Origin of the sequence: Serratia sp. 22278, assembly GCF_052045405.1 — a bacterium.
Taxonomy (GTDB): domain Bacteria; phylum Pseudomonadota; class Gammaproteobacteria; order Enterobacterales; family Enterobacteriaceae; genus Serratia; species Serratia marcescens.
In genome coordinates, this window is sequence record NZ_JBQEOW010000001.1 from 450,926 (window position 1) to 506,080 (window position 55,155).

Genomic DNA, 55,155 nt, shown 5'->3' on the forward strand with positions numbered 1-55,155 from the left:
AAATAGCGTAAAATCGTGGTTTGACCAGCCGGGATTTAGTTGCATCTTTTTCAGCATTTTATACACTACGAAAACCATCGCGAAAGCGAGTTTTGATAGGAAATTTAAGAGTATGAGCACTATCGAAGAACGCGTTAAGAAAATCATTGTTGAGCAACTGGGTGTTAAACAGGAAGAAGTTTTGAACAACGCTTCTTTCGTTGAAGATCTGGGCGCTGATTCTCTTGACACCGTTGAGCTGGTAATGGCACTGGAAGAAGAATTCGACACCGAGATTCCAGACGAAGAAGCTGAGAAGATCACTACTGTTCAGGCAGCTATTGATTTCATCAACGCTAGCCAGCAGTAAGAGAACATATCTAGGCGGTCGTTCGACCGCCTAAGTTTTTTCTATCCCTAGTGTCATATTTTTCCCTCCCTGGAGGACAAACGTGTCTAAGCGTCGAGTAGTTGTGACCGGACTGGGCATGTTGTCTCCTGTCGGCAATACGGTAGAGTCCACGTGGAACGCTCTTCTTGCCGGTCAGAGTGGCATCAGCCTGATCGACCATTTCGATACCACTGCCTATGCGACCAAGTTTGCTGGCCTGGTAAAGAATTTTAATTCTGAGGATTTCATCTCTCGCAAAGATGCGCGCAAGATGGACGCCTTTATCCAGTACGGTATCGCTGCCGGCATGCAAGCCATGCAGGATGCTGGCCTGGACATCACCGAGGCTAACGCCACCCGCATTGGAGCCGCGATCGGTTCCGGCATCGGCGGCCTGGGTTTGATCGAAGAAAACCACAGTTCACTGGTTAACGGTGGCCCACGGAAAATCAGTCCGTTCTTCGTGCCATCCACCATCGTGAATATGATTGCAGGCCACCTGACAATCATGTACGGCATGCGTGGCCCAAGCATTTCCATCGCCACCGCCTGTACTTCAGGTGTGCACAACATCGGCCATGCGGCGCGTATCATTGCCTACAATGATGCGGACGTGATGCTGGCCGGTGGGGCAGAGAAAGCCAGCACCCCATTGGGCGTCGGCGGCTTTGGCGCAGCGCGCGCCCTGTCCACCCGTAATGACAACCCGCAGGCGGCGAGCCGTCCGTGGGATAAAGACCGCGACGGCTTCGTGCTGGGCGACGGCGCCGGCATGATGGTGCTCGAAGAGTACGAACATGCGAAAAAACGCGGCGCGAAAATCTACGCCGAAGTGGTTGGCTTTGGGATGAGCAGCGACGCTTATCACATGACGTCACCACCAGAAAACGGCGCTGGCGCTGCGTTGGCGATGGAAAATGCCCTGCTTGACGCCGGTGTGACCCCGTCACAAATCGGTTACATCAACGCACACGGTACCTCTACGCCGGCGGGCGACCAGGCGGAAGCGCAGGCGGTGAAATCCGTGTTCGGCGCCGATGCAGAGCGCGTGCTGGTGAGCTCGACCAAATCGATGACCGGCCACCTGTTGGGCGCGGCGGGCGCGATCGAGTCTATCTTCACCGTGCTGGCGCTGCGCGATCAGGCGGTACCGCCAACCATCAACCTGGATAACCCGGATGAAGGTTGCGATCTGGACTTCGTGCCCCACGAAGCGCGCCAGGTCAGCGATATGGAGTACACCCTGTGTAACTCCTTCGGCTTCGGCGGCACCAACGGCTCGCTGATCTTCCGCCGAGTGTAACTTGCGCTGTTGAACGCTGATGAAAAGCCCGGTTTTTTAACCGGGCTTTTTTACGCCTGGCGTCCGGCCGTCAGCAGGGCTGCGTATTGCCTCGCCGCCTGCTATTCTGCGAGCGTAATGATATCACCCGGCAACAGGAGGAAGCATGTACTGGATTAACGGACAACGCCACGATGCGCTGGCGCCGAGCGATCGCGGCCTGCAGTTCGGCGATGGCTGTTTTACGACTGCCCGGGTTATCGACGGTAAAATCGAGCTGCTGCCCTGGCATCTGGAGCGGCTGCAGCAAGCGGCGCAGCGGCTGATGCTGCCCTCCACCGATTGGCCGGCTTTCGAGCGCGAGATGGCGCAGGCGGCCGAATCAATTCCGCTCGGCGTGGTCAAAGCGATACTGACGCGCGGCAGCGGCGGGCGGGGTTACAGCCCGACCGGGTGCGAAAACCCGACGCGCATCGTGGCCCGCAGCAGCTACCCTGCGCACTATTTGCAGTGGCGCGAGCAGGGCATTACGCTTGCGCTCAGCCCGGTGGCGCTGGCGCGCAATCCGCTGCTGGCGGGGTTGAAGCATTTGAACCGCCTGGAGCAGGTGCTGATCCGCGCGCATCTTGACCAGACGGCCGCCGACGAGGCGCTGGTGCTTGACACTGCCGGTATGCTGGTGGAATGCTGTGCGGCTAATTTGTTCTGGCGTAAGGGAAAAGCGGTATTTACCCCGGATCTGAGCCAGGCGGGCGTCGCGGGCCTGATGCGGCGGCGAGTGATCGCGCTGCTGGCGGGCTCGGAATACCGTCTGCACTGCGTCAGTGAACCGCTGGATACGCTGGCCGATGCCGACGAAGTCCTGGTGAGCAATGCGCTAATGCCGTTGCTGCCGGTAAACGCTGCGCAATCATGGCGTTATGCTTCACGTCAGCTGTATGATTTTTTGCGTCCACACTGTTAACCATGGCTAATTGATGAAGAAAAGAAAGCTGAAGGTCCTGTCTGTTATTGTTGTTCTGGTATTGGCGCTGTTGTTTTGGGGCTACCAGAAGATCGAACGCTTTGCCGATACGCCACTGGCTATCCAACAAGAAACCATCTTCAAACTGCCGGCCGGCACTGGCCGGGTAGCGCTCGAAGGGTTACTGGTGCGCGATAAATTGGTGCACAATGGCCGCTGGTTCCAGTGGCTGCTGAAGCTGGAGCCGGAGCTGGCGGAATTTAAAGCCGGTACCTACCGGTTCACGCCGGGCATGACGGTGCGCCAGATGCTGAAACTGTTGGCCAGCGGCAAAGAGGCGCAGTTCACCGCACGCTTTATCGAAGGCTCACGCCTGCGTGACTGGCAGCAGGTGTTGCAGCAGTCCAAATACCTGAAACACACCCTGGCGGGCAAGAGCGAAGCGGAGATCGCCGCTGCGCTCGGCATTCCTGCGGGAGAAATCCCGGAAGGACATTTGTACCCGGATACCTATCAGTATACCGCCGGCATGAGCGACATCGCGCTGCTCAAACGCGCGCATGTGCGCATGAACAAAGCGCTGCAGGCCGCTTGGGCCGGCCGCGACACCAGCCTGCCGTACAAAAAGCCGGAAGAGCTGCTGACCATGGCTTCGATCGTCGAGAAAGAGACCGCCGTGCCGGAAGAGCGCAGCAAGGTGGCGTCGGTGTTCGTCAACCGCTTGCGCATCGGCATGCGTCTGCAGACCGATCCGACGGTGATCTACGGCATGGGCGAAAGCTATAATGGCAACATCACGCGCAAGGATCTGGAGACGCCGACGCCTTACAACACCTATGTGATCGCCGGCCTGCCGCCAACGCCGATCGCCATGCCGGGTGAGGCCTCGTTGCAGGCGGCCGCCAATCCGGCCAAAACGCCATATCTCTATTTTGTCGCCGACGGCAAGGGTGGGCATACCTTCACCACCAATCTGGCGAGCCATAACCAGGCGGTGCGCGTGTACCGTCAGGCGTTAAAGGAAAAGAATGAAAAGTAAATTCGTTGTAATTGAAGGGCTGGAAGGCGCGGGCAAAACCACCGCGCGCGATACGGTGGTCAATGTGCTGCGTGAACATGGCATCAACGATATCGTCTTCACCCGTGAACCCGGCGGCACGCCGCTGGCGGAGAAGCTGCGCGATCTGTTCAAGCGCGGCATCGACGGCGAATTGCCGACCATCAAGGCCGAAGTCTTGATGCTGTACGCTGCGCGCGTGCAGTTGGTGGAAACCGTGATCAAACCCGCCCTGGCGCGCGGCGCCTGGGTGGTGGGCGATCGCCACGATCTCTCTTCACAGGCTTACCAGGGCGGCGGCCGCGGTGTGGATCCGCAGTTGATGACCTCGCTGCGCGACACCGTGCTGGGGGATTTCCGCCCGGATTTGACGGTCTATCTCGATCTGCCGCCGCTGGTCGGCCTGCAACGCGCGCAGGCGCGCGGCCAGTTGGATCGCATCGAACAGGAGGCGCTGCCGTTCTTCGAACGCACCCGCGCTCGCTATCTCGAGCTGGCGGCGCAGGATGAAACCATCGTCACCGTCGACGCCGCCCAGCCGCTGGAGCAGGTGACCGCGGCGATCCGCGACTGCGTCGGCCACTGGCTGCGGCAGCAGGAAGGCGCATAATGAACTGGTACCCGTGGCTGAACGGCCCTTATCGCCAGCTGATTGGGCAGTACGCTGAGGGCCGTGGCCATCATGCGCTGCTGCTGCACGCGGCGGCGGGCAATGGTGACGATGCGCTGGCCTACGGCTTGAGCCGCTGGTTGATCTGCCAACAGAGCAACGGCGAAAAAAGCTGTGGCGAGTGTCACAGCTGCCGGCTGATGCTGGCGGGCAACCACCCGGATTATCATGTGCTGGCGCCGGAAAAGGGCAAGAGCAGCCTGGGTATCGAACCGATTCGCCAGGTGATTGAAACGCTGTACGCTCACGCTCAACAGGGCGGCGCCAAGGTGATTTGGCTGCCGCAGGCGGAACAGCTGACCGAGGCGGCGGCCAACGCGCTGTTGAAAACGCTGGAAGAGCCGCCGGAGAAAACCTATTTTCTGCTGGGTTGCCGTGAGCCGTCGCGGCTGATGGCGACGTTGCGCAGCCGCTGCCTGTACTGGCATTTGGCCAGCCCGGATGAACAACTCAGCCTGCAGTGGCTGAGCCGGCAGGCGGCCGGCTCTCAGACGGACCGCCTCACGGCGCTGCGCCTGCACGACGGCGCGCCGCTGGCCGCCGAACAGCTGTTGCAGCCGCAGCAGTGGCAGCAGCGCAGCGCGCTGTGCGCCGCCTTGAGTGCCGCGCTGCCGCAGCGCGATATGCTGTCGCTGCTGCCGGCGCTGAACCATGAAGACGTCGCCGAGCGCCTGCACTGGCTGTGCGCGCTGCTGGTGGACGCCATGAAGTGGCAGCAGGGCGCGCATCACTATGTATTGAATCAGGATCAGCAGCCGCTGGTGCATCAGTTGGCCAGCCTGCTGAGCAGCGCCTCGCTGCAACAGATCGTGCAGCAGTGGTTGAACTGCCGCCATCAGCTGCTCAGCGTGGTGGGCGTCAACCGCGAGCTGCTGCTGACCGAACAGTTACTTCGCTGGGAACAGATGCTTGGCGCCGCCGGCTATTCCCACCCTCACTCGTTGTAAAGTTAAAGAGTTAAACATTATGTTGTTAGTCGATTCTCATTGCCACCTTGACAGTCTGGATTATCAGACGCTGCACCAGAATGTGGACGACGCGCTGGCCAAGGCCAAAGCGCGCGACGTCGGCTATGTGCTGGCGGTCGCCACCACGTTGCCGGGTTACCGTTCCATGACCGAACTGATCGGCGAGCGCAACGACGTGGCCTTCTCGTGCGGGGTGCATCCGCTCAATCTGGAAGAGGGTTATGATTACGCCGAACTGCGTCGCCTGGCGGCGGCGGAGCAGGTGGTGGCGCTGGGAGAGACCGGGCTCGATTACTTCTACCAGAAAGACAACCTTGAGCTGCAGCAGGACTCTTTCCGCGAACATATCCGCATTGGCCGGGATCTGAACAAGCCGGTGATCGTCCACACCCGCGATGCGCGCGCGGACACGCTGGCGATCCTGCGTGAAGAGAATGCACAGGACTGCGGCGGCGTGCTGCACTGCTTCACCGAAGATCTGGCCACGGCAGAAGCCCTGTTGGATCTGGGCTTCTACATCTCTTTCTCCGGTATCGTCACCTTCCGCAATGCCGAACAGCTGCGCGAAGTGGCGCGTTATGTGCCGCTGGATCGCATTTTGGTGGAAACCGACTCGCCGTACCTGGCGCCGGTGCCGCATCGCGGCAAAGAAAACCAACCCGCCTATGTGCGTGATGTGGCTGAATACATGGCGGTATTGAAGGGCGTTAGCCTGGAACAACTGGCCGAAGCCACCACCGCCAACTTTTCACGCTTATTTCACCTCGAACTGTGATCTTTGACCTAGGCTATAGCTGTAGGTCATTGTCTGCGTAATTTTTTTTAAGCTCGTAATTAATCACTGAAACGGGTAAGGTTCCCTCCCGTTTCAAGGTGGTTGGCGCGCGTTTTTTGCTCTGTTTTGCCAAAAAAACGCCGATTTTTGCAAAGTTGCGCGGCTCGATCATCGAAACGTGATTGTCATCAAACATTGCGCAGGCTATTTATTTTACTCTGCGTAATAAATTCAAGGGGTGCTCAGACACCCTGAATTGCAGGGGTTTTTCTCCCCCCCTTGCAGCGCGAATCATCGCGACAAGAAGTAGCAAAGCATTATTACTCAGGAGCACACTCAACTATGTTCAAGAACGCATTTGCAAACCTGCAAAAAGTAGGTAAATCGCTCATGCTGCCGGTGTCCGTGTTGCCTATCGCAGGTATCCTGCTGGGCGTCGGCTCCGCCAACTTTAGCTGGCTACCTGCGGTAGTCTCCCACGTGATGGCGGAAGCGGGCGGTTCGGTCTTCGCCAATATGCCGCTGATTTTCGCCATCGGCGTCGCCTTGGGCTTCACCAACAACGACGGCGTTTCCGCGCTGGCGGCGGTGGTGGCCTACGGCATCATGGTGAAAACCATGGCGGTGGTTGCGCCGCTGGTGCTGCACCTGCCGGCTGAAGAGATTGCGGCCAAACACCTGGCGGATACCGGCGTGCTCGGGGGGATTATCTCCGGCGCCATCGCGGCCTATATGTTCAACCGCTTCTTCCGCATTCAACTGCCGGAATACCTGGGCTTCTTTGCTGGTAAGCGTTTCGTGCCGATCATTTCCGGTCTGGCGGCGATCGTTCTGGGCGTAGTGCTGTCCTTCATCTGGCCGCCGATCGGTACAGCTATCCAGACCTTCTCGCAGTGGGCGGCTTATCAGAACCCGGTCGTGGCCTTCGGCATTTACGGCGTGGTTGAGCGTGCTCTGGTGCCGTTCGGTCTGCACCACATCTGGAACGTGCCGTTCCAAATGCAAATCGGTGAATTCACCAACGCGGCGGGCCAGGTGTTCCACGGCGACATCCCTCGCTACATGGCGGGTGACCCAACCGCGGGCAAACTGTCCGGCGGCTTCCTGTTCAAAATGTATGGTCTGCCTGCTGCGGCCATCGCCATCTGGCACTCGGCCAAGCCGGAAAACCGCGCGAAAGTCGGCGGTATCATGATCTCCGCCGCGCTGACCTCGTTCCTGACCGGTATCACCGAGCCGATCGAGTTCTCCTTCATGTTCGTCGCGCCGATCCTGTACGTGATCCACGCTATCCTGGCCGGTCTGGCGTTCCCAATCTGCATCCTGTTGGGCATGCGTGACGGCACCAGCTTCTCGCACGGCCTGATCGACTTTATCGTACTGAGCGGCAACAGCAGCAAAATCTGGCTGTTCCCAATCGTCGGCATCGTCTACGGTCTGGTGTACTACACCATCTTCCGCGTGCTGATCGCCAAGCTGGATCTGAAAACCCCTGGCCGTGAAGACACCGCTGCCGAGCAGACTGCGCAGGGCGGTTCCGAAATGTCCGCGGCGCTGGTTCAGGCCTTCGGCGGTAAAGAAAACATCACTAACCTGGATGCTTGCATCACCCGTCTGCGCGTCAGCGTGGCCGACGTGTCCAAAGTCGACCAGGCGGGCCTGAAGAAACTGGGCGCAGCCGGCGTAGTCGTCGCTGGCTCCGGCGTGCAGGCCATCTTCGGCACCAAGTCCGACAACCTGAAAACCGATATGGACGAATACATCCGTAATCATTGATTCAGGCAGGGGAGTTATCAAGGGAGGCGCAAGCCTCCCTTTTTTATTGCCTGTCGTCAGGCGCCAAGGCGCTGTTCGAGTTCGGCGAGAGAAGGAAGGAACCAGACCTGTTCGCCGCGATTGGCTTCGCGAACGAAATCTTGCAGCGCGTTGCTTTGCGCTAACCAAGGGGTGATATCGCCCAGCAGCGTCACGCGCAGGTGGTAGTTGATGAATTTCTGCAATACGGCGCCGGCAATGCCGCTTTTGAGCTGGAAAAAGGTGGCGTCGAGGCGGTTGATGGGGAGGGCAATCATCCCGGCCTCGTGTTCAAAGGCGGGCGCGATAAACAAGCTGACGTCGTTTTCGTCTTTCAACATCGGCCCGGCTTCGGCGAAAACCACCAGGCACAGATCGTAGACTTGCTGCACGGCGTAGCTCATCGGCGCTCCGGGAGTCAGGGTTTGGCATGTTTTTGCAGGTAATGCTCGAACACCGCCAGCGTTTCGTCCGAGATATGGTGTTCAATCCCTTCGCTGTCCAGCTCGGCGGTTTCGCTCGGCACCCCGAGGCACATCAGCAGATCGACCACGATGCGGTGACGGCGGCGCACCTTCTGCGCCAGCTGCTCGCCTTCCTCGGTTAAAAACACCCCGCGATAAGGGCGCGACTCCACCAGCCCGGCGCTTTTGAGCCGCGCGATATTTTTGATCGCCGTCGGGTGAGAGACGCCGAAGCGGCGCGCGATATCGGTGGTTCTGGCTTCGCGGGTGCTTTGCAGCAAATCGGCGATCAGCTCAACGTAATCTTCGATCAGCGCATTGGACTGCGCTTCGCGGGCGCGGCTAAAACGCAGGGCGTGCTCGGCCTCGTCCGGCATGTCGGTCTGGGCGTGGCGGTCGGCGTTATCTGGCGCGCGGGTAACCATAGCGTAGGGCGTCCTGTAAGCATAAAAATGGCGTCTCCCGGCAATGCGGGGAGGGTTGCCCTAAGTTAGTCCAAATAGCACACATTATCAATTCGATGCCACGCATTGTGGTAGTTAGAAATATCTCTACACAAAGCCCATTAATTTCGCCTGTTGCATAAAGTGTAGCCGATGCTACATTGTCAGCATGATCGGTGGAAAAATAACCAGCAAAAGATTAAGGGTACTTCATGCGAGACGCGGCTACTCCCTCATCGTTAACCGAACGGACCAACATCGCGATTGGCGCCGCCCTTGCCGGACGCAAGCGCGGCGCATTTACGCCGTTGCTGTTCGCCGGCCCGGCGGTGATTGCCTCGATCGCCTATATGGACCCCGGTAATTTCGCCACCAACATTCAGGCCGGGGCGAAATACGGCTACAGCCTGCTGTGGGTGGTGGTGATGGCCAACCTGATCGCCATGCTGTTTCAGGCGCTGTCGGCCAAACTGGGCATCGTCACCAACCGCAATCTGGCGGAAATGTGCCGCGACCAGTTTTCACGGCCGGTGGTGATCGGCATGTGGCTGCTCAGCGAAGTGGCGGCGATGGCCACCGATTTGGCGGAGTTTCTCGGTGGGGCGATTGCGCTGGCGCTGCTGTTCCATATGCCGCTACTGGCGGGGATGGGGGTGACGGCGGTGATCACCTATGCGCTGTTGATGGTGGAAAAGAAAGGTTTCCGCCCGGTCGAGCTGATGATCGGCGGCCTGGTGGGCATCATCGCGCTGTGTTATCTGGTGGAGATGTTCATCGTGCCGGTGAACTGGCAGTCGGCCGGCATCGGCATGGTGACGCCGCAGTTGCCGGATGCCCAGGCGCTGACCATCGCCGTCGGCATTATCGGCGCCACCGTGATGCCGCACGCCATTTTCCTGCACTCGGGATTGACCCAGCACCGCAGCCCGGCCAGCGATAACGGCGAGCGGCGCAAGCTGCTGCGTTTTTCCAATATTGAAGTGGTGATCGCGCTGGCGCTGGCCGGGCTGGTGAATATTGCGATGGTGATCATGGCCTCGAGCGCCTTCCACGCCGGTAACAGCGACGTGGCCGAAATTGGCACCGCCTACCATACGCTGACGCCGCTGTTCGGCGCGGCGGCGGCCGGCATCTTCCTTGCGTCGCTGATCGCCTCCGGCATTTCCAGCTCGGTGGTGGGCACCATGGCCGGGCAAATGATCATGCAGGGCTTCGTCGGTTTCCGTATCCCGGTGTGGGTGCGCCGTCTGGTCACCATGGTGCCGGCGTTCATCGTGGTGGCGATGGGCGTCAACGCCACCGACGCGCTGGTCTACAGCCAGGTGGTGCTGAGCCTGGCGCTGCCGGCGCCGATGATCGCGCTGGTAATGTTCACCCGTCGCCGCGACATCATGGGCGAGTTCGCCAACGGTCGCTGGACCAGTCTGGCGGCGGTGGTCGGCACGGTGGTGATCGTGCTGCTCAACGGGGTGTTGCTGCTGCAGACTTTCGGCGTCGATATCCCTGGACTGGGGTGAGGTAAGTCAATCTGGGGACTTGATGTTGGAATAATGGCTAAACGCCATACCTTTTATTACCGCCGGAAGTGATACAGTATCTGCCGCCTCTGGGACCAATACAAATGTTCCCAGAAGAGCAGGGGCAAGAGCCAATGGATGAATTTTGAGGCGCTTTTCTTACTGGGGGAGTCGGTTTGGTTGGTGCCTTAACCGAATTTTTTATTGTAGGTTTTATATAACACTCTGCATAATCGCAAAGGGATTTTGCTGATACCCACCGTGGTTTTTCTTTTTTCTGCGATATCCTGATCCAATTAGCCTTTTCCTGATAGACGGTTATTCGTTCGCCGCGGTTGACTGAACCTATGACTTTTCCATTGGGCGATGCGCGTACGTTAAGTTTATCGGTGTTGACAAATTTCTTGACGGATGAGTCTTCGTTAACCTGTGCCGGATAAACAGCGGCTACCGACTGCGTTTGGCGACTTGTATCAGAAGTGGCGGTTGAATAGGGGGCTGTTACGGCAGATTGTTTTCTTTCCGATGAGTGAAACAGGAAGCCTATTATTGCTAATAAAATAATTACGCCCCCAATGGCCGTATCCTTTCGTTTATTTCCCATAAAAATATCTTCGTATTCGAAATAATTATATCCAAGGGTAGTGTGAGCTCAATGTTTTTGCAATTGAGGAATCAATCAGTCTGTTTATGGAAGTGAGGTTGATTTAAAAGGGGCATAAAGCCCCTTGAATGCAGAATTAGACGCTAAATATTCCCCACGCCGCCGTCCATTTGCAGCTCCGCGCCGACCATAAATGCCGACTCGTCCGCAGCCAGAAACACCGCCGCTTTGGCCAGTTCCAGCGCGCTGCCCATGCGGCCGATCGGCACCAGCGCGCGGATATCGTCGCGCAATGCCTGCTCATCCGCTTCCGCCAGCCCCAGCTTACCCAGCGCCGGGGTTTCGGTCGGGCCGGGGCTGAGGCCGTTGACGCGAATGCCGCGCGCGTGCAGCTCGCCGGAGAGCGTTCTGGCCAAAGATAACAAACCGGCTTTGCTGGCGGCGTAGGCGCTGCTCTGCGGCAGGCCGATATGGGCGCTGACCGAACCGCACAGGATCACCGAAGAAGGGTTGGCCAGCAGCGGCAGCAGCGCCTGGATCAGAAAGAACGGTCCCTTGAGGTTGATGTCCATCAGCCGCTGGTAGCTCTGTTCATCCCATTCCTGCAGCGGGCGGTGCGTGACATCGCCGGCGTTAACGTACAGCACGTCCAGCCGCGGCCACCGTTGCTCCAACTGCTGCGCCAGCGCGCGCTGTTGTGGGAGGTCGCCGGCGTCGCTCAGCAGCAGCAGCGCGTTGCCCGCCAATGCCTGGCCCGCCGCGTCCAGGGCGCGTTGGCTGCGGCCGGTGATCGCAACCAAAGCGCCCTCGGCGATGAACTGGCGGGCGGTTTCCAACCCGATGCCGCTGGTGCCGCCGGTGATCAATGCGTATTTGCCTTGCAGTCGTGACATAACCGATTCCTCTTTAGCGTCAGTTTCGGCATTATTTGCGCTATAGTTACTTTTGCATAGTAGGCACCTTTTGGATACTAATGGACGAGGTGGGATGAAATGACGACGCAAGCGCCCTTAGCGGCGGAAAATAATTTGGCGGCGTTGCCGACGGCGGGTGAACCTTGCCCGATGGTGGACTTCGTCAATCTGGTGTCGGGCAAATGGGCGATACCGATCTTGTACCGGCTGATCATAATCGATGGCCCGGTACGATTCAGCGAGCTGCAGCGGGCGGTGGCGCCCATTGCGCAAAAAGAGCTGACGCGCCAGCTGCGGCTGTTCGAACAGCGCGGTCTGGTGACGCGACAGGTGTTTCCCGAAGTGCCGCCGCGAGTGGAGTATCAGGTCACCGCGCTGGGCAAATCGCTGCGGCCAACGTTGGACTCGCTGGCCGAGTGGATGCGCCGACATGCGCCGCAGCTGATCGGCGGCTAGTCGCCGATGCCCGGCGGATTGATGGCGGAGCGCTCGACCTTTTCGTCGCCTTCGCCCCAGCGTTCCAGCACCTGCGCGTATTCACCGCTGACGATGACGCCGTTGATGGCGGCGTTGACGGCGTTCACCAACCCGTTGCCTTTTTTGGTGGTGACCGCGACATAGGCCACGTTGGGGCCGATGCCGACCATTTTGGTTTTGCCGGTCAGCGCCGCCTTGTAGGCGCCGGTAGAGTGGGGGCCGAAGAACGCATCGGCGCGCCCGGACTGAATGCTGAGGTTGGTGGCGGCGTCGTCGGTCACGTAGATCGGCTGCACCGGCGGCAGCCCGGCGGCGCGATTCTGCTTATCCCATCCCAGCAGAATGTTTTCCTGATTGGTGCCGGATCCGACGATGATCCGCAGACCGGCGACGTCCTGCGGCCGGTTGATCGCGGTGATGTTGCTGGTGGATTTGACGTAAAAGCCCAGCGTGTCCACTCGGTAAGTGGCGAAGTCGAATTTGGTTTTACGCTGTTTGGTGACGGCGATGTTGAAGATCGCCGCATCGTATTTGCCCGCGCTGATGCCAAGCGGCCAATCTTCCCAGGAGGTGGGCACCAGATTCAGCTCCAGCCCGAGGCTGTCGGCCACCAGGCGGGCGATGTCCGGATCGCTGCCGATCAGCGTTTTATTGTCTTCGGCGAACAGCGCCAGCGGCGGGGAGTTCTCGAATGCCACCGCCACCGTCAGCTTGCCGGGCACCGCGAAGTGAAAGTTCGCCGGAATCAGCGCGATAGCGGCGGGGTTCTTCTCTGCGCGTATCGGCTGTCGATTAGCCTGCAGATCGATACCGCCCGACGGGGCCGCCTGCACGGCGGCGCTCAGCAACAGCGCGCACAGCGCCGGAATCCTCGGTAACATAACGCCCTCTATCCTTTGTTAATCATGGGGTTACTATTGGCGGCGGTGCGGGGCAAGTAAAGCAACAATAGTGAATAACCAAAGTGAAAAGATGCACAAGCGGGGGGCCGGGCTGCGCGAATCTGCAGCACTCGACGTGGAAAGTGCGCAATCAGGTTGAAAGCAGTAGAATTTGTCACTCATACTGCGTACAGCTAATTGTGTAAAACAAGGAACGCCAGATGGCCGAAGAAACGATTTTCAGTAAAATTATCCGCCGCGAAATCCCTGCTGATGTGGTTTACCAGGATGAACTGGTGACCGCTTTCCGTGACATCTCCCCCCAGGCGCCCACCCATGTGCTGATCGTTCCCAACGTGCTGATCCCAACCGTCAACGACGTGACCGTGGAGCACGAAGCCGCGCTGGGCCGCATGATCACCGCCGCGGCGAAAATCGCCGAACAGGAAGGCATCGCCGAGGACGGCTACCGCCTGATCGTCAACTGCAATCGCCACGCCGGTCAGGAGGTCTATCATATTCATATGCACCTGGTCGGTGGCCGCTCGCTGGGGCCGCTGTTGTCACGTTAAGCGAGGAAATCATGCGCGGTAAAAAAACTCTGCGTGGTCTGATGGCGTTGGCGCTGCCCGCCGCGTTGTTGATGGGATGCAGCTCACCGCCCGGCATCGCGGTCAACCAAGGGCAGACGGTGGTGATGGATCCTTCGGTGCTGACCGCCGGCATTCTGGCCGATACGCCCTCGATTTCGAACGCTTCCGGGCGGGTGATGGCAACCTCGGTGCTCAATAACAGTCAGCCGACGCCGGTCACCGTACATTACCGTTTCTATTGGTACGACGCGCAGGGACTGGATATTCGCCCCTTCGAGAAACCGCGCGAGATCGTGGTGGCGCCCAACTCGGACGCCAAAATCTACTCGATTAACGGCAATCTGGACGCTAAAAGCGCGCGTCTGTATCTGTACCTGTAAGCGCTTGCCAGGTTTGGAGAAAAAGCATGAAAAAGTACGTCTTAGTGGCGCTGGCCGCATTCACCCTGAGCGGCTGTCTGTCGCGCCCGCCTGAGCCGGAACAACCGCTGCCGCCGGTCACCGTCGAGCCGGATCAGCCGACGCCGCCGGTCGAGCAGCCGCAGCCGCCAACTACCGAGCCGGTGCCGCAGCCGCCGAAAATCCAGCAGCTCGACTGGCTGGGCAGCGTTCAGCCGCTGGTGGGGCAGATGTTGAAGGCCGATGGCGTCACGGCCGGCAGCGTGCTGCTGCTGGACAGCGTCAAGAACAACACCAACGGTTCGCTGCAGATGGGCAAAGCCACCGCGGCGCTGTATAAGGCGCTGGCGTCGAACTCCACCTTCAGCGTGGTGCCGGAAGCGAAGCTGACCAGCGCCAGACAAACGCTGGGCCTGTCGGCGGATGACAGCTTCGGCTCGCGCAGCAAGGCGATTGGCCTGGCGCGCATCGTCGGCGCGCAGTACGTGCTGTACAGCGATGTCAGCGGCGACGTGAAGTCGCCGGCGCTGGATATGCAGCTGATGCTGGTGCAAACCGGCGAGATCGTCTGGTCGGGCAATGGCGCAGTTAAACGCTGAGGCCGCGCTGCGACGATTGATGGAAACCAGACTGCCGGCGGTGAATACCGCCGGTTGTCATTTCAGCCCGGTGCAGGGGCTGACCGGCGAGAGCTGGCGTATCGACGGCGCGGGCATTACGCTGCTGGCGCGGCAACACAGCGCGGAGAAACGCGCGCTGGGCGTGAGCAGGCGGCGGGAAGCGCAGGTCTTGCGTCGCTGCGCGCCGGGGCTGGGGCCACGGGTTTTCGCGCAGAATAATCAGTGGCTTATCCTCGAATGGCTTGAAGGTGACGTCGTCACAATTGCCGAGTTTGACGCGCTGAATCAGCGCGGCGAGCTGGCGGCGATGGTGGCGACGCTGCATCGGCGGCCGCTCAGCGGTTACCGGCTGGATCTGCGGCGGCAGTTCCTCCGCTACTGGCAGCAGCTGGATACGCGGCGTTTAACCCCCGCCTGGCTGCGCCTGCAGCGTCATTTTTTACGCAGCGCCTTGCCACGGCCGCTGCGTCTGGCGCCGCTGCACATGGATATCCATCCGGGCAATCTGCTCGCCACCGGCGAAGGGCTGCGGCTGATCGACTGGGAGTATGCCGCCGACGGTGATGTGGCGCTGGATATCGCCGCGCTGTTTCGCAGCAACGGCTGGTCGGCCGAACAGCAGCAGCGCTTTTTGCAGCACTACGCGCGTCAGGATTATCACGACATCGCCCGGCTGCAGGCACAGGTGCGCCGTTGGCTGCCGTGGGTGGATTATCTGATGCTGCTGTGGTTTGAAGTGCGCTGGCAGCAGAGCGGCGACGTTGAATTTTTGCGCTGGGGCGCTGCGCTGCGCCGGCGATTCTGTTTATCACCATCCGAATTCTGAACGAACACAATGAAGTGAGGTGCCCGTGGGCCCAGTAATGCTAGATGTCGCCGGCTACGAGCTGGATGCAGAAGAACGCGAAATATTGAAACACCCGCTGGTTGGCGGATTGATCTTGTTTACCCGCAACTTCCACGATGCGGAGCAGCTGCGTGAGCTGGTGCGCCAGATCCGCGCCGAATCGCACGATCGGCTGGTGGTGGCGGTAGATCAGGAAGGCGGGCGCGTGCAGCGCTTCCGCGAGGGCTTCACCCGTCTGCCTGCGGCGCAGTCGTTTGCCGCGTTGCACGATGCGCAGGAAGGCGGCCGTCTGGCGCAGGAGGCAGGCTGGCTGATGGCGGCGGAAATGATCGCGCAGGATATCGACATCAGCTTTGCGCCGGTGCTGGACATCGGCCACGGCAGCGCGGCGATCGGCGAGCGTTCGTTCCACAGCGATCCGCCGCAGGCGTTGGCGATGGCGGAACGCTTCATCCTCGGCATGCACAGCGCCGGCATGAAAACCACCGGCAAACACTTCCCGGGGCACGGCGCCGTCAGCGCCGATTCGCACAAGGAAACCCCGCGCGATCCGCGGCCGCTGGCGCAGATCCGCGAGCACGACATGGCGATCTTCCGCGAGCTGATCAACCGCCAGCTGTTGGACGCCGTCATGCCGGCCCACGTCATCTATACTGAAGCGGACCCGCGTCCGGCCAGTGGCTCGCCGTACTGGCTGCAGCAGATCCTGCGTCAGGAGCTGGGCTTCGACGGCGTGATTTTCTCCGACGATCTGTCGATGGAAGGCGCCGCCATCATGGGCAGCTATGCCGAACGCGGCCAGGCGGCGCTGGATGCCGGTTGCGACATGATCCTGGTGTGCAACCACCGCGAAGGCGCGGTCAGCGTGTTGGATAACCTGTCCCCGGTCAAAGCAGAGAAGGTGAAGCGGTTATATCATCGCGGTCAGTTCACCCGTCAGGAACTGCGCGACTCCGAGCGCTGGCAGCAGGCGCACAAGGCGCTCAGCGCGCTGAGCGAGCGCTGGGAGGAGCACAAGCAGCGTTCGCAAGGGTGAATCCAGGCGCCGCACCGCGGCGCAGAGCGGAAATGATGAGGGCCGCGCCCGCGGCCCTTGGCTTGTTGCGAGGATCCACATGATTATCTATTTGCACGGCTTCGATTCCACCAGTCCCGGCAATCATGAAAAGGTGTTACAGCTGCAGTTTATCGATCCGGACGTGCGCTTTATCAGCTACAGCACGCAGCATCCGCGTCACGACATGCAGCATCTGTTGAAAGAGGTGGACAAGGCGGTGCAGCAGGGCGGCGACGCGCACCCGTTGATCTGCGGGGTCGGCCTCGGCGGCTTCTGGGCGGAGCGCATCGGTTTCCTGTGCGGCATTCGCCAGGCGATGTTCAATCCCAACCTGTACCCGGAAGAGCACATGCACGGCAAGATAGACCGGCCGGAAGAGTATCGCGATATCGCCACCAAGTGCGTGGAGGATTTCCGCGAGAAAAACCGCGATCGCTGTCTGGTGGTGCTGTCGCGCCACGACGAGGTGCTGGATAACCGGCGCAGCGCCGAATTGCTGCATCACTACTACGAAATCGTCTGGGATGAACAGCAGACGCACAAGTTCAAAAACATCTCGCCGCATCTGCAGCGGCTCAAGGCGTTCAAGGCGCTGGGTTAACAGTTTCATAACGCTGCCGCGAGCCGCGCGCCCCGTTTTTCACCGGCGGAAAGTGCGGCTTTTTTGTGCGTCAAAGCAAGATTCTCTGTGGCAATCGGCAAAATTTAAAACTGTGACTCAGCGCTAACTATTTGAATCACAATCCCCAAAAAATCCCCGCGTCCAGCCTTTAACCAAAAAAATTTGATGTACGTCAATTTTGGTATGACCAAATAACCTCACATGCTATTCTGGCTGCAGAGAGCCGATTTATTTTACGCGAACCCTATGTATTCTAAGGATATTATTTATTCACCCTGGGATAACAAATGGTTCACATTTAGGGGGTTATTTTGACAACGCCAAAGAAGAAAATCGTTATTGTTGGCGGCGGCGCCGGTGGTCTGGAGCTGGCGACCAGCCTGGGCCATAAACTTGGCCGCAAGAACAAAGCCGAGATCACGCTGGTGGATCGCAACCACAGCCATTTGTGGAAACCGCTGTTGCACGAAGTGGCGACCGGTTCCCTCGATGACGGCGTGGATGCGCTCAGCTACCTGGCGCACGCGCGCAATCACCATTTCAGCTTCCAACTGGGGTCGTTGACCAACATCAACCGCGAGACGCAAACGCTGCAGCTGGCGCAGATCTGCGACGAGCAGGGCGGCGAGCTGGTGCCGGCGCGCGAATTGCCGTACGACATCCTGGTGATGGCGCTGGGCAGCACCTCGAACGATTTCGGTACGCCGGGCGTGAAAGAGCACTGCATCTTCCTGGATAACCCCCATCAGGCGCGTCGTTTCCACAACGAAATGCTCAACCTGTTCCTGAAGTTCTCGGCGCAGCCGGGGCAAAAAGAGCGGGTCAACATCGCTATCGTCGGCGGCGGCGCCACCGGCGTTGAACTGTCCGCCGAACTGCACAACGCGGTGAAGCAGTTGCACAGCTACGGTTTCGAAGGCCTGGACAACAGCGCGCTCAACGTGACGCTGGTGGAAGCCGGCGAGCGCATCCTGCCGGCGCTGCCGCCGCGCATTTCCGCCGCCGCGCACCAGGAGCTGATCAAACTGGGCGTGCGCGTGCTGACCAACACCATGGTGACCAGCGCGGACGCCAAGGGGCTGAACACCAAGGGCGGCGAATTTATCGACGCCGATCTGATGGTGTGGGCGGCCGGCATCAAGGCGCCGGACTTTATGAAGGACATCGGCGGCCTGGAAACCAACCGCATCAACCAGCTGGTGGTAGAGCCGACGCTGCAGACCACGCGCGATCCGAACATCTTCGCCATCGGCGACTGCGCCTCTTGCCCGAAAGAGGGCGGCGGTTTCGTGCCGCCGCGCGCGCAGTCGGCGCACCAGATGGCCTCACGCTGCGCCACCAATATTCTGGCGCTGATGAACGGCCAGACGCTGAAGCCATACGTGTATAAAGACCATGGCTCGCTGGTGTCGCTGTCGCGCTTCAGCACCGTCGGCAGCCTGATGGGGAACCTGATGCGCGGCTCGATGATGGTGGAAGGGCGCATCGCGCGCTTCGTTTACATCTCGCTGTACCGCATGCACCAGGTGGCGCTGCATGGCTACATCAAAACCGGCCTGATGATGCTGGTGGGCGGCATCAACCGGGTGATCCGTCCGCGTCTGAAGATGCACTGATCTCGCCTTTGTCGACCAACCCGCGCCGGTTCGCCCGCGCGGGTTTTTTTATGGCGGCGCGAGGCGATCGGCGGCGGTTGTTTGATTCTTCTGCACAAGCCGTCGTTGGCATGGGTAAAATTCTTAAGATTCCTCCTAAACAACGGGAAAACGGCCGTTTTCCCGCATTTTTGGTCCCCTTGTCTTATTGCGGGCCTCCAGATCATTGTGCAGACTTTACCTCGTTTACAGACGGCGCGTCGCGCACGCCGTAAACCGGGATACCGCAAGCCGCCCATGCGCAAAATAATAAGCGCGGTGCAGCCGGTAACAGACCCCGGAAAAAATGCGTGGTAACACTTTCAGGAGGTTTCCTGTGAACAAGTCAATGTTAGCCGGTGTTGGAATTGGTGTCGCTGCCGCTCTGGGGATTGCCGCGGTAGCCAGTCTGGACGTCTTTTCTGCCGGTCCGCAATATGCGCAGGTGCTCGCCGCAACGCCGATTAAAGAAACCATCAAAACGCCGCGTCAGGAATGCCGCAACGTCACCGTGACGCACCGCGCACCGGTGCAGGATGAAAACCGCATCGCCGGTTCTGTGCTGGGCGCAGTGGCGGGCGGCGTGATCGGCCACCAGTTCGGCGGCGGTCGCGGGCGCGACGTGGCGACGGTGGTAGGTGCACTGGGCGGCGGCTACGCCGGCAACCAGGTGCAAGGGGCGATGCAGAACAACGACGTCACCACCAGCGTTCAGCAGCGTTGCAAAACGGTCTACGACAAGTCTCAGAAAATGCTGGGCTATGACGTGACCTACAAGATCGGCAATCAGCAGGGCAAGATCCGCATGGATCACGATCCGGGCACGCAAATCCCGTTGGATAAAAACGGCCAGCTGGTGTTGAACAGAGCCTGATCGCCACATTCGAATTAAACCCGCGGGCAGTGTTAGTTCTGATCGTTTAACCCGGTTAAGCGAGCGGCGTTAACATTGACGCGGGTTTCTGTTTTCTGCCTGCCCAAAAGTTTGCGATCGTTCTAATGTCTGCGTGCGATATCGCTGGGCGAAACTTCAAAAAAGCCCCTGCGTTTGTTATATTATTGTGCAATTAAGCGGTGTGTTCGGCGCCAATCGCCACACCGGCCAAACCCGAGTATTTCGTCTCGCAGAGATAACGACATGTTAGATTTTCGCTTTCCGACAGCGTTGCAAATGGTCCTTAGCGTCGCCGTAGCTGAGAAGCAGGGCATGCGTTCGACGAGCGCCACCCTCGCCGCCGCTCTGGAAGCCAACCCCAGCTTTATCCGCAAACTGATGGTGCCGCTGACCAAAGACGGCATCATCGTTTCCACCCTGGGCCGAAACGGCTCTATCCACCTCGGCCGCCCGGCGGAAGAGATCACCCTGCGGGACATCTATCTGGCGGTGATCGACGACAAGCGCATCTGGGCTTCCCGCCCTGAAGTGCCGGCCCGCTGCCTGGTGAGCGCCAACGCCTGCTGGTATTTCAAATCGGTGGTGAACGAGGCCGAGCAGGCTTCGCTCGCGGTGCTGGCGCGCCACACCGTGGCCGACTCGTTGGCCGAGCTGGAGCGGGGCGACAAACGCGCCTGCGCGGAGTACGCCGCCGAGCAAGAGGCTGAAACCGCCGATAAATAATCGCGGTTCGCATGCATAAAAAAAGGTCGGGCAATGCCCGACCTTTTTGCATGTTAAGACGATGATTACGCCATCTGCGGCTGCGCTTTGCGCGCCACCAGGCGCCGCAGGGTGACGTAGAACACCGGCGTCAGGAACAGCCCGAACAGGGTGACCCCCAGCATGCCGGAGAACACCGTGATGCCGGTGACGCCACGCACCTCGGCGCCGGCGCCGTGGCCGAGGATCAGCGGGATGGTGCCGGCGATGAAGGCGATGGAGGTCATCACGATCGGCCGCAACCGCAGGCGACAGGCCTCGAGCGCCGCCTCGACGATGCCTTTGCCCTGCATTTCCAGCTCGCGGGCGAACTCGACGATCAGAATGGCGTTCTTGCAGGCCAGCCCCATCAGAACGACCAGCCCGACCTGCACGAACACGTTGTTGTCGCCGCCGGTCAGCCACACGCCGAACAGCGCCGACAGCATGGTCATCGGCACGATCAGGATCACCGCCAGCGGCAGCGTCCAGCTTTCATACAGCGCCGCCAGCGCGAGGAACGCCAGCAGCACTGCCACCGGGAAGACCACCAGCGCGGCGTTGCCCTGGGTCGATTGCTGATAGCTCAGATCGGTCCACTGGATGTTCATGCCGTTCGGCAACAGCTTATCGGCCATCTGCGTCAGCGCACCCATCGCCTGGGTAGAGGAGAGCACGCGCGGATCGGCGTCGCCGATCAGATCCGCCGCCGGGAAGCCGTTATAACGGATCACCGGATCCGGGCCGTAAGTGGTGCCGATGCTGACCATGCTGCCGATCGGCACCATTTCGCCCTTGTCGTTGCGGGTACGCAGGTTGGCGATGTCTTCCACGCTGTCGCGGAACTGGCCGTCGGCCTGCGCCATCACCTTCCAGGTGCGGCCATAGCGGTTGAAGTCGTTGATGTAAGACGAACCGAGGTAGGTCTGCAGCGTGCTGAACAGCGCATTGAGCGGCACCCCCTGCGCCTTGGCCTTGTCGCGATCGATTTTGGCGTCCAGCTGCGGCACGTTGGCCTGATAGGAGGAGATCGGGAACCCCATGCCCGGTGTTTGCATAATGGCGCCGGACATCGTGTTGATCGCGGTCTGCAGCGCGCCGTAACCCAGCCCGCCGCGATCCTGCACGTACAGCGAATAGCCGGAACCCTGGCCGATGCCGAGGATCGGCGGCGGCATGATGGAGAAGGCGAAACCTTCCTGGATCTGCGAAATGCGCGCGTTAATCTCGGCGTTGATCTGCGCCGCGGTGCGGGTACGGGTGCTCAGCGACTCCAGTGCGAAGAACACCGTGCCGGTATTCGGCGTATTGGTGAACTGCAGCGCGTTCAGGCCGGGGAAGGCTACCGCATCGGTGACGCCGTCCACGCTCAGGCCGATGGCGCTCATCTTGCGGATCACCGCATCGGTGCGTTCCAGCGAGGCGCCTTCCGGCATTTTCACGCCGCCGATCAGGTACAGCTTGTCCTGCGTCGGGATAAAGCCGCCGGGCACGGTCTTGAACATCACCCCGGCGGCGGCCAGCAGCAGCAGATAGACGACGAACACCGCGCCGCGCCGGCTCAGCACGCGGGAGACGCCGCGCTGGTAGCGTTGCGAACCGCTGGCGAAGAAGCGGTTGAACGGCCGGAACAGCCAACCGAACAGCCTGTCGATCAGGCGCGACGGCAGATCTTTCGGCGCGCCGTGCGGTTTGAGCAAGCGCGCCGCCAGCGCCGGCGACAAGGTCAGCGAGTTGATGGCGGAGATCACCGTCGAGATGGCGATGGTGACGGCGAATTGCTTGTAGAACTGGCCGGTGACGCCGGAGAGGAACGCCATCGGCACGAACACCGCGCACAGCACCACGGCGATGGCGATGATCGGGCCGGAGACCTCGCGCATCGCCTGGTGCGCCGCCGCCAGCGGCGACAGCCCCTCTTCGATGTTGCGCTCAACGTTCTCCACCACCACGATGGCGTCATCCACCACGATGCCGATCGCCAGCACCAGCCCGAACAGGCTGAGGGTGTTGAGCGAGAAGCCCAGCAGATACAGCGCGGCGAAGGTGCCGACCACGGAGATCGGCACCGCCAACAGCGGAATGATCGAGGCGCGCCAGGTCTGCAGGAACAGAATGACCACCAGCACCACCAGGATCACCGCTTCCAGCAGGGTATCCACCACCGCGCGGATCGAATCGCGCACGAAAACCGTCGGATCGTACGGAGATTTCCAGCTCATGCCATCCGGGAAGCGGGTCGCCAGCTCGGCCATCTTGCCGCGCACCGCGTCCGACAGCTCGATGGCGTTGGCGCCCGGCGACTGGAAGATGCCGATGCCGACCGCATCCTTGTTATTGAGCTGGGCGCGCAGCGCGTAGCTGCCGGAACCCATCTCGATGCGCGCCACGTCGCGCAGCCGCACGATCTCGCCGTTATCGCCGCTCTTGAGGATGATATTGCCGAACTCTTCTTCAGTTTGCAGGCGGCCCTGGGCGTTGATCGACAGCAGATAGTCGCTGCGCGTCGGCATCGGCTCCGCGCCGAGCTGGCCGGCGGAGACCTGCACGTTTTGCTCTTGCATGGCGCTCACCACGTCGGAGGCGGTCAGCCCGCGCGCGGCGACCTTGTTCGGATCGAGCCAGATGCGCATCGCGTATTCACCGGCGCCGAAGATCTGCACCTGGCCGACGCCCGGCAGGCGAGCCAGTTCATCCTTGACCTTCAGGGTGGCGTAGTTGCGCAGGTACAGCGAGTCGTACTTGCCGGAAGGCGACACCAGATGCACCACCAGCGTCAGCGCCGGAGACTGTTTCTGGGTAGTGATGCCCTGGCGGCGCACGTCTTCCGGCAGGCGCGCTTCGGCCTGTGCCACGCGGTTTTGCACCTGCACCTGCGCCTGATCGGGATCGGTGCCGGGGCGGAAGGTGACGGTGGTCACCAGCACGCCGTCGGAACCGGCAACCGATTTCATGTACATCATGTTTTCGACGCCGTTGATCGCTTCTTCCAGCGGCGTGGCCACCGTTTCAGCGATCTCTTTCGGGTTGGCACCCGGGTATTCTGCGCGCACCTGCACGCTGGGCGGCACCACGTCCGGGTACTCGCTGATCGGCAGCAGCGGAATGGCGATCGCCCCGGCGACAAAAATCAGTATCGACAGCACCGCGGCGAAGATCGGCCGGTCGATGAAAAAACGGGAAAAGTCCATGGGTCAGAGTTCTCTGCTGGGAGCTTAGTTAAGTGCGGAGGCGGTGGTGGTCATGGCGACGCTTTTCGCGTCGACCGGCATGCCCGGCATAAACACTTTCTGCATGCCGTCGACGATCACCCGATCGCCGTTCACCAGGCCTTTTTGCACAATGCGCAATCCTTCGGCCATCCGGCCCACGTCGATGTCGCGGCGCTGCGCCTTGCCGTCTTTATCGACGATGTAAACGAACTTGCGGTTCTGATCGGTCATCACCGCTTTGTCGTCGATCAGCATGGCGTTGAACTCGGCGCTGCCGGGCATCTGTACCCGTGCGAACAGCCCCGGCGTGAAGCGGCGATCGCGGTTGTCGAGCAGGGCGCGCATGCGGATGGTGCCGGTCCCGGCGTTCAGTTGGTTATCAGTGAAGTCCACCAGCCCTTGATGCGGAGTGCCGTCTTCGCCCACCAGGCCGACTTTCACCGGCAGGCGGGCATCGTGCCGGCCTTGCTGCTGATAACGCAGGAAGGTGGCTTCATCCACGTCGAAATAGACGTAGACCTTGTCGAGCGACACCAGCGTCGTCAGCACGCTGGCGCTGTCGCCGGCGGTGACCAGGTTGCCGGCGGTGATCATCGCGCGGCTGGCGCGCCCGTCGATCGGGGCGGTGACGCGGGTAAAGTCGAGATTAAGCTGCGCCATATCGAGCTGGGCCTGCGCCGCCAGCACGTTGCTTTGCGCCTGCGCGGCGGACGAACGGCGCTGTTCCCACACTTCTTGCGAGATGGCCTGAGTGCCGATCAGCTTCTCGGTGCGCGAGGATTCGCTGCGCGCCAGAGCGGCCTGGTTGCGCGCCCGCACCAGCTCTGCCTGCGCCTGTTCACGCGCGGCGCGGTAGGTGCGATCGTCAATGGTGAACAGCACCTGGCCTTTTTTCACCTCGTCGCCTTCGGTGTAGTTGACCCGCTCGATGTAACCAGAGACCCGTGGGCGCAGTTGCACGCTCTGCACCGCCTCGACCCGGCCATTGAACGCATCCCACTGGCTGATCGGCTTGACCACCACGCTGGCGGCGCTGACCACCGGCGGTGGCGGCGGGGCATTGTGCGCGACGCTGTTGTCGCATCCGGCGAGCAGGGCGGCCAACAGCGCCACCCCGGAGAGCCGCTGGCCCAGAGCGACGGCGCGCGTGCGGCCGCCGGCGTTGAACGATGAGTTTGGTTGATTTGGCATTATTTTTATTCCGATAAGTAAGCGCTGTCTGGCCCCATACCCAACCCTGTTTCTCGGGCTTTTCCCTTCATGCCGGCGTTCGGCGGAAGGGGCGCCGCGCTTTGTCATGGCGCAACGTTAGGTTTTGAAACATATTGGTGTCACATTAATGTATCAATATCGGTTACATTAATTGGGTGGAGTATAGTGGCGGCTTTCCGATAAATGCAATAATAAAAATTGCATTTAAAGCGAAACTGTTGCAACGTATGTGCATCGGGCAGAGGGTGACCCTGCCGAATGATGGGAGCATCTGCATGAACACTACGGGCTTTATTACCGATTTGAAGGCGTGGATCGACAACAATCTGGAAGAAAAACTGGATATCAACACCGTGGCGGACCGCGCGGGCTATTCCAAATGGCATCTGCAGCGCATGTTCAAACGCCAGACCGGCTACGCGCTGGGGGAGTATATCCGCATGCAAAAACTGAAAGTGTCGGCGGAGCGCCTGGCCAACAGCGGCGAGCCTATCGTCAGCGTGGCGATCTCGCTCGGCTTCGACTCACAGCAGTCGTTCAACCGCAGCTTCAAACGCCAGTTCGGCCAAACGCCGGGCGACTGGCGCCGCGCGCTGGCGCAGCCAACGTCGGTGAGATGCACGCACCACTGAACGGTTGGGCCGTGGGGATAAAAAAGCCTGAATTTGCGTTCGGGCTTTTTTGTATGGCGGTGAGGGAGGGATAGATTCGCTGCGCTCACCCTGCGGGCCGCCGTTGGCGGTCCAAAACGCAAGCGTTTTGTCGAACCCTGTCGAGGGTTCTCACCCTCCCGGTCGGTGCGCGATGCATACAAAAAAGCCTGAACTTACGCTCAGGCTTTCTCGTTAGAATATGGCGGTGAGGGAGGGATTCGAACCCTCGATACACTTTCGCGTATACACACTTTCCAGGCGTGCTCCTTCAGCCACTCGGACACCTCACCATATTTTTTTGTTGCGAAATCATCGCTGCAACGGGGCGCTACTATAGGGAGTGGGGCCGATCCGGTCAAGAATAATTTCTGTGTTTTTGTTCGTCCGCTCAAGCCGTGTTCACTTTGCTGAAAACTGCGGCGAACGGCAGGGCAGAAGTCATGAAAAGGTGGGAAAATCAGAAGTAAGGTTCGCGGATAACCGGTGGAAATGGGAATTACCGGCGCGGGCTGTGGAGAGAGATTCGCTGCGCTCACCCTACGGGCCGCCGTTGGCGGTCCAAAACGCAGGCGTTTTGTCGAACCCTGTCGAGGCTTCTCACCCCTCTCGGCGGTGCGCCATGCAAAAAAAAAAGCCTGGACGCGAATCCAGGCTTTCTCTTTGAATTTGGCGGTGAGAGAGGGCTTGATTCGCTGCGCTCACCCTGCGGGCCGCCGTTGGCGGTCCAAAACGCAGGCGTTTTGTCGAACCCTGTCGAGGCTTCTCGCCCCTCTCGGCGGTGCGCCATGCAAAAAAAAAGCCTGGACGCGAATCCAGGCTTTCTCTTCGAATTTGGCGGTGAGAGAGGGGTTCGAACCCTCGATACACTTTCGCGTATACACACTTTCCAGGCGTGCTCCTTCAGCCACTCAGACACCTCACCGTTTTGTCATCGATAACGCCTTGCGCTGTCGACGGGCGCTAATGTAGGAGAATCTGATCTCAGCGTCAACCCTCTTATTTCATTCTCATGACCGTTTAGCCAAACTTGCAGCAATTTGCTGATTTACCGAACGATATTCCCACTCGCGGTCGCCAGCGGGCAGGGTAGGCTGCGGCCAGAATTCATGACAGACGATTGTTTGATCTTTTTCTGTTCAAGTGGCTCAATATATCGCCAATGAGATCGGTCTATTTGCTGTTATATGCATTAATACTGGATTATTAGTCAAATGTGTCGCTAAATGGAATTGTGTCGGCGCGGCGTTTTTGGCAAGGAACATCACGACGCCGCGCAGATTGCCGGGAGACAGGCCGGCGATACCGCAGACAGGGACAGACTCATTACATAATAATGCAGTAGAGGTTGGTTTTGACTCCTTCAGATGCCATGCCGGCGCCGCAAGCGCGCCATGCCATTCCCCCCGGTGCGGGGGCGCTGTTCTTCATCCAGATCTTCGCCACGCTGGGCTTCGCCGTGCTTTACTCCACGCTGGTGCTGTACGCCACCAAGCGATTGGGCTTCAACGAAAGCAGCGCCAACGCCATGATGGGCGTGTTCGGCGCCTTCAACTATGGTCTGCACATGTTCGGCGGCTACCTCGGCGGCCGTTTCCTCAGCAACCGCAACCTGTTCGTGCTGGGCATGGTGCTGCAGGTGATCGGCTGCGCGCTGATTGCCGTCGCGGGCGTGTGGGGGCTGTACTGGGGGCTGGCGATGTTCCTGACCGGCAGCGGCCTTAACGTCACCTGCATTAACATGATGCTGACCCAGCGTTTCAAACCGGACGATGACCGGCGCGAATCGGCATTCCTGTGGAACTACGCCGGCATGAACCTTGGGTTCTTCGTTGGCTTTACCGTCGCCGGGTATTTCCAACTGACGGAAAACTATCGCGCGCTGTTCCTGTTCGCCACGCTGGGCAATGCGGCGGCGATCATCGTCGCTGTCTGCCGCTGGCGGATTCTGGCGGATCTCAATACGCCGCTGCACGATGCCAGCCGCAGCCAATACCGTTGGCGCATGCTGGTCGGGCTGGCGGTGCTGGTGGCGCTGGTGCCGATTATCCGCGTGATGCTGACCCACGCCGAGTTCAGCGGCCATTTCGTGATCGTGCTCGGCGCGCTGATCTTCCTGATGCTGTGCGTGGTGACGCTGCGCCACCATCCGCGCGATGAGCGCCGCAGAATGGCGGCCTATCTGATCCTGGCGCTGGGGTCGCTGGTGTTCTGGGCGCTGTATCAGCTGGCGCCGATGGGGCTGATGCTGTTCTCCGAGCACAACATCAACCTGAACGTTTACGGCATTCAGGTGGCGCCGCAGTGGATCCAGAATATCAACACGCTGGTGATCGTGGTGGGCGGCCCGCTGCTGGCCTGGTGGTTCAATCGCCTGCGCGCCCGCGGTTGCAACATCGACATTCCGCTGCAGTTCTCCGGATCGCTGTTCTGCATCGGGCTCGGCATGCTGGTGCTGCCGCTGGGCATCAGCATGGCCGGCGGCGACGGGCTGGTGGCGTTTAAATGGATCGTCATCAGCTATGTGCTGCAAAGCGTCGGTGAATTGATGATCTCGCCGATCGGTTACGCGATGATCGGCAAGCTGGCGCCGCCGCGCTATCAGGGCGTGATGATGGGCTGCTGGATGATGGTGACCGGCGTCGCCTCGGTGCTGGCGGGCTACGTCTCCGGACTGATGCCGGAAAACAGCGGCAGCACGCCGCTGCAAACCAATCCCGGCTACAGCGAAATCTTCAGCGCGCTGGGCTGGGGGGCGACGGGCGTCGGCGTGGCGATGCTGATTTTAATTCCGCTGTTGCGGCGTCTTATCCGGCGCGACGGCGCGTCTGCCGCCTGATTTTGCGAACATGCACAACAGCCCCACTGGTCGGGGCTGTTTTTATTTTGGGCTTTAACGCTTGCATCCGGCGATGAATCGCGGAAGGCTGAAGGAAAACCAATAAAAACAAACCGGAGCCCGCAGTATGAACATCATCTATTACCATCCCTTATTTAACGCCCAGGAATGGCTGACCGGCATCAAGCAACGCCTGCCGCAGGCCGAGATCCGCGAATGGCAGCGCGGCGACGAGCGGCCGGCGGATTACGCGCTGGTATGGCGCCCGCCGCACGAGATGTTAGCCAACCGCCGCGATCTGAAAGCGGTGTTCGCCCTCGGCGCCGGCGTCGACGCCATTCTCGATCAGGAGCGCAAACACCCCGGCACACTGCCCGCCGGCGTGCCGCTGCTGCGGCTGGAGGATACCGGCATGGCGCAGCAGATGCAGGAATATGCGCTGAGCTATGTGCTGCGCTATTTCCGCCGTTTCGACGAGTATCAGGCGTTGCAGCAGCGGCAGGAATGGCAACCGCTCGATCCCCACTCGCTGGATGATTTCACTATCGGCATCCTCGGCGCCGGCGTGCTGGGGCAGAGCGTGGCGCGCAAGCTGACCGAGTTTGGCTTCAGCGTACGCTGCTGGAGCCGCAGCGCCAAACAGATCGACGGCGTGCAAAGCTTCGCCGGAGAGGCGCAGCGCGGCGCCTTTCTCGACGGCGTCAAACTGCTGATCAACCTGCTGCCCAATACGCCGGAGACCGTCGGCATTCTCAACCGCGAGCTGTTCGCGCAACTGCGGCCGGGCGCTTACCTCATCAACATCGCGCGTGGCGCGCATCTGGTGGAGGCCGATCTGCTGGCGGCGCTGGAGCAGGGGCAGCTGGCCGCCGCCACGCTGGACGTGTTCGCCCGCGAGCCGCTGCCGCAGGATCATCCGTTCTGGCGTCATCCGCGTGTCACCATTACTCCGCATATTGCTGCCATCACGTTGCCGCAGCAGGCGATGGATCAGATCGCCGCCAACATTCGCGCGCTGGAGGCGGGGCATGCCCCGGCCGGCGTGGTCGACAGGCAACGGGGATACTGATCCTTCAGCCGCCGTTCGGTAACTGATAAGCTGTTATCGTCATCGCGCCTGCCCGTACCTTTGCGGGCGGGCCCTCTGGAAGGAGAAACAATGTACCCCGTTGATTTACACATGCACACCGTCGCCAGCACCCACGCTTACAGCACGCTGCACGATTACATCGCCGAAGCCCAACAGAAGGGCATCAAGCTGTTCGCCATCACCGATCATGGCCCGGACATGGCCGATGCGCCGCACTACTGGCACTTTATGAACATGCACGTGTGGCCGCGCCGGGTGAACGGCGTGGGCATCTTGCGCGGCATCGAAGCCAACATCAAAAACCTGCAGGGCGACATCGACTGCACCGGCCCGATGTTGACCGCTACCGACGTGATCATCGCCGGTTTCCACGAGCCGGTGTTTGCGCCGCAGGATAAAGCGTCCAATACTGAAGCGATGATCGCCGCGATGGCGCAGGGGGACGTGCATATCATCAGCCACCCCGGCAACCCGCGTTATCCGATCGACATTCCCGCCGTCGCGGCGGCGGCGGCCAAATACGAGGTGGCGCTGGAGCTGAATAACTCGTCGTTCACCCACTCCCGCAAGGGCAGCGAGGCCAACTGCCGGGCGATTGCCGCCGCCGTGCGCGATGCCGGCGGCTGGCTGGCGCTGGGTTCGGATTCGCACGTCGCTTTTTCACTGGGTAATTTCGAGCACTGCGAGCGCATCATCGAAGAGGTGGGCTTCCCACAAGAGCGCATTCTTAACGTCAGCCCGCGCCGGTTGCTGGATTTTCTCGAGCGGCGCGGCAAGCCGGCGATTGCGGAATTGGCCGATTTGTGACATCGTCCCGGCAAAATTTTCCGTATTGTATAAGGCCTTATCATGAATGAGTTTTCGATTGTCTGCCGCGTGCTGGGTACGCTGTTCTACCGCCAGCCGCAGGATCCGCTGTTGGTGCCGTTGTTCGCGCTGATCAAAGAGGGCAAGCTGCAGCAGCACTGGCCGCTGGAGCAGGATGAGCTGCTGAAGCGCCTGCAACAGGGCTGTGACGTCAACCAGCTGGCGACCGACTTCAACGCGATGTTCGTCGGCAGCGAGTGCAGCGTGTCACCGTTCCGCTCCGACTACGTCGAAGGCGCCAGCGAAGCGGAAGTGCGCGCCTTCCTGCAGCAGCGCGGCATGCCGCTGGCGGAGGCGCCGGCCGACCATTTCGGCCAACTGCTGCTGGCGGCCTCCTGGCTGGAAGATCAGTCGCAGGAAGATGAAGCGCAGGCGCAGATCGCGCTGTTCGACGAGTTTCTGCTGCCGTGGTGCGGCCGCTTCCTCGGTAAAGTGGAAGCGCACGCCACCACCGGTTTCTACCGCACGCTGGCGCTGATGACCCGCGACGCCATCCAGGCGATGCGCGACGAGCTTGCGGAGTACGAGCAGGACGACGAAGCGGGCGACGAAGACGCGTAACGCCGCAGGCATCCAGGCGGGCCGCCCGGCCCGCTAAACACAGGTTTGCATCCCCCAGACGTAAATTGACAAAAGATCCCCTAATCTGGCGGTTTACCGTCGGTTCGGCCGCGCCTGCGCGCCGCGTTTTCTCACGCAAGGGGTAGATGATGAAAAGTAACTGGATGCAGCAGATTCAAACGTTGATCGGGCAGAAGGCCGGTGCGATGGGCGGGGCGGAAGGCATCGGCAAACTGCTGGCGCCCACGGCGCTGGGCGGTTTGGTCGGCGTGCTGTTGGCCAACAAATCCTCGCGCAAGCTGGTGGGTAAGTTCGGCAAGAATGCGCTGATTATCGGCGGCAGCGCGGCGGTGGGCGCGGTGCTGTGGAACAAGTATAAGCAGCGGGTGAAAGAGAGCCATCAGGACGAACCGCAGTTCGGTTTGCAAACCACGCCGGTAGATCTGCGCGCCAAGCGTTTGGTGCAGGCGTTGGTGTTCGCCGCCAAGAGCGACGGCCATATCGATGCCGACGAGCAGCGCGCCATCGATCACAGCCTGTCGCAGCTGCAGGTGGGGGAAGAGGCGCAGGCCTGGGTGCAGGAAGCGCTCGATCAGCCGCTCAACCCGGAATTGATCGCCCGCAGCGTGCAAAATGAAGACGAGGCGCTGGAGGTTTACTACCTGAGCTGTCTGGTGATCGACGTCGATCACTTTATGGAGCGCGGCTACCTCGATGCGCTGGCGCAGGCGCTGAAGATCCCGGCGGACGTCAAGCAGGGCATCGAGAGCGACGTCAACGAGAAAAAGCGCGAGCTGGCGTAGCGCCGCTTGGCAAGCCGGGGGGAATCGTGTCACTCTTGCCGCAATCTATGTAAGCGGATGATTTAGCAATGATGACCCCACCGAAAGCGGAAAAACGTCCTTATCCCATCACCATCCACGGCGACACGCGCGTGGATGACTACTACTGGCTGCGCGACGACGAGCGCGCAGACCGCCAGGTGCTGGACTACCTGCAGGCGGAGAACGCCTACACCGATGCGATGCTGAAACCGCAGCAGGCGCTGCGCGAAACCCTGTACGAAGAGATGGTGGCGCGCATTCCGCAGCAGGAACATTCGGTGCCTTACGTGCGCCACGGCTATCGCTATCAGACGCGCTACGAGCCGGGCAACGAATACGCGATTTATGTGCGCCAGCCGCAGGCCGAGAGCGAGCACTGGGAAGTGCTTATCGACGGCAACCAGCGCGCCGAGAACCACGAGTTTTACACCCAGGGCGGGCTGGACGTCAGCCCAGACAATCAGCGGCTGGGGGTGGCGGAGGATTTCCTGTCGCGCCGTCAGTATGACATTCGCTTCAAGAACCTGGCCGACGGCAGTTGGGCGGAGGAAGTGTTGGAAAACACCTCCGGCAGCTTCGAGTGGGCCAACGACTCCTCGACGGTGTACTACGTGCGCAAGCACGCCAAGACGCTGTTGCCGTATCAGGTCTATCGCCACGTGGTGGGCAGCGATCCGCAGCAGGATGAGCTGATTTACGAAGAGCTGGACGATACCTTTTACGTCGGGCTGGAGAAGACCACCTCCGAGCGTTTTATCCTGATCCACCTGAGCAGCACCACCACCTCGGAGATCCTGCTGCTGGACGCCGATCGTGCGGACGCCAAGCCGCAGCTGTTCGTGCCGCGCCGCAAGGATCACGAGTACGCCATCGATCACTATCACCAGCATTTCTACATCCGCTCCAACAAGGACGGCAAGAACTTCGGCCTGTACCAAAGCGAGCAGGCGGACGAAGCGCGGTGGCAGACGCTGATCGCCCCGCGTGCCGACGTGATGCTGGAGGGCTTCAGCCTGTTCCGCGATTGGTTGGTGGTGGAAGAGCGCAATGCCGGCCTGACGCTGCTGCGCCAGATCCACTGGCAGACGGGCGAAGAGAAGCGCATCGCCTTCGACGATCCGACCTACACCACCTGGCTGGCGTATAACCCGGATCCGGAAACCGCGCTGCTGCGCTACGGCTATTCGTCGATGACCACCCCGACCACGCTGTACGAGCTGAACATGGACAGCGGTGAGCGGACGATGCTCAAACAGCAGGAAGTGAAGAACTTCACGCCGGAAAACTACCGCAGCGAGCGGGTGTGGGTGAAGGCGCGCGACGGCGTCGAGGTGCCGGTCTCGCTGGTGTATCGCCAGGACAGCTTCCAGCGCGGCGCCAACCCGCTGATGGTGTACGGCTACGGCTCTTACGGCAGCAGCATGGATCCGGCGTTCAGCGCCAGCCGCCTGAGCCTGCTGGATCGCGGTGTCGTGTTCGCGCTGGCGCACATTCGCGGCGGCGGTGAGCTGGGGCAGCTGTGGTATGAAGACGGCAAACTGTTCAACAAGCAGAACACCTTCAACGATTTTATCGACGTGACCGAAACGCTGATCGCCCAGGGGTACGGCGACGGCAAGCGGGTGTTCGCCATGGGCGGCAGCGCCGGCGGCCTGCTGATGGGCGCGGTGATCAACCAGGCGCCGCAGCTGTTCCACGGCGTGGTGGCGCAGGTGCCGTTCGTCGACGTGGTGACCACCATGCTGGACGAGTCGATCCCGCTGACCACCGGCGAATACGACGAGTGGGGCAACCCGAACGAGCAGGCCTATTACGACTACATCAAGCAGTACAGCCCGTACGATCAGGTGAAGGCGCAGGCATACCCGCATCTGCTGGTGACCACCGGCCTGCACGATTCGCAGGTGCAGTATTGGGAGCCGGCCAAATGGGTGGCCAAGCTGCGCGAGCTGAAAACCGACGATCGGCAGCTGCTGCTGTATACCGACATGGATGCCGGCCACGGCGGCAAATCCGGCCGTTTCAAGGCCTATGAGGATATTGCGCTGGAGTACGCCTTCATTCTGGCGCTGGCGGAGTAACGGCGAACAGTGGGCGGCCTGCGCCGCCCGCTGTGCTAGCCAATCAGATAGTATTTCAGCGTGTGTTTCATGTCCGGGCTCAGATCGTCGATGGATTTCAGCATCCAGCGCAGATAGCCTGGATCTTCCTGGGCGATGCGATCGATTTCCTGCCCGCGATACTTGCCGAATTTGAACTTCTTCAGCAGCACCGGCTGTTCGGTGATCTGCACCATTTGCTCCGGCGTCCAGCCCGAATCCTTGATGATGCGTTGCAGCAGCGCGGCGGTGACGTAGCAGTCGTACAGCGCGCGGTGCGGGTACAGCGTGGCGTCTGCCGGCAGCTGCACGTCCAGGTTCAGCGCGTAGCGCAGATACTGGTTGCCGTACTTGATGTCCGGATACAGCGTGCGCGCCAGCTTGAGGGTGCAGATCCAGGCGCCGTTCATCTCCGGCAACACCCCGCGATCAAAGGCGGCGTTGTGCGCCACATAGTAGGGGCTGCCCTGATAGCGGCCGATCGCCACCGCAATGCGCGGTTTGCCTTCCACCATCTGTTCGGTGATGTGATGAATCGCCATCGCGTCGAGGCTGATGGGGCGGTCCGGGCTGATCAGATCGCTCATCGGATTGGTTAACTGGCCGTCGAGCAGATCGAGGGAGGCCACTTCCACCACGCCGCCGTCCAGCCCGCAGGTTTCGGTATCTATTACGCGTAACGTCATGCTTTCCTCCGCGTTGCCGTCAGGCTTCAGCTTAACCGGCACAGGCGGCCGTGCCAACCGTCGGAAGTCTTGCCGGCGATGATCAGCCCAGGAGCGTCATCCGGCGCGGCAACCAAAAGCGCTCCCGTTTCATCCCAGATGGCGCTGCGGCCCGCCGGGATCCAGCCGCCGGTCGGCGCCGCATGGTTGGCCATCAGCGTGACCATGCCATAACGCCGGGCGTAGTCTGCCAGCGCGGCGCTGTCTTTCGCGTAACCGGCTTCAGATACCAGCACGCCGGCGGCATAAATCTGCGCGCCCGCCCGTGCGGCGGCGCTCGCGTGGCCGGGCTCCGAAGTATCGGCGCAGATGGCCAGCGCGATGCGTTGCTGCTGTATTTCCAGCAGCGTGCCGCCCTCACCGGGCGAGAAGAATTGCTGTTCCGCGCCGTGCAGATGCTGTTTGGTATAGACGGCCACCGTGCCGTTGGGGTGAAAGATCAAGGCGGCGATATGCAGCGCCTGGCCACTGTGTAAAGGCGCGCCGACGATGATCGTCATCTGCCGCGATTGCGCCGCTGCACTGAGCGGTTGCAGGCGGGGATCGCCCAGCGTCAGCGCCAGTTCGGCAGCATTGGCCAACTCATAGCCGCTTAGCGACAGTTCGGGAAACACCAGCAGTTGCGCCTGCTGTTCGGCTGCCTGCGCGATAAATTCCAGGTGACGTTCAAGGTTGCTGGCGATATCGGCCGCAGCGGCGGGGTATTGGGCGGCGGCGAGGGTAAAGCAGGGCATTGGCCATCTCTCCTGTGAGGCAATAAAAAACCCGCCTTGGCGGGTTTAATGACGGATGGAAGGACGCTTACTCACCAGACGGATGCGCTTTTTTGGCGCGTTTCTCCGCACGTTTCTCAGCTGGGGTTTTCAACGGCTTCTTCTTCGCATTTTTTTTGCTATCCATTCCCTTACTCATGATGGCCTCTCGTTACCTATGATTGGGTGGCTTGCTCAGCCATTAACCGCCTAAAGCCGGCAGGATGCAAGCGACAAAGTGCGAATTGCATTTAACCGGCTGTTTACACATGAGATTTTGTTTTAGGATGACCGGGTGATAAAAATAATTATTATGTTATAATATTACACTTTCAATGTTCGGAGAACGCAATGACTGTGATGGCATTACCGGATGCGCAGCAACTGCTGGCCATGCCGGATTCTGATTATATGAACTCGGTTCAACGGGCGTTTTTCCGTCAGTTGCTGCAGGATGAGCGGCAAAAGCTGCTGCTGCACATCGATGAGCTGAAAAAAGAGATCGACGGCGGCGAAGCGACGGGCGATGAGGCCGACAAGGCGGCGCGCGAAGAGGATTTGCGCTTGCTGTTCCGCCAGCTGGATCGCGAAAGCCGCCTGTTGCCGAAAATCGATGCGGCGCTGGCGCGCTTGCAGAACGGCGAATACGGCTACTGCCGGGAAACCGGCGAACCCATCGGGCTGGCGCGCCTGCTGCTGCGCCCGACGGCGGAACTGAGCATCGAGGCGAAAACCGCACAGGAGATGCGCGAGCCGCATATGCGTAAAGGCGGGTAAGGTCTCAGCCGCCGAGCGTATCCACCAACAGATCGAGAAAGCGCCTGACGCGGGGTTCCAGCAGGCGCTTATTCGGATAGAGCGCCACAATCCTGACTTCTTCACCCGCCACGGCGCGCAACACCTGCCGCAGACGGCCGGCGGCCAAATCTTCCGCAATCATAAACTCCGGCAGATACGCGATGCCCAACCCGGATAGAGCGGCGTCGCGTAACGCTTCCCCACTGTCCAGCCGCAGGCGGCCGCGAACCGGGGCCTTGACCCATTCGCCGCGCTCGTCGCGCAGCCGCCAGGGCTGTTTTTGGTTGCGGCTGCTGAACAGCAGAGCCTCGTGCCCGGCGAGCGACTCGACGGTTTGCGGTTCGCCACGGGCGGCGAGGTAGGCGGGGGAGGCGCACAGCAGGGCGCGATACCTGGCGAGGGTTCTGGACACCAGCCGGGTATCCGGCGCCGTGACGCCAATCCGCACCGCCAAATCAAATCCTTCTTCCACGATATCCGCCAGGCGATCGGAAAAACTGATCTCCACCTGCACCTCAGGCCAGGCGACGAGAAATTTCGGCACCAGCGGCAACAGGATCCGTCTGCCGAAGGCGGCGGGAGCGGTCAACCGCAGCACCCCGCGCGCGGTGCCTTTGTCGCCGGCCACGCTGGCCTCGGCGTCGTCGACCGAAGCGAGGATCTGCAGACCGCGCCGATAAAACTCTCGCCCCTCGTCGGTCAGGCCAAGCGAACGCGTGGTGCGATGCAACAGCCGCACGCTCAGCCGCTGCTCCAGACGCGCGATGGCCTTGCCCGCCGCCGAGCGCGATAGCCCCATCGTCTGTCCGCCGGCGACAAAACTGCCGGCGTCGACGACGGCCATGAAAACCTGAATGTCATTGAGATTCGCCCGCAGCATGCCGCCCCCCGAGAGCCGGTGATAAGATAATTAATTTAACATATTCAATGGATTAAATGCATAGTCAATGTCGTTTCAGTGACGACATTCATTCGCCAATCAAACGATTATAGTCGTCATGGAAACGATAAACGGTTGGAGAAGCAGCATGAGAAACGGCATCACGCACTACCATCACGGGGTCATTTGGGAAGAGGAGAATGGCGTGTCCCAAGGCGTTCGCGTCAAAGACACCCTCTACATTTCGGGGCAGTTTTCCCATGATATGCAGGGTGAGTTTATCGGCGCGGGCGATATTGAACGGCAAACCCAACAGACGTTGGACAACCTGGATCGGGTATTGGCGGGATTCGGCGCCGAACGTTCGAACCTGGCGTATGTGGAGATCTACCTGACCGACGTACAGGCGCACGTTGAACCGTGCATTGCGTTGTTCAAGCGCTATGTCGGCGATCACCGACCCGCCGGTTCGCTGATCGGCGTCACCGGGCTGGCTTCGCCCGAGCAGTTGGTGGAGATCAGCGCGATCGCGCACCTTAACTGATCGGGCCTGTGGGCATTTTACAGGCAGGTCGTTGTGATTTTGAGCAAACGCGCGCCGAGTTCTCGGCGCGCGTTCGAGTTTTCGGGTTTTACCGTTGACCTGCCGGGCGGCTTCCGCTTTGATGAAAGCATGACTCACAGAGAGACGGAAAGCGCCATGGAACAATTACGAGGTTTGTACCCGCCGTTAGCGGCATACGACAGCGGTTGGCTGGATACTGGGGATGGCCACCGGATCTACTGGGAGCTGAGCGGTAACCCGAACGGTAAACCGGCGGTATTCATTCACGGCGGGCCGGGCGGCGGCATCTCCCCGCATCATCGTCAGCTGTTCGATCCCGAACGCTACAAGGTGCTGCTGTTCGATCAGCGCGGTTGCGGCCGCTCCCGTCCGCATGCCAGCCTGGACAACAACACCACCTGGCATTTGGTGGCCGATATCGAGCGGCTGCGCGAAATGGCCGGCGTCGAGCAGTGGCTGGTGTTCGGCGGTTCCTGGGGATCGACGCTGGCGCTCGCCTATGCGCAGACCCACCCGGAGCGCGTCAGTGAAATGGTGCTGCGCGGCATCTTCACCCTGCGCAAGCAGGAGCTGCATTGGTATTACCAGGACGGCGCTTCGCGCTTCTTCCCGGAAAAATGGGAGCGCGTGCTGTCCATCCTCTCGGATGACGAGCGTAAAGACGTGATCGCCGCCTACCGGCAGCGGCTGACCTCGGCCGATCCGCAGGTGCAGCTTGAAGCGGCCAAGCTGTGGAGCGTGTGGGAAGGGGAGACGGTCACGCTGCTGCCGAGCCGCGAATCCGCTTCGTTCGGCGAGGATGATTTCGCGCTGGCGTTCGCCCGTATTGAAAACCACTACTTCACCCATCTGGGCTTCCTGGAAAGCGACGACCAACTGCTGCGCAACGTGCCGCTGATCCGCCATATTCCGGCGGTGATCGTCCACGGCCGTTATGACATGGCCTGCCAGGTGCAGAATGCCTGGGACCTGGCCAAGGCCTGGCCGGAGGCGGAGCTGCATATCGTGGAAGGGGCGGGGCATTCGTATGATGAGCCAGGCATTTTGCACCAGCTGATGATCGCCACCGACCGGTTTGCCGGCAAATGACGCAAAAAAACCCGCCGTAACGGCGGGTTTTTCTATTTAGCCTTCGGCTCGTACGGCAGGCGCGAAAACTTGTGGGATTCCGCGCGGTAGTGCGCCACGCGCTCGCGAAAATAGTCGCGCAGCGCTTCCGGTTGCTCGCGCTCCACCACTTCCGGGATCACCGGCATGTTGTAGCGCTCTTTGTACGCCACGCCTGAGGCGGCGAGATCCACATTCACCCTGTCCATTTCCTCTTTGGACAGCTCGGCCAGATTGTAACCCACGCTATGCTCCTTACTTACTTTGCCGCATTGAATCTGCGCAGAAGGTAATCCACCCGGCGGCGCTTGGCAAGCCCATTACGCCGTTGCCGGGAGCGATATTTATCCGAGAGTAATGCAATCTATTTATTCTTTTAAATAAGAATGATTCTCTTTTTGATTAAAATAAAAGATGAAAACAATTATCATGTGAATTCTCAATGTAGGTGAAATATTTTAATTTATTGATATTTATTGTTTTTATAATTAATGTGATTTGAGTGTAAATAAAGTGTTTTTATTTTTACGGCAGCAGGGCATAATGCGCGGAAATTAAATTCATGACCTGCAAAATAAAAGGAATCATTATGCTGACGCAAGAAATGACTCAAAAGCTGAATGAGCAACTGAATCTGGAGTTCTACTCCGCCAACCTGTATCTGCAGATGAGCGCATGGTGCAGCGATAAAGGCTTTGAAGGCGCCGCCGCATTTCTTAAGGAGCATTCTCAGGAAGAGATGCAGCATATGCAACGTTTGTTCGACTATCTGAGCGACACCGGCTCTCTGCCGCTGCTGGGCACCATCGCCGCGCCGCCGGTAGCGTTCGAATCGCTGGCGGACGTGTTCCAGCAGACCTACGAACACGAACAGCTGATCACTCGTCAGATCAACGAACTGGCGCACGCCGCCATGACCGCACACGATTACTCCACCTTCAACTTCCTGCAGTGGTACGTGGCGGAGCAGCATGAAGAAGAGAAACTGTTCAAATCCGTGCTGGACAAGCTGGCGCTGGTGGGCACCAGCGGCAAGGGCCTGTTCTTCATCGACAAAGATCTGAAGAAAATGGGCGCGATGGGCCAGGGCGGCAACGACCAGGCCTGATCTGCATCAGAACATCGAAAAAACCGCGCGCGGGCGAGCCTGACGCGCGGTTTTTTTTACCCTGCGTTTATCGCGGTTATGCGGCGATACGTGCTGCCGGATCGCAAAATGCCAGTGATGCGCTCGACTTGCCGCAGCGTGGTCGTTATGATTTACCGCGATACGCTACAGGGATGGTAGAGTCAAAACAGCGGGTTAGCCGATACAACCCGTTTTTTGTTTACCCGTGGCGCAATCATTGCGGTGGGTTGGGGCCGCTGATACATCGCCTTGGCTGTGGCCTTAACCCTTATGACCCTCTTTATATTGTTAAGGGATACCACTGTGATCGGTAAAATTCGTTCCTCCTGTCGCCTGCTTTCCACCGTTTTCGTTCTGTTCGTCGGCCTGTCTTCGCAGCAAGCGCTGGCGCACGCCCACCTGAAAGTGGAAACGCCGAAGGCCGACGCCAGCGTCAGCCCGGCGCCGAAGGCGCTGACCCTCAGCTTCTCCGAAGGCATCGAACCAAACTTCAGCGGCGTGAAAATCACCGGCCCGGACAACGCCGTGGTGAAAACCGGCAAGCTGCAGCTCGATCCGAACAACAACACCCAGGTCAACGTGCCGATTGAAGGCGAGCTGAGCGCGGGTAAATACAACGTCAGCTGGCATGTGGTTTCGGTCGACGGGCATAAAACCAAAGGCCAGTACAGCTTCACCGTAAACTGATCGTGACTCTGGCGACCCTGTTCGTTCTGTGTCGCTTGGTGCACTTTGCGGCGGTGATGCTGATGTTCGGCATCAGTCTGTTCACCGCCTTATTGTCACCGCAGCGCCTCTCCCCGATCCTCTCCCGCGATGTGCGCCCCCTGCTGCTTGTCGGCACCTGGATTGCCGGACTTTCCGCCGTGGCGCTGCTGGCCATTCAGGCCGGGCAGATGGGCGACGGTTGGGAAGACGCCTGGCGGCTGGAGGTCTGGTGGGCGGTGCTCGGCACCACCTTCGGCGAAGTGTGGCGCTGGCATCTGGGCCTGTCGCTGCTGGCGATCCTGAGCCTGCTGCTGCCGGAACGGCCGCGCGCACAGGCGTTGGCGCTGTGCTCGGCGCTGCTGCTGGTGAGCCTGGCGTTTATCGGCCACGCGGCGATGCATGAAGGCGCGTTGGGCGCGCTGCACCGCGCCAACCATGCGGTGCACCTGCTGGCCGCCGGTTACTGGTTCGGCAGCCTGGCGCCGCTGCTGGTTTGCCTGCGTTACCTGCCTCCGCCGCAGTGGCGCAGCGACGCCATCACCACGCTGATCCGTTTCTCGCGCTGGGGGCACCTGGCGGTGGCGGCGGTGATCGTCACCGGCATCGTCAACAGCCTGATCATTCTCGGCGGTTGGCCGCTCAACCTCGGCTCGCCTTATCAGCGCCTGCTGCTGATCAAAACCGCGCTGGTGGCGCTGATGGTGATGGTGGCGCTGGCCAATCGCTACGCCATCGTGCCGGCGATGAGCCGCATACCGGCGCTGGCGCAGCGCGGCGTGGTGCTGGCCTGCTGGCTCGAAGTCGGGTTGGGGATGGCGGTGCTGCTGCTGGTCAGTTTATTTGCAACCTATGCGCCGGTATGACATTTCAGCTTGCCGCAACCGGGCAAGCTGCGGGAAAATCGGCGCGAATAGCAACCTTAAGGCCATCACATGAAATCGGTATTACTCGGCATTACGCTGCTGGCAACCGCGACCGGCGCGCTGGCGGCAGACAAACTGGTGAACATCACCAAACTGGAGTACGGCAAACAGTGGGCGTTCACCAAGGAAGAAGTGACGCTGCAGTGCCGCAGCGGCGGCGCGCTGTTTGTGCTGAATAACAGCACCCTGATGCAATATCCGCTCAACGACGCGGCGGAGCAGCAGGTGAAGAAGGGCCATCAGCGCGCGCAGCCGCTGGAGGTGATCCTGCTGGACGACCCTGCCGAACCGGGGAAAAAAATGAGCATGGCGCCGTTTATTGAGCGCGCCAAGAAGCTGTGCGCTGACTAACCGCTTGTTTGCCAACGCCTTGCCCAGCGTGCGCAGATTGATGCGCATTTGCCGCATAGTTATTTCGTCACGAAACTATCACGCAGCCGCCGGGCGGCTGGCAAAACTGGCGCGGTAGGCTACTCTTAAAGTGCACGGCTGAACAAGCCCTGCATTAAATGCCAACTTTTAGCGCACGGCTCTCTCCCAAGAGCCATTTCCCTAGACCGAATATAGGAATCGTATTCGGTCTTTTTTTGTTTATCGTTTTAAAACAGTTGGTTACAGATAAAACAATCACTTATCACGCCTCCTGTTATACCGCATTACACCCTTTATCTTCCTCTGTCGCCACTTTGCCGCCATTGGAATCCGCCGCGATTGACGGCTGCAACCACATCATTGATGTGCTCTTAATCGTTTTTTCCATAAGAAATAGTTTTTAATGCGTAAAAATTGCATTGCTGTCATGATTTCTATAGCATCTATAATATTAATTATTGTTTTAATTACTAATTTTCTTGGAGGAGAAGGTGAAAGAAGCATTGCGTTCATTGTTACCAACTATATGTATATTTTTAATATTTATCGTAATAGTGACTTCATTATCATTTTTCTGGGGGAATTATAATAACAACCATTACCCGTATGGTTCAAACTCATTTTATAATTTCGCTTTTCTGCAAAGTCTTTTAATTAACCTTAACTCTTCAATTGTGGATTTTTTGGTGTTAGGCGTAGTTGTCATTTTTTTCGAAAGAAGAAGAGAACACACTAGCAAGCAAAATTCTCTGATTGATGACTTAAAGGATTATGCATCCTACTCTTCAGAAGAGATTAATTTAAAAAAGGCAGGATTGCTTAAAAGATTAACTCAGGCCAAGGTGAAAAAACTTAATATACAAAGGATTATAATAACAAAAACATCAATTAAGGATGTAAAATTTTACTCTGGGGATATTTCCGGATCTAGTTTTGAAAAATCAAAAATGAGAAGGGTCTTTCTAAATGATGTGATATTGAAATCTGTCAATTTCAATGAGGCTAATTTAGATGGATGTCATTTTAAAAATTGTAATATGTACAATGTCAAAATGAAAGATGCCAGTGTTACTGGAGTTCAACTTAATGAATCTAGTTTGGTTAATGTTCAGTTTAATAATTCAAATTTGAAAGGTTGCGATCTAAGGAACTGTGATTTGAAAAATGTAAACTTTGAAGATGCTAACCTCTGCCGTGTAAATATACGGGGTGCAAAAAATATAGATATAGATGCGCTAGTTAAGGCTAAAAATCTTAATTATATGATCGCAGAAGATAATGTGCTAGAAGAAATAAAGAAGAAGAGACCGGAAAGTATTCACCAAACTAGACGGCTTTAGGGAATCGAACCCTATGGCTAAGGAACTTAAACCTTAGTTGACCCGCATCATGCCTCCAGACAAGAGTTATAATCGAATCTTTTGACTGGAAAGTCAAGTTTTGGAGAAGAATTAAGGCCTCTCATTCTCAGAGGGTGGGAGGCCTGCCAGCGGATTTAGTCTTAGAGTTTCCTCTAAATGGTCTGGCGCGAAATGGGCGTAGCGCATCGTTACCCTGATATCTGAGTGCCCAAGGATGCGCTGCAAGACTATGATATTCCCCCCACCCATCATGAAGTGGCTAGCAAAGGTATGGCGGAGCACATGCGTCATTTGTCCTTCTGGCAAGGTTATATTCGCCAGTCGCAGAACTCGATAAAATTGCTTGTAGCAAGGTTCAAACTCCTTTTCATCCAGTATTGTGAGCTCGTCATATAATTCTTTCGAGATGGGGACCGTTCTGTTTTTCTTCCCTTTGGTGTTGGTATACGTGATTTTATATTTTGATATCTGCGATGGCCTTAGTTTTGCGGCCTCATTCCATCTGGCGCCAGTTGAGAGGCATATCTTAACGATGAGTGTTAGCTCTGGGTTGCCATGAGTATGGCAGGCGTTTATCAGTGCTTTTATTTTCTCATTGTTCAGCCATGCCATTTCCTTTTCTGGCTGATCGAACTCCCTGATATTTTCCAGGGGGTTCGGCAAAGACCATTCCCCCAATCTTTTTAATTCGTTGAATACAGCCCGCAAAAAAGCTTGTTCACAGTTAACCGTTCCTGTGCTGACTTTCCTTGTTTCAAGACTGGTGCTATAGCCGTTATCGATTTCTCCGCGCAACCGCTGATCGCGATAATGGGCCCAATCCCGCGCAGTAATCTCCGACGCTACCGGATCACCCATGCCGTTACAGATAATGACCAATTTGCCAAGTCGGCCTTTTTTGTCATTTAGCGAGCAGCCATGCAGCCTATACCACAGATCGATCAACTCGCTAAGTTTTCGCTTGTCTTCCTTATCGCCCAGCCAAGGCTTGGTCTTTGCCTGGTCGAGCTGATAGCTCTCGAAGGCGAGTGCCTCCCCCTTGGTGGCGAATTGCTTACGGGTACGCTTGCCGCCCCTCCCGTTGTGATAGAACTCGCACAACCACTTGCCGGTGCTCAATTTTCTTACGGTCATACTCGCAGATCCAGTGAACCAAATTACATATTGAATACTGTATATAATAACAGTATTCAATGTTTGTGTGCGGCTGGTTCAAACATGGATCAAAAAACCCGCCGGCGGCGGGTTTATGGTTAGAAGTGCAGGGCGGTTTGGCCAGACTTGGATGGGTGCGGTGGCGCTGGGTCAACCTGACCGGGCTTAACAATGGAGCGAACAAAAGTTTCCATCGTGATAAAGACATGACTGCAATTCACGTTTGTGCATTGGTTGTAACGCTCTTTTGTCGTTGCTGTCACTTCGTTACTACTGCGGGTGTGCGCCGCATGGCCACACAAAGGGCATCGCATCATGATATTAGCCTCTGCTGTATCGATATGCATACAATAGCACGATGTTTGAAAAAGCGAATATTAAACTTGCAAATCACTCCATATCGAGATCGGTTATCTTCACTTCAAGCTCCAGTGCCGTGGTAAATCCGCCATCTGCCACTGTGTGCGTTACCGTTGTAATCGTCCAGTTTGCAGCGTCGATCTGACGCTTGAAACCCTTTACTGATACCGGTACTTCCGGGTAAAGCTCTGCCCGGCCCTTGGCCAGCGTAATTGAGAATTGCGCGGCGCCGCGTTGGATTCGTTCCCAGTTTGCCTTGGCTGCCCGGCGAGCGTTGGACGCATTTGCGTAGGTCCGGCTCAATACATAAACGTTATCGTCGGTGCCTACCAGGTATTCTCCCTGTTTATCCTGGGCTGGCACTTTTGCGGTGGTCGTCTTACGCTTGCGCTTCCTCTTTACGTTTACCGTTTGTGGTTTTGCCGTTTTTGTGTCGAGCCAACTGGCTGAAACGCCGGTATAGGCATCTCTGTCGGCCAGGGTGAATTGGTGCTCATCGCCGTCAGCGCGCACGATTGTCATTGCCGGTAGCGGCCTGCCGCTGGCGTTCACGCCTTGGCCCTGCTTGATGAATAGCAGTCTTCCATATTTTACTGCAGCAATCGCACCTACGCGGCGCGCCAGGCGCATCAAGAAGCTGCCATCTGATTCATTCGTTTGGTCGATGTGGTCGATAGTCATGGCGGCCATTTGCGGACTGATGGCCTGCTCCAGTTTATGGCGGGCTGCAAATTGTTTAACGATCTCGCCGATGGTGGTTTTTGAATATGACTTTTCACGCTTGATATTAAGCGTGTTCCTGAAGTCGGCGCTTCTGCCGCGCAGTGTCACCTTGTCTGGCGCGCCGGAATGGCCAATCTCGTCAATGGTGAAGGCGCCTTTATTGATCATTGGTTCGCCTTTCCAGCCCAATTGCAGCTCCAATTGGACACCGCGCGAAGGCAGATCAACAGCGCCATCGGCATCGTCAAGTTCGATATCAAGCTGATCCGCCTCGAATCCGCGGTTGTCTGTCAACGTGAGAGATATCAGCCGGCTTTCCAGTCTTGTGGTTATATCCTTGCCATTAAGAGTGATCTTGAACGCGGGCGTGCTATCCCGGCCGCTTAACCAGTCTGGCGTGTTCATGAAATAAGCCCTCCAATAGCTGTTGCCGCCTGATCTTTCATGATACTAAGTTGCTCTTGCAGGTCGCCGAGCATGGTGCCCAGGTCATCATCCACGCGCTTTAACTTAAGCGTGAACTCAATGCGCCTGGCGCCGCCATCCTTGAAGAATACGGACTTGTTAAGGTCTAGCCCTTCAATGACAAACATCCCGTAAATGGTCCCACTGCCATCCAGCAAAGACCACGCCTTGCCGAGATCGGCGATTGTTTGCAGGGCTAGCAATGACAGGCGGCCGCCGGTGATTTCCGGCAGCAACACGCCGCTGAGTGTAATGGTGTCGTTTTCTGGGCCTACATATTGCGCTGAAGGGCGCTTCCCAACGCGGTTGTTGGTTGGGTAGCGCCATGCCATTTGATGCTGCAGCTCCTGATAGGGGACCGTTTCAAGCATAAAGACATATAACCCGAGTGCCATCATCATAATTCCCACCCCAGATCTCGATCAGAAAAATTACTGCGCGCCTTGGCCGCGTCTTTCTGCATGTGCTCCCGGAGCGCTTTCACGGCATCTGTTGCAACAGCTTTGCTGTTCTGGTTGTTCCTCGCGTCAACACTGAGATCGATCTTCGTCTGGTAGTAGAAGTTACCGCCGTTTGGCGCCTTCACTGGTTTCATGCTTGAGCCGGTAAAACGAATGGCCATATCATTTGCCGTGTAGCCTGTTGGGGCTGGCTCGCCCACAGAACCATATTTTTGGGCGATGGGGTTATTTTTTAGCAGCTCATTCGTTTGGGCTAATGCCTCGTTTTTTTGCGGCAACAGGTCCAGTTTTTCAAGCAACCATTTAAAGCCATCCATGACGGCGCGCAGCGGGGCGGTGATAACGTCAAGCCCTCGCTTCAGACCAATGCCAATTTTTTCAGCTGCGCTACTGGCCGCCCGTTTTATTTCTTCCCAAGTTTCGCTGGCTTTGCCGCTTATGCTGGTCCAGACGCCCGAAATGTAATCCTTGATGGCCTGCCACTTCTCGCTTGTATATGCACTGATGCTGTCCCACAGCCTTTTAAATTTTGGCCCCAGGGTTTCCCAATTCATCCAGATATAGATTGCGGCGGCGGCGATGGCTGCAGCCACAGCAAGGATAGGGTTTGCTAACATCATTCGACCTACCCAGATAATGGCAGTACCCACACCTTTTATAGACCTGGCCAACATGCCCATCACCGATGGCCCCTTAATCCCCAACATTGTCAGAGAAAACCGCAGCAGGGCGAATGGCCCAAGGATTGCTGCAACTCCAATCATCATCCCACCAAGCGCAACTGTAACCAGCGTAACAACCGCCGCCGTCTTAACAAACGCTGCAGCCAGCTTTGGGTGGGTTTCAATAAATTTCCGAGCCCATCCAATTCCACGTTTAAACCAGTCGTTCACGTCCATCAGTGGCTCACGCAAAGGCTCGCCCAGATCACTAAACATGTTTTTTGCGGTGGTCTTTAGCAGAAGAAATTGGGAGGACAAAGAATCTTTATCGATATTCGATTCCCTCTGCATAGACCCCTTGGCCCGGCCACCCTCGACCAACGCCAACTGGCGATCTAATTCGCCGATGTTATTTGCTAACTTGGCAGCGTCGTCGCCAAACTCTTTGCCAAAAAGCATTGTCATTGCGCTTAAGTGCTGCGAGGCCGGCAGTTTCTTTATGCGTGATAGGACATCTCTAATTGTGCCTATTGCATTCGTCGCTATGCCTTTTTCCAAGTCCTTGGCATTTAGCCCTAATAGGCTCATTCCCTGAATGAAACGCTTGCCTTGCATTGAAGCAATGCCCAACTCACGCACCATTGCCTTACTGGCTGATGCCGCCACTTCTGGTTGTGTCCCCAAGGACAGGAACGTCGAAGCCAGTGCAGCGGCTTGTTTATAATTCAACTTATCGGCAACATCGCCCATGCGCTGCAGGACGTTAATAATGTCAGCACCTTTTGATTGTGCGTTGTCGTCCAGGTAGTTCAGGGCGTCGCCGAGTTCTTCGATCCTTTGAGTTGGTACATGATAGAGGAATGCTATTTTCCCCAAATCATCGGCAAGTTGATCGGCGGGTAATTCGAACGCCTTTGCAGCCTTGGCAGATGTTGCGGCGAAAGAAAGTAAATCAGCTTTCTGTTTTTGCCATGGATCCTTATCGCTAGATACCCCCATTCGAGCACCGCCCTCCACTAATGCGGCGAAATCTGCAGCACCGTTTTCCATTGGGAGTTGCTCTGATGCCGCCTTTATTGCTTGCTGCATTTCGTGATATTTGGCTGTGCGCTTACCGTTATCATCCAATAGGGGGTTAACCTGTTTAGCCACGCCTTTCATCGCGTCTTCAATAGAGCTATAGCTTTTCACGGCAGCTAAAACAGGAGCACCCATGGCTACACCTGATGCAACGGTTGCGGCTCCGGTTCCAGCAATGTTGTTTCTCAGCTCTCTGGTTTTGTCATATTGCGCTTTTGCGGCGTTCATTCTGCGCTGTTGCTCGCCAGCGCGTCTCAGCTGGCGCTCCTGCTCCTGCAGCATCCGGTTATAGCGGGCGGTTTCGTTGGCGATTCTGTTGGTGGCGCCGGCGCCATCGGTGGCAGATATCCCCATGCGGTAAAGCTCGGATCGCACACGGCCCATCTGCGCGACTTCGCTCTTTTGCCTTTGCTCCAGCCGGTCTACCGCGCGCCACTGATCCTCCAGGGTTTTGGTCTGCTTTTTGGTGGGGTTTTCAAGCGCGCCCATTTCGCGCGTCATCATCTGGGCTTTCAGTCTGGCGCCGGCCAGTTCGTCGGCTGTTTTCTTAATGGATACCTGCAGCGAATTGAAGGTGTTCACCTGGTCGCCGGCGGCGCTCAGTCTCTTCAGTTCATCACGGGAGTTTTTGACGGCAGCGGCCAGCGCTTTATTGCTGGCCTGCATGGTCTTAAAGGGGCGGGTGATTTTGTCCACCGCGTTCAGGATAACCTGCAGTCTTAGATTGCGGTCACTCATCACTTTCTCCGCTTCGAATCAGTGCCCGGTGCCGCCAGTCCCAAAGTTCGGTTAAGGTGAACGGGTACATTTCTGACGGCGGCCAGTGGAAGATGGCGGCGATATCCGCCATCAGGTCTTCAATGGTTAAACCGGCCGGGATTCCAGTGCCGATTTCGGTAACAAAAAACTGACGATGCCGCCGGCCAGCTGCGTAAAGTCAGCCGGATCCATTTCGCTGATTTCCTGCGGCGTCAGTGAAGGTGTGGAAACGCGCGGCAAGACGGTTGCCACCGCGGAATAATCCATTTCCAGCAGGTCGGCCAGCTTCACACCACGCAGCGCGCCAGACTGCGGCTTGGTTAGGGTGATCTCAGTGATTTCGGTCTTGCCGCGCTGAATTGGGGTGTCCAGTGGCACTTTGGTCGGTTCGGTCATTTTGTTGTGCTCCGCGATTTTCAGAAAGAAGAGGGCGCCGGCGTTCCGGCGCCGCAGGAATTACAGGCCGATGGCTTGGCGGTGCTCAGCCAGGCGGTCGACGCCACCAAAGCTTTCGATCATGTTCACCGTGTCGATCTCGCAAATTTCTTCGCCGGCGATGGTCAACTTGAAGTAGGTCACTGCGGTAGAAATTTTGGTGCTCGAGTTTTCGCCCTGCTTGTGCTCGCCAAAATCCAGCTCTTTATGGCGGCCTCGGATCACCGCTTCAACCGCCTGGACTTCGCCGGTGTCGTCGCGCTGAATTGAGCCGGTATAACGCAGCATGACGCCATCCAATTTTGCGACGCCCATCTGCTTAATCGGCAGGGCTTCGATGCCGCCAATTGTCCATTCAACATCAAGCGCGTCGTCGTCCAACCCCAGATCGACTTTGGCGCTACCGCTCATGCCGCCGCCGCGGTAGTTCTCAAGCTTGCGCGTCAGCTTTGGCAGCGTCAGGGACTCAACGATCCCCTGCCAGTTGTTCCCCTCATTGAAGAGGTTCAGGTATTTCAATTTGCGTGGTAATGCCATTGAGTGCCCCTTAGCTGTTCACGTTCTGGGTGAAATTGACCAGGTACTGATCAGTGATGCGCTGGCGTAATAGCAGATTTTCCAACGGCGGGACCGGCGTATAGTCGTAATCAATGACTAACTTCCCGGCTTTCAGCGTGTCTTTATCGTTCGCTGCGTCATCGATCCAGGCGTTGCCGTCGATGATGTAGCCGGCTGATTTCAGCTCACGGAATTTGGCCTTGATGCCTTCCAGGATATCTTTGGCCAGTGACGGGTGCAGTGGAATGTCAACGGCCCACATGTGCGCCTCTGCCATTGTGTCCGCCAACACCTGCGCAGTGCGGGTGTAGTTTTCAAACTGGAACAATGGATCATCGGAACAGGTGCGGGAACCCCAGAACTTATAGCCATCCTTGCGGATCAGCGTGGTGACATCGTTCTTGTTCAGCAGGTTGGCATCGGTGGCGCTGTCTTGCAGATCCCAAAACACATCTGCACTGATGCCGGTCACGCCATTAACGCCGACGTTTGACAGCGTTTTGTGCCAACCGGTCTGCTGGTCAATTTTGGCGCGCAGCCCCAATGCGCGGGCGGTTGCGAAGGCCGTCGCGTCTGCATTGGTCACAGTGTCCCAACTCAGAAAGTCTGGCCAGATCAGCATGGCCTCGCGCTGGCTGAAATTTTCGCGATACGCGATAGCTTCGGAAACCGTCTTGCAGCCATAGGCACTCAGATAGGCGAATGCGCGCAAGCTCTGTGCTACTGACAGCAATTCAGTGGCGACGGCCTTACTGTCGTGACCAGGCACACCCAGAATGCGCGGCTTCACACCTAACAGACTTTGCACAGCCAGCAGGGCTTTCATGCCGGTTTTTTTGCCTTCAGCGGTCACGCCGCCGATGATATTGGTTGTCGTCTCGGCTTCGGTTTCGCCCTGGGCGACACGCACTACAACAGTGGCTGGCTTTGCCTGATCGGCGATGGCATCCAGCGAGCGGGCGAGGGTGCCGGTTTCACCGGCCTTGCCGCTGGCGGCCAGGACGTCGGTCAACAATACTGGGGTGTTGAGTGGGAAAGCCGCAGCATCGGCATCGTCGGCGGTGCAGACCATCCCCACAATTGCGGTGCTTACGGTTGTGATTGTGCGGGTGCCCTCGTTAATTTCGAGGACACGAACGCCATGATGATAATCTTCAGCCATCGGGCGGATCTCCGGTTCCGGTTAAGGTTTCTCCGCTATGGTGTTCGCTGATGGCGTCTAGTGCATGCGTTGGGCATTGTGTGGCGACTGGCACAATGCCCGGGTGGGTTGCTGTTAGCATCTAAGTTTGACGGTATGGCCAACACAGTTATTTATGGCTGTACTGCAGGAAAAAATAAAGCCCCACATCGGGGCCTTGCTTACGCGGCGCGATACCAGCACATCAACTTGATGTGGCTTTCAACAATGCTGAATTCATTGCCGCCGCCGACCTCGGCAGACGTCAGATTGATGCTGTGGCCGTGCTTACCAATGTCTACCGCGTGATTGTGCTTGCCGATCTCGACGGTGTGGCTGTGCTTGCCGTTCTGACTTGTCCACCTCCGGGTGCGGTGGCTGTCATTGTCCGAACCGACGATGTAATCGCCATCCCACGCCTCACCCGGGGCATCCATGCCGCCCTGATGCGCGTGTTCGCCGCCTTCTGACGTCCATTTCGTACCGTGGTCAAACTCTGACGCCCATTTTGTTCCGTGGTCAAACTCGCCCACCTGGCCGCTGATGCCGTGGTTGTGCGCCGGCATGTTTTCAACGCTCAGTGTTACCGTGTCCGAACCGCCGGCGGTCAGCACATCCGAGCCATCGGCCTTGCCGATGCGGATCGTTTTATTCTCGCCTGTATAGATCCAGTTGGTGCCCGGCCACTTCTCGTTAGGGTTCAGGTTCGTCGCAAAGAAGATACTGATACCCGGCGGGTAAATGTCATCAAATGCCGCTTTGCTTTCCGCCAGTGCGTGGGCGTCGTCCGCCCGGTTCTTCGCTTCGCGAAATTTCGTGTCGACGTAATCCACGGTTGCGATGATGACCGTGGGGTCGATCAGTAGCTGCACATCCTTTGTGCTGCTGACGGCCAGCTCAACACGGATCACCGAATTGCGCCCCGAGCCTTCGGCAAGATGCGATTTGTAGCTGTCCGGCAAGCTGCCTACGGCAACCAGCACGCCATCATCTGCATAAAGCCCGACCTCCCTGATCCAGAAGCCGCCGAACTCCGGCGGAATTATCATTTCTGCGCTGATCACGTTGGCCGATTCGCTCACGATAGTCAGCGCGTTGAGCGCGGCGCGGTATTGCTCGCCGATAAGTCCTTCCTGGGATGGTGACGGCGTTGGTGTGGCGCCGGCGCCATCGCCGACGGCCATTGTGCTGATCGCCATAGGCTGACCGGTCTGCGCGGCCAGCGCCAGCTTGGCGGCGCCGGTATGGGTCAGGATGCTGAAGAATTCCGGCATGATCCCCCCTTACATGCCCAGCTTAGACAGGGCGACGGCGTCGCTGTCGTCTGCCGTATGCAGGAAAATGGCTTCGCGCAATGTGCCGTAGCACGGATTTACCTTGCCGCCGGTAAACGTGCTGCCGACATAAATCGGCTGCGGGAATGACGTCAAATCAGCCAGCCGCCCCGTCGTTGACGTGTCCTTTGCCTTCAGCTCGCCCGCTTCGTAGCCGCGAATTTCGCCGTCGGCGACGTCAAACAGCGCTGCCGAGGGAACGTAATCCGCATATGGGGTTCTGACCGCGCCCATGGCGATACCATTCACGCCCGAGCCATTCCAGGTGCTGTCGCGCGTGCCGTAGCGCCATGCCTCAATGTCCCGCTGCTGATTGGTGATCTGCGTGCGTAAATAAGCCATCGGTAGCCCGGCGATGCTGATGCCCACCAGGATGCCCAGCGAGTCCGCACGATCGTTATCCGCCATGCGGCCGCTGATGGCATATTGCCCGCTTCGCTGCACGCGATGGTTTTTCTCAGATCGCAAATACGCGCCGCCGTTGCTGGAAATCTTGATGATCACGCCCGGCGCGTCGCCGCTGTCGTCATACAACACTTGCGCGCCGTCACCCTGCATCACGCTGATGTAGTCATCGTTCGCGAACAGGGAATACAGCTTGCTGACCTCCTTGTTCGCGTTCATCTTGACGCCGAACGCCGGGTTAATGGCACTTTCAACCTTGCCGTAGATACCGTTGTCGAGTAACCAGGTAATGCGCGCCATACAGCCGGCTTCATCGGGGATCACTCCGCCGTCGGCCAGCACGCGGGCACGGTGCGCAGCAAAAATGGCCTGGTCATCCAACACATAGGCCGACAATTTCAACGCCGGGCGGCCGCCGGACGGGTAAGGGACACCGCTGTTAAAGCCGAGAGTCATGCTTTTTCTCCTGATAATGGGATGCGATCCAGCGTCATCCAGTTGTAAAGCGGGAAGGGCGCGCCGTTGCGCGTGATTTTCTTACTGACCATGGGCGATGAATCGCGCAGGCACGTCAGCGGGTAAGTTTGGCCGTTAGCGTGCTGCGTCTTGTTGTTGAAACCGACGAGCAGAAAATCATTGGCGGCCGGTGCTTTATCGCAGGTGATGCGCAATATTTTCCCGTCCACCACGTCAACGCTGAGGATATCGGCGGATTTCAGCTCCAGCGAAAGCCCCTGATTTTTTACGTCGCCAATGAATGCGTTATCGATAACAAGCGGTGGATACGGCATTTTGCAGCGCGCTTCGATGACACTGCCTGTCACGGTGACCGACTCGATCGTCGTGTCCGTCCAGGTGCCTTTTTTCTCGTCATCGTACAGATGCCAGTGAACCGCCTGCGCCTGGTATTCGCCCTGCAACACTTTACCGGCGGCATTGATATGGCTGAGTGAACCGTCGCTATACAGCCAGTTGAGCGGATATTTCGGCCCGTAGCAGATGGCGTTTGCATGCCGGCGCACGTATTCGCGCTGATCGACGGCAGAAATGGAATAGGGCTGCGTGATGACCTCTTCGCCGAGCGGGTTGCCTTCCTCGTCTACTGCCTGCGCTTTACTGTTAAGTCGGCTCCCGACCTGGCCGATCACGATCACAATCTCGTCGGTTTGCCCGGTGATCGCTTTGTAATCCGCTATCCGGCGCGGGAAATAGGTTTCTTCTTTCGCCAGATAATCACCTGGTAGCAGGTTGTCGCCGTTGTCGTTGTCGGTTTCGCCATGTTCAAGCAGTAAGACGACGACCTTGCATTTTTTCCCTACCGCGTCAGCGATTTGTTTCGCACGTGTCACCATGTCGATGCCGTTCTGATACGGCACGGTGCCGGGTGAGATGTTTGCGAATGACTGGCCGCCGGCGGCAGCTGGCGCGTGGAAAAATACCGGCCATGTCTGGCCGTTCTCTGCCAGCTTATCGAGCAGGGTGTAGGTTCGCGGCAATGAATGGCCCTGTCGCCAGCCTGCGGCGGGATATTGCAGATCGTTGGCCGTGTCGCGATCGTCGTCGGTGACGGCTTTGAGATTGCCGCCCTCGGGGCGGCCGTTAGCCAGCGCCAGCGCGTAGCCGCGATAGCGCGGGTCGTAATTCATGATATTGATATTCGATCCGTTGTGGCTGTCGAAGGACGCCGCCAGCGACTGGCCGTCCTCAGTCGTGATGTGCATCTCGCCACCCGGCACCATTTCGCGCTTCGACTTGATGAACATCACCGCATAGCGTGGCGTGTTCTCTCCCCCCGGCAGATAACTGAACAGCACCGCATCGGGGCCGAGATTGTGGGCTGACACGACGGGGTGATCGTTCCACAGAAGCTGCTCGCCGATATGCAGGGCTAATTTTCCCTCTGCCGGCCGGATGTTGGCGGAAATATAGTCCTGCACGGCAGTGGTGCCGAGGCCGGTCAGTATTAACCCGGCATCAGCCGCGCGCAGGCCATAGATGATCCTGGGGTCAGCGTCTTTTGAAACCAGCAAGGAGTGCCAGCCCTGAATGCGGCGGGTGATTTTTGTCGACAGCAGGCCGCCCAGGCGCTCCTGTAAAACATCGTCCATCCACGGCAGACGCCACGCGCCATTTTTCTCAATTAGTCCATAGGAATCATCACCGTTTTCAGCCGCAAAGAAATAAGCCAGCCCTGGATAACGATTGGTTTTATTTTTTGGCAAAATGCCCAGCAAATAATCCTGAACGGCCGCTTCTAACCCGCCCAGCCATAACCCGGATTGATTATCAAATGCGCCATAGGTTTCATCAGGCCCGC

General features: G+C 58.5%; 56 protein-coding genes, 2 tRNA genes, 1 other RNA gene and 1 pseudogene (1 of these 60 running past the window's edge). 34 read left to right on the forward strand and 26 right to left on the reverse strand.

Going from position 1 to position 55,155, the window contains the following annotated elements:
• Positions 1-112 precede the first annotated feature (112 nt).
• The 8 genes from acpP to ptsG all read left to right on the forward strand — a co-directional run bounded on the left by acpP (position 113) and on the right by ptsG (position 7,862).
• Complete coding sequence (acpP, locus tag ACTJJ6_RS02135; RefSeq protein ID WP_004719003.1) at positions 113-349, forward strand: acyl carrier protein; 237 nt, start codon at positions 113-115, stop codon at positions 347-349.
• Positions 350-431: 82 nt separating this feature from the next.
• Positions 432-1,673 (forward strand): beta-ketoacyl-ACP synthase II, encoded by a 1,242-nt coding sequence (fabF, locus tag ACTJJ6_RS02140; protein WP_004928734.1) that lies wholly within the window; start codon positions 432-434, stop codon positions 1,671-1,673.
• 145 nt (positions 1,674-1,818) lie between these two features.
• The gene (gene pabC, locus ACTJJ6_RS02145; RefSeq protein WP_016928190.1) at positions 1,819-2,616 is read left to right on the forward strand and encodes an aminodeoxychorismate lyase; all 798 of its coding nucleotides are present in this window, start codon (positions 1,819-1,821) and stop codon (positions 2,614-2,616) included.
• Between the two features lie 13 nt (positions 2,617-2,629).
• The gene (mltG, locus tag ACTJJ6_RS02150; RefSeq protein ID WP_440801883.1) at positions 2,630-3,655 is read left to right on the forward strand and encodes an endolytic transglycosylase MltG; all 1,026 of its coding nucleotides are present in this window, start codon (positions 2,630-2,632) and stop codon (positions 3,653-3,655) included.
• Complete coding sequence (tmk, locus tag ACTJJ6_RS02155) at positions 3,645-4,283, forward strand: dTMP kinase (protein WP_016928188.1); 639 nt, start codon at positions 3,645-3,647, stop codon at positions 4,281-4,283. The genes mltG and tmk overlap by 11 nt, the downstream gene beginning before the upstream one ends.
• Positions 4,283-5,290 (forward strand): DNA polymerase III subunit delta', encoded by a 1,008-nt coding sequence (gene holB, locus ACTJJ6_RS02160; RefSeq protein WP_440801886.1) that lies wholly within the window; start codon positions 4,283-4,285, stop codon positions 5,288-5,290. The genes tmk and holB overlap by 1 nt, the downstream gene beginning before the upstream one ends.
• A gap of 19 nt (positions 5,291-5,309) precedes the next feature.
• Positions 5,310-6,086, forward strand: a complete 777-nt coding sequence (locus ACTJJ6_RS02165; RefSeq protein ID WP_016928186.1) for a metal-dependent hydrolase — start codon at positions 5,310-5,312, stop codon at positions 6,084-6,086.
• A gap of 342 nt (positions 6,087-6,428) precedes the next feature.
• Positions 6,429-7,862 carry a PTS glucose transporter subunit IIBC gene (gene ptsG / locus ACTJJ6_RS02170; protein WP_016928184.1) on the forward strand — a complete coding sequence of 478 codons (1,434 nt, stop codon included), beginning with the start codon at positions 6,429-6,431 and terminating at the stop codon, positions 7,860-7,862.
• Between the two features lie 56 nt (positions 7,863-7,918).
• On the opposite strand, the gene ACTJJ6_RS02175 is transcribed toward ptsG, so the two are convergent.
• Positions 7,919-8,284: a DUF4180 domain-containing protein gene (locus ACTJJ6_RS02175; RefSeq protein ID WP_079449376.1), complete on the reverse strand. Its 366-nt coding sequence runs from the start codon at positions 8,282-8,284 to the stop codon at positions 7,919-7,921.
• A 14-nt stretch (positions 8,285-8,298) separates the two neighbouring features.
• Positions 8,299-8,769: a manganese-binding transcriptional regulator MntR gene (gene mntR, locus ACTJJ6_RS02180; RefSeq protein WP_016928182.1), complete on the reverse strand. Its 471-nt coding sequence runs from the start codon at positions 8,767-8,769 to the stop codon at positions 8,299-8,301.
• A gap of 230 nt (positions 8,770-8,999) precedes the next feature.
• On the opposite strand from mntR, the gene ACTJJ6_RS02185 reads away from it, so the two are divergent.
• Positions 9,000-10,304 (forward strand): Nramp family divalent metal transporter, encoded by a 1,305-nt coding sequence (locus ACTJJ6_RS02185; protein WP_049300614.1) that lies wholly within the window; start codon positions 9,000-9,002, stop codon positions 10,302-10,304.
• A gap of 37 nt (positions 10,305-10,341) precedes the next feature.
• Here ACTJJ6_RS02185 and ACTJJ6_RS02190 read toward each other — a convergent pair whose 3' ends face one another.
• Together ACTJJ6_RS02190 and ACTJJ6_RS02195 are read right to left on the reverse strand one after the other, a co-directional pair.
• The gene (locus ACTJJ6_RS02190; protein ID WP_075205922.1) at positions 10,342-10,908 is read right to left on the reverse strand and encodes an SH3 domain-containing protein; all 567 of its coding nucleotides are present in this window, start codon (positions 10,906-10,908) and stop codon (positions 10,342-10,344) included.
• Positions 10,909-11,051: 143 nt separating this feature from the next.
• Entirely contained in the window at positions 11,052-11,801 is a 750-nt protein-coding gene (locus tag ACTJJ6_RS02195) for an SDR family oxidoreductase (protein WP_049300615.1), read from the reverse strand.
• A 99-nt stretch (positions 11,802-11,900) separates the two neighbouring features.
• Between ACTJJ6_RS02195 and ACTJJ6_RS02200 the strand changes: the two genes are divergently transcribed.
• Positions 11,901-12,278 carry a winged helix-turn-helix transcriptional regulator gene (locus ACTJJ6_RS02200; protein ID WP_440801892.1) on the forward strand — a complete coding sequence of 126 codons (378 nt, stop codon included), beginning with the start codon at positions 11,901-11,903 and terminating at the stop codon, positions 12,276-12,278.
• Here the strand turns inward: ACTJJ6_RS02200 and ACTJJ6_RS02205 are convergent.
• Positions 12,275-13,180, reverse strand: a complete 906-nt coding sequence (locus ACTJJ6_RS02205) for an ABC transporter substrate-binding protein (protein ID WP_016928176.1) — start codon at positions 13,178-13,180, stop codon at positions 12,275-12,277. The genes ACTJJ6_RS02200 and ACTJJ6_RS02205 overlap by 4 nt on opposite strands.
• A gap of 221 nt (positions 13,181-13,401) precedes the next feature.
• Here ACTJJ6_RS02205 and hinT point away from each other — a divergent pair, with 221 nt between their 5' ends.
• From hinT to ACTJJ6_RS02250, 9 genes are all read left to right on the forward strand, one after another.
• Positions 13,402-13,752, forward strand: coding sequence for a purine nucleoside phosphoramidase (gene hinT, locus ACTJJ6_RS02210; RefSeq protein WP_004928776.1), 351 nt, complete (start codon positions 13,402-13,404; stop codon positions 13,750-13,752).
• An 11-nt stretch (positions 13,753-13,763) separates the two neighbouring features.
• Positions 13,764-14,153, forward strand: coding sequence for a YcfL family protein (locus ACTJJ6_RS02215; protein WP_016928175.1), 390 nt, complete (start codon positions 13,764-13,766; stop codon positions 14,151-14,153).
• Positions 14,154-14,179: 26 nt separating this feature from the next.
• Positions 14,180-14,770: a penicillin-binding protein activator LpoB gene (lpoB, locus tag ACTJJ6_RS02220; protein ID WP_004928784.1), complete on the forward strand. Its 591-nt coding sequence runs from the start codon at positions 14,180-14,182 to the stop codon at positions 14,768-14,770.
• Positions 14,751-15,617 carry a thiamine kinase gene (gene thiK / locus ACTJJ6_RS02225; protein ID WP_440801896.1) on the forward strand — a complete coding sequence of 289 codons (867 nt, stop codon included), beginning with the start codon at positions 14,751-14,753 and terminating at the stop codon, positions 15,615-15,617. The genes lpoB and thiK overlap by 20 nt, the downstream gene beginning before the upstream one ends.
• A gap of 37 nt (positions 15,618-15,654) precedes the next feature.
• Positions 15,655-16,674, forward strand: a complete 1,020-nt coding sequence (gene nagZ / locus ACTJJ6_RS02230) for a beta-N-acetylhexosaminidase (RefSeq protein ID WP_016928173.1) — start codon at positions 15,655-15,657, stop codon at positions 16,672-16,674.
• Between the two features lie 79 nt (positions 16,675-16,753).
• Positions 16,754-17,296 carry an alpha/beta hydrolase YcfP gene (gene ycfP, locus ACTJJ6_RS02235; protein WP_016928172.1) on the forward strand — a complete coding sequence of 181 codons (543 nt, stop codon included), beginning with the start codon at positions 16,754-16,756 and terminating at the stop codon, positions 17,294-17,296.
• Between the two features lie 332 nt (positions 17,297-17,628).
• On the forward strand, positions 17,629-18,933 hold the full coding sequence (locus tag ACTJJ6_RS02240; RefSeq protein WP_004928794.1) for an NAD(P)/FAD-dependent oxidoreductase: 1,305 nt from the start codon (positions 17,629-17,631) through the stop codon (positions 18,931-18,933).
• A 355-nt stretch (positions 18,934-19,288) separates the two neighbouring features.
• Complete coding sequence (locus tag ACTJJ6_RS02245) at positions 19,289-19,825, forward strand: glycine zipper 2TM domain-containing protein (protein WP_176063372.1); 537 nt, start codon at positions 19,289-19,291, stop codon at positions 19,823-19,825.
• A gap of 264 nt (positions 19,826-20,089) precedes the next feature.
• Positions 20,090-20,569 carry an RrF2 family transcriptional regulator gene (locus ACTJJ6_RS02250; RefSeq protein WP_028128027.1) on the forward strand — a complete coding sequence of 160 codons (480 nt, stop codon included), beginning with the start codon at positions 20,090-20,092 and terminating at the stop codon, positions 20,567-20,569.
• A gap of 65 nt (positions 20,570-20,634) precedes the next feature.
• On the opposite strand, the gene sdeB is transcribed toward ACTJJ6_RS02250, so the two are convergent.
• Both sdeB and sdeA read right to left on the reverse strand, forming a co-directional pair.
• Complete coding sequence (gene sdeB / locus ACTJJ6_RS02255; protein ID WP_049300618.1) at positions 20,635-23,778, reverse strand: multidrug efflux RND transporter permease subunit SdeB; 3,144 nt, start codon at positions 23,776-23,778, stop codon at positions 20,635-20,637.
• A 24-nt stretch (positions 23,779-23,802) separates the two neighbouring features.
• Complete coding sequence (gene sdeA, locus ACTJJ6_RS02260) at positions 23,803-24,990, reverse strand: multidrug efflux RND transporter periplasmic adaptor subunit SdeA (RefSeq protein ID WP_016928167.1); 1,188 nt, start codon at positions 24,988-24,990, stop codon at positions 23,803-23,805.
• Between the two features lie 296 nt (positions 24,991-25,286).
• Here sdeA and ACTJJ6_RS02265 point away from each other — a divergent pair, with 296 nt between their 5' ends.
• The gene (locus tag ACTJJ6_RS02265) at positions 25,287-25,643 is read left to right on the forward strand and encodes a helix-turn-helix domain-containing protein (protein WP_060444322.1); all 357 of its coding nucleotides are present in this window, start codon (positions 25,287-25,289) and stop codon (positions 25,641-25,643) included.
• Between the two features lie 54 nt (positions 25,644-25,697).
• Here the strand turns inward: ACTJJ6_RS02265 and ACTJJ6_RS02270 are convergent.
• The 3 genes from ACTJJ6_RS02270 to ACTJJ6_RS02280 all read right to left on the reverse strand — a co-directional run bounded on the left by ACTJJ6_RS02270 (position 25,698) and on the right by ACTJJ6_RS02280 (position 26,586).
• Positions 25,698-25,817, reverse strand: a non-coding RNA gene (locus ACTJJ6_RS02270) — RtT sRNA.
• Between the two features lie 47 nt (positions 25,818-25,864).
• A tRNA-Ser gene (locus ACTJJ6_RS02275) sits at positions 25,865-25,954 on the reverse strand.
• A gap of 542 nt (positions 25,955-26,496) precedes the next feature.
• Positions 26,497-26,586 (reverse strand) — tRNA-Ser (locus ACTJJ6_RS02280).
• 447 nt (positions 26,587-27,033) lie between these two features.
• On the opposite strand from ACTJJ6_RS02280, the gene ACTJJ6_RS02285 reads away from it, so the two are divergent.
• The 6 genes from ACTJJ6_RS02285 (at position 27,034) to ACTJJ6_RS02310 (ending at position 33,923) form a co-directional block, all read left to right on the forward strand.
• Positions 27,034-28,500 carry a peptide MFS transporter gene (locus tag ACTJJ6_RS02285; RefSeq protein WP_075685762.1) on the forward strand — a complete coding sequence of 489 codons (1,467 nt, stop codon included), beginning with the start codon at positions 27,034-27,036 and terminating at the stop codon, positions 28,498-28,500.
• Positions 28,501-28,627: 127 nt separating this feature from the next.
• Positions 28,628-29,569: a glyoxylate/hydroxypyruvate reductase GhrA gene (ghrA, locus tag ACTJJ6_RS02290; RefSeq protein WP_021505290.1), complete on the forward strand. Its 942-nt coding sequence runs from the start codon at positions 28,628-28,630 to the stop codon at positions 29,567-29,569.
• 90 nt (positions 29,570-29,659) lie between these two features.
• Complete coding sequence (locus tag ACTJJ6_RS02295; RefSeq protein ID WP_004928821.1) at positions 29,660-30,397, forward strand: phosphatase; 738 nt, start codon at positions 29,660-29,662, stop codon at positions 30,395-30,397.
• A 42-nt stretch (positions 30,398-30,439) separates the two neighbouring features.
• On the forward strand, positions 30,440-31,018 hold the full coding sequence (locus tag ACTJJ6_RS02300; RefSeq protein ID WP_016928163.1) for a TorD/DmsD family molecular chaperone: 579 nt from the start codon (positions 30,440-30,442) through the stop codon (positions 31,016-31,018).
• A gap of 149 nt (positions 31,019-31,167) precedes the next feature.
• Complete coding sequence (locus ACTJJ6_RS02305; protein WP_033633339.1) at positions 31,168-31,821, forward strand: tellurite resistance TerB family protein; 654 nt, start codon at positions 31,168-31,170, stop codon at positions 31,819-31,821.
• 68 nt (positions 31,822-31,889) lie between these two features.
• Complete coding sequence (locus tag ACTJJ6_RS02310; protein ID WP_176063365.1) at positions 31,890-33,923, forward strand: S9 family peptidase; 2,034 nt, start codon at positions 31,890-31,892, stop codon at positions 33,921-33,923.
• Between the two features lie 35 nt (positions 33,924-33,958).
• Here ACTJJ6_RS02310 and exoX read toward each other — a convergent pair whose 3' ends face one another.
• Both exoX and ACTJJ6_RS02320 read right to left on the reverse strand, forming a co-directional pair.
• On the reverse strand, positions 33,959-34,627 hold the full coding sequence (exoX, locus tag ACTJJ6_RS02315) for an exodeoxyribonuclease X (RefSeq protein WP_033644251.1): 669 nt from the start codon (positions 34,625-34,627) through the stop codon (positions 33,959-33,961).
• Between the two features lie 26 nt (positions 34,628-34,653).
• Complete coding sequence (locus ACTJJ6_RS02320) at positions 34,654-35,400, reverse strand: carbon-nitrogen hydrolase family protein (protein WP_049300345.1); 747 nt, start codon at positions 35,398-35,400, stop codon at positions 34,654-34,656.
• A 369-nt stretch (positions 35,401-35,769) separates the two neighbouring features.
• On the opposite strand from ACTJJ6_RS02320, the gene dksA reads away from it, so the two are divergent.
• A complete protein-coding gene (dksA, locus tag ACTJJ6_RS02325) occupies positions 35,770-36,195 on the forward strand; it encodes an RNA polymerase-binding protein DksA (protein ID WP_004928840.1) in 426 nt (141 codons plus the stop codon).
• A gap of 4 nt (positions 36,196-36,199) precedes the next feature.
• On the opposite strand, the gene ACTJJ6_RS02330 is transcribed toward dksA, so the two are convergent.
• A complete protein-coding gene (locus ACTJJ6_RS02330) occupies positions 36,200-37,096 on the reverse strand; it encodes a LysR family transcriptional regulator (protein WP_004928843.1) in 897 nt (298 codons plus the stop codon).
• 148 nt (positions 37,097-37,244) lie between these two features.
• Between ACTJJ6_RS02330 and ACTJJ6_RS02335 the strand changes: the two genes are divergently transcribed.
• Both ACTJJ6_RS02335 and pip read left to right on the forward strand, forming a co-directional pair.
• The gene (locus tag ACTJJ6_RS02335; protein ID WP_097102344.1) at positions 37,245-37,640 is read left to right on the forward strand and encodes a RidA family protein; all 396 of its coding nucleotides are present in this window, start codon (positions 37,245-37,247) and stop codon (positions 37,638-37,640) included.
• 156 nt (positions 37,641-37,796) lie between these two features.
• On the forward strand, positions 37,797-38,750 hold the full coding sequence (gene pip, locus ACTJJ6_RS02340; RefSeq protein WP_004928848.1) for a prolyl aminopeptidase: 954 nt from the start codon (positions 37,797-37,799) through the stop codon (positions 38,748-38,750).
• 32 nt (positions 38,751-38,782) lie between these two features.
• Here the strand turns inward: pip and ACTJJ6_RS02345 are convergent, their stop codons facing one another.
• The gene (locus tag ACTJJ6_RS02345) at positions 38,783-39,013 is read right to left on the reverse strand and encodes a DNA polymerase III subunit theta (RefSeq protein ID WP_016928156.1); all 231 of its coding nucleotides are present in this window, start codon (positions 39,011-39,013) and stop codon (positions 38,783-38,785) included.
• 344 nt (positions 39,014-39,357) lie between these two features.
• Between ACTJJ6_RS02345 and ftnA the strand changes: the two genes are divergently transcribed.
• The 5 genes from ftnA (at position 39,358) to ACTJJ6_RS02370 (ending at position 43,240) form a co-directional block, all read left to right on the forward strand.
• Complete coding sequence (gene ftnA, locus ACTJJ6_RS02350; RefSeq protein WP_015377481.1) at positions 39,358-39,876, forward strand: non-heme ferritin; 519 nt, start codon at positions 39,358-39,360, stop codon at positions 39,874-39,876.
• Positions 39,877-40,167: 291 nt separating this feature from the next.
• Complete coding sequence (yobA, locus tag ACTJJ6_RS02355) at positions 40,168-40,584, forward strand: CopC domain-containing protein YobA (protein ID WP_046686875.1); 417 nt, start codon at positions 40,168-40,170, stop codon at positions 40,582-40,584.
• 2 nt (positions 40,585-40,586) lie between these two features.
• Complete coding sequence (gene copD, locus ACTJJ6_RS02360) at positions 40,587-41,468, forward strand: copper homeostasis membrane protein CopD (protein ID WP_151254690.1); 882 nt, start codon at positions 40,587-40,589, stop codon at positions 41,466-41,468.
• Positions 41,469-41,537: 69 nt separating this feature from the next.
• The gene (locus ACTJJ6_RS02365; RefSeq protein WP_049300694.1) at positions 41,538-41,879 is read left to right on the forward strand and encodes a YebY family protein; all 342 of its coding nucleotides are present in this window, start codon (positions 41,538-41,540) and stop codon (positions 41,877-41,879) included.
• A gap of 512 nt (positions 41,880-42,391) precedes the next feature.
• Positions 42,392-43,240 (forward strand): pentapeptide repeat-containing protein, encoded by an 849-nt coding sequence (locus ACTJJ6_RS02370; protein ID WP_440801912.1) that lies wholly within the window; start codon positions 42,392-42,394, stop codon positions 43,238-43,240.
• A gap of 111 nt (positions 43,241-43,351) precedes the next feature.
• Here ACTJJ6_RS02370 and ACTJJ6_RS02375 read toward each other — a convergent pair whose 3' ends face one another.
• The 12 genes and pseudogenes from ACTJJ6_RS02375 to ACTJJ6_RS02430 form a co-directional block, all read right to left on the reverse strand.
• Positions 43,352-44,395 (reverse strand): phage integrase, encoded by a 1,044-nt coding sequence (locus ACTJJ6_RS02375; RefSeq protein WP_440801914.1) that lies wholly within the window; start codon positions 44,393-44,395, stop codon positions 43,352-43,354.
• 119 nt (positions 44,396-44,514) lie between these two features.
• Positions 44,515-44,733 carry an ogr/Delta-like zinc finger family protein gene (locus ACTJJ6_RS02380; protein ID WP_071844562.1) on the reverse strand — a complete coding sequence of 73 codons (219 nt, stop codon included), beginning with the start codon at positions 44,731-44,733 and terminating at the stop codon, positions 44,515-44,517.
• A gap of 73 nt (positions 44,734-44,806) precedes the next feature.
• Positions 44,807-45,904 (reverse strand): phage late control D family protein, encoded by a 1,098-nt coding sequence (locus ACTJJ6_RS02385; protein ID WP_440801917.1) that lies wholly within the window; start codon positions 45,902-45,904, stop codon positions 44,807-44,809.
• Positions 45,901-46,365 (reverse strand): phage tail protein, encoded by a 465-nt coding sequence (locus ACTJJ6_RS02390; protein WP_197640583.1) that lies wholly within the window; start codon positions 46,363-46,365, stop codon positions 45,901-45,903. Before ACTJJ6_RS02390 ends, ACTJJ6_RS02385 begins: the two co-directional genes overlap by 4 nt.
• A gap of 686 nt (positions 46,366-47,051) precedes the next feature.
• A pseudogene (locus ACTJJ6_RS02395) lies at positions 47,052-48,905 on the reverse strand (phage tail tape measure protein); the annotation flags it as partial.
• Positions 48,898-49,017, reverse strand: a complete 120-nt coding sequence (locus ACTJJ6_RS02400) for a GpE family phage tail protein (protein ID WP_071844561.1) — start codon at positions 49,015-49,017, stop codon at positions 48,898-48,900. The pseudogene ACTJJ6_RS02395 and the gene ACTJJ6_RS02400, both read right to left, overlap by 8 nt.
• Positions 49,018-49,031: 14 nt before the next feature.
• Entirely contained in the window at positions 49,032-49,322 is a 291-nt protein-coding gene (locus ACTJJ6_RS02405; protein WP_174136920.1) for a phage tail assembly protein, read from the reverse strand.
• Positions 49,323-49,382: 60 nt separating this feature from the next.
• Positions 49,383-49,898 carry a phage major tail tube protein gene (locus ACTJJ6_RS02410; RefSeq protein WP_308354568.1) on the reverse strand — a complete coding sequence of 172 codons (516 nt, stop codon included), beginning with the start codon at positions 49,896-49,898 and terminating at the stop codon, positions 49,383-49,385.
• 10 nt (positions 49,899-49,908) lie between these two features.
• Positions 49,909-51,081, reverse strand: a complete 1,173-nt coding sequence (locus ACTJJ6_RS02415) for a phage tail sheath protein (RefSeq protein ID WP_440801923.1) — start codon at positions 51,079-51,081, stop codon at positions 49,909-49,911.
• Between the two features lie 200 nt (positions 51,082-51,281).
• Positions 51,282-52,373, reverse strand: a complete 1,092-nt coding sequence (locus tag ACTJJ6_RS02420) for a phage tail-collar fiber domain-containing protein (protein ID WP_440801925.1) — start codon at positions 52,371-52,373, stop codon at positions 51,282-51,284.
• 9 nt (positions 52,374-52,382) lie between these two features.
• The gene (locus ACTJJ6_RS02425; RefSeq protein ID WP_440801928.1) at positions 52,383-53,294 is read right to left on the reverse strand and encodes a hypothetical protein; all 912 of its coding nucleotides are present in this window, start codon (positions 53,292-53,294) and stop codon (positions 52,383-52,385) included.
• On the reverse strand, positions 53,291-55,155 hold the 3' portion of the coding sequence (locus tag ACTJJ6_RS02430) for a hypothetical protein (protein WP_440801931.1). Its footprint extends 472 nt past the window's final position; 1,865 of the gene's 2,337 nt are visible here — the last part of the coding sequence; its start codon lies beyond the right edge, outside the window; it ends in the stop codon at positions 53,291-53,293. The genes ACTJJ6_RS02425 and ACTJJ6_RS02430 overlap by 4 nt, the downstream gene beginning before the upstream one ends.

Excerpts from the sequence above, each read along its gene's own strand:
- ACTJJ6_RS02320 (WP_049300345.1), bottom strand. The coding sequence starts at position 35,400 with ATGCCCTGCTTTACCCTCGCCGCCGCCCAATACCCCGCCGCTGCGGCC.
- ghrA (WP_021505290.1), top strand. The coding sequence starts at position 28,628 with ATGAACATCATCTATTACCATCCCTTATTTAACGCCCAGGAATGGCTG.
- ACTJJ6_RS02425 (WP_440801928.1), bottom strand. The coding sequence starts at position 53,294 with ATGACTCTCGGCTTTAACAGCGGTGTCCCTTACCCGTCCGGCGGCCGC.
- ACTJJ6_RS02200 (WP_440801892.1), top strand. The coding sequence starts at position 11,901 with ATGACGACGCAAGCGCCCTTAGCGGCGGAAAATAATTTGGCGGCGTTG.
- ACTJJ6_RS02195 (WP_049300615.1), bottom strand. The coding sequence starts at position 11,801 with ATGTCACGACTGCAAGGCAAATACGCATTGATCACCGGCGGCACCAGC.
- ACTJJ6_RS02330 (WP_004928843.1), bottom strand. The coding sequence starts at position 37,096 with ATGCTGCGGGCGAATCTCAATGACATTCAGGTTTTCATGGCCGTCGTC.
- mntR (WP_016928182.1), bottom strand. The coding sequence starts at position 8,769 with ATGGTTACCCGCGCGCCAGATAACGCCGACCGCCACGCCCAGACCGAC.
- ACTJJ6_RS02295 (WP_004928821.1), top strand. The coding sequence starts at position 29,660 with ATGTACCCCGTTGATTTACACATGCACACCGTCGCCAGCACCCACGCT.
- pip (WP_004928848.1), top strand. The coding sequence starts at position 37,797 with ATGGAACAATTACGAGGTTTGTACCCGCCGTTAGCGGCATACGACAGC.
- sdeB (WP_049300618.1), bottom strand. The coding sequence starts at position 23,778 with ATGGACTTTTCCCGTTTTTTCATCGACCGGCCGATCTTCGCCGCGGTG.
- ACTJJ6_RS02175 (WP_079449376.1), bottom strand. The coding sequence starts at position 8,284 with ATGAGCTACGCCGTGCAGCAAGTCTACGATCTGTGCCTGGTGGTTTTC.
- ACTJJ6_RS02410 (WP_308354568.1), bottom strand. The coding sequence starts at position 49,898 with ATGGCATTACCACGCAAATTGAAATACCTGAACCTCTTCAATGAGGGG.
- pabC (WP_016928190.1), top strand. The coding sequence starts at position 1,819 with ATGTACTGGATTAACGGACAACGCCACGATGCGCTGGCGCCGAGCGAT.
- ycfP (WP_016928172.1), top strand. The coding sequence starts at position 16,754 with ATGATTATCTATTTGCACGGCTTCGATTCCACCAGTCCCGGCAATCAT.
- sdeA (WP_016928167.1), bottom strand. The coding sequence starts at position 24,990 with ATGCCAAATCAACCAAACTCATCGTTCAACGCCGGCGGCCGCACGCGC.
- ACTJJ6_RS02165 (WP_016928186.1), top strand. The coding sequence starts at position 5,310 with ATGTTGTTAGTCGATTCTCATTGCCACCTTGACAGTCTGGATTATCAG.
- ACTJJ6_RS02365 (WP_049300694.1), top strand. The coding sequence starts at position 41,538 with ATGAAATCGGTATTACTCGGCATTACGCTGCTGGCAACCGCGACCGGC.
- yobA (WP_046686875.1), top strand. The coding sequence starts at position 40,168 with ATGACCCTCTTTATATTGTTAAGGGATACCACTGTGATCGGTAAAATT.
- ACTJJ6_RS02185 (WP_049300614.1), top strand. The coding sequence starts at position 9,000 with ATGCGAGACGCGGCTACTCCCTCATCGTTAACCGAACGGACCAACATC.
- ACTJJ6_RS02190 (WP_075205922.1), bottom strand. The coding sequence starts at position 10,908 with ATGGGAAATAAACGAAAGGATACGGCCATTGGGGGCGTAATTATTTTA.
- ACTJJ6_RS02285 (WP_075685762.1), top strand. The coding sequence starts at position 27,034 with ATGCCGGCGCCGCAAGCGCGCCATGCCATTCCCCCCGGTGCGGGGGCG.
- ACTJJ6_RS02415 (WP_440801923.1), bottom strand. The coding sequence starts at position 51,081 with ATGGCTGAAGATTATCATCATGGCGTTCGTGTCCTCGAAATTAACGAG.
- ACTJJ6_RS02380 (WP_071844562.1), bottom strand. The coding sequence starts at position 44,733 with ATGATGCGATGCCCTTTGTGTGGCCATGCGGCGCACACCCGCAGTAGT.
- ACTJJ6_RS02310 (WP_176063365.1), top strand. The coding sequence starts at position 31,890 with ATGATGACCCCACCGAAAGCGGAAAAACGTCCTTATCCCATCACCATC.
- ACTJJ6_RS02250 (WP_028128027.1), top strand. The coding sequence starts at position 20,090 with ATGTTAGATTTTCGCTTTCCGACAGCGTTGCAAATGGTCCTTAGCGTC.
- ACTJJ6_RS02335 (WP_097102344.1), top strand. The coding sequence starts at position 37,245 with ATGAGAAACGGCATCACGCACTACCATCACGGGGTCATTTGGGAAGAG.
- ACTJJ6_RS02215 (WP_016928175.1), top strand. The coding sequence starts at position 13,764 with ATGCGCGGTAAAAAAACTCTGCGTGGTCTGATGGCGTTGGCGCTGCCC.
- thiK (WP_440801896.1), top strand. The coding sequence starts at position 14,751 with ATGGCGCAGTTAAACGCTGAGGCCGCGCTGCGACGATTGATGGAAACC.
- ACTJJ6_RS02205 (WP_016928176.1), bottom strand. The coding sequence starts at position 13,180 with ATGTTACCGAGGATTCCGGCGCTGTGCGCGCTGTTGCTGAGCGCCGCC.
- ACTJJ6_RS02375 (WP_440801914.1), bottom strand. The coding sequence starts at position 44,395 with ATGACCGTAAGAAAATTGAGCACCGGCAAGTGGTTGTGCGAGTTCTAT.
- ACTJJ6_RS02400 (WP_071844561.1), bottom strand. The coding sequence starts at position 49,017 with ATGGCGGATATCGCCGCCATCTTCCACTGGCCGCCGTCAGAAATGTAC.
- ACTJJ6_RS02420 (WP_440801925.1), bottom strand. The coding sequence starts at position 52,373 with ATGCCGGAATTCTTCAGCATCCTGACCCATACCGGCGCCGCCAAGCTG.
- ACTJJ6_RS02265 (WP_060444322.1), top strand. The coding sequence starts at position 25,287 with ATGAACACTACGGGCTTTATTACCGATTTGAAGGCGTGGATCGACAAC.
- ACTJJ6_RS02385 (WP_440801917.1), bottom strand. The coding sequence starts at position 45,904 with ATGAACACGCCAGACTGGTTAAGCGGCCGGGATAGCACGCCCGCGTTC.
- mltG (WP_440801883.1), top strand. The coding sequence starts at position 2,630 with ATGAAGAAAAGAAAGCTGAAGGTCCTGTCTGTTATTGTTGTTCTGGTA.
- ptsG (WP_016928184.1), top strand. The coding sequence starts at position 6,429 with ATGTTCAAGAACGCATTTGCAAACCTGCAAAAAGTAGGTAAATCGCTC.
- lpoB (WP_004928784.1), top strand. The coding sequence starts at position 14,180 with ATGAAAAAGTACGTCTTAGTGGCGCTGGCCGCATTCACCCTGAGCGGC.
- ACTJJ6_RS02405 (WP_174136920.1), bottom strand. The coding sequence starts at position 49,322 with ATGACCGAACCGACCAAAGTGCCACTGGACACCCCAATTCAGCGCGGC.
- exoX (WP_033644251.1), bottom strand. The coding sequence starts at position 34,627 with ATGACGTTACGCGTAATAGATACCGAAACCTGCGGGCTGGACGGCGGC.
- ACTJJ6_RS02390 (WP_197640583.1), bottom strand. The coding sequence starts at position 46,365 with ATGATGATGGCACTCGGGTTATATGTCTTTATGCTTGAAACGGTCCCC.
- nagZ (WP_016928173.1), top strand. The coding sequence starts at position 15,655 with ATGCTAGATGTCGCCGGCTACGAGCTGGATGCAGAAGAACGCGAAATA.
- ACTJJ6_RS02300 (WP_016928163.1), top strand. The coding sequence starts at position 30,440 with ATGAATGAGTTTTCGATTGTCTGCCGCGTGCTGGGTACGCTGTTCTAC.
- tmk (WP_016928188.1), top strand. The coding sequence starts at position 3,645 with ATGAAAAGTAAATTCGTTGTAATTGAAGGGCTGGAAGGCGCGGGCAAA.
- ftnA (WP_015377481.1), top strand. The coding sequence starts at position 39,358 with ATGCTGACGCAAGAAATGACTCAAAAGCTGAATGAGCAACTGAATCTG.
- dksA (WP_004928840.1), top strand. The coding sequence starts at position 35,770 with ATGACTGTGATGGCATTACCGGATGCGCAGCAACTGCTGGCCATGCCG.
- holB (WP_440801886.1), top strand. The coding sequence starts at position 4,283 with ATGAACTGGTACCCGTGGCTGAACGGCCCTTATCGCCAGCTGATTGGG.
- acpP (WP_004719003.1), top strand. The coding sequence starts at position 113 with ATGAGCACTATCGAAGAACGCGTTAAGAAAATCATTGTTGAGCAACTG.
- ACTJJ6_RS02305 (WP_033633339.1), top strand. The coding sequence starts at position 31,168 with ATGAAAAGTAACTGGATGCAGCAGATTCAAACGTTGATCGGGCAGAAG.
- hinT (WP_004928776.1), top strand. The coding sequence starts at position 13,402 with ATGGCCGAAGAAACGATTTTCAGTAAAATTATCCGCCGCGAAATCCCT.